Below are 57,671 nucleotides of genomic sequence, written 5' to 3' on the forward strand. Positions count from 1 at the left end.
TGCGGCCCAGCACGCGCTGACCGATCGAGGCGACCACCTGGCCGGCATCGACGATCGGGGACATGGTCAGGCCCTTGTCGGTGCCGCAATCCCTCTGCGTGATGATGCAGTCCTGCGCCACGTCGACGAGACGGCGGGTCAGATAACCCGAGTTTGCCGTCTTCAACGCCGTATCCGCGAGGCCCTTGCGGGCGCCGTGGGTCGAGTTGAAGTACTCGTTGACGGTCAGGCCTTCCTTGAAGTTCGAGATGATCGGCGTCTCGATGATGGAGCCGTCCGGCTTGGCCATCAGGCCGCGCATGCCGGCAAGCTGCTTCATCTGCCGGGTCGAGCCGCGGGCACCTGAACGCGCCATCATGTAGATGGAGTTCATCTGCTTCTGGCGTCCGCTTTCCTCGAACTGGACGGCCTGGATGCCGGCCATCATTTCCTCGGTCAGCTTGTCGTCGCAGCGGGCCCAGGCATCGACCACCTTGTTGTACTTCTCGCCGAAGGTGATCAGGCCGTCATTGTACTGCTGCTCGTATTCCTTGGCGATCTTGTCGGTCTCCGCGATGATTTTCGCCTTGGATTCCGGGATTACCATGTCGTCCTTGCCGAAGGAAATGCCCGCCCGGCAGGCATGACCGAAACCGAGCGACATGATCCGGTCGGCAAAGATCACGGTCTCTTTCTGGCCGCAGTGGCGATAAACGACGTCAAGCATCTTGGAGATATTCTTCTTGGTCATCTCCGTATTGCAGATGTCGAACGACACCTTCGGGTGACGCGGCAGGAGCTCGCCGATGATCATGCGACCCGGCGTGGTCTCGTAGATCTTGGAGACGGGGTTGCCGCCCTCGTCGACCGTCTTGAAACGGCCCTTGATCTTCGTGTGCAGCGTGACGACCTTGTTCTCCAGCGCATGGTGCAGCTCGCCCATGTCGGAGAAGACCATCCCCTGCCCCGGCTCGTTCTCGGCCACGATCGACAGGTAATAGAGACCCAGCACCATGTCCTGGGACGGCACGATGATCGGCTGGCCGTTGGCAGGATGCAGGATGTTGTTGGTCGACATCATCAGCACGCGCGCTTCCAGCTGCGCCTCGAGCGACAGCGGAACGTGCACGGCCATCTGGTCGCCGTCGAAGTCCGCGTTGAAGGCGGTGCAGACCAGCGGATGCAGCTGGATCGCCTTGCCCTCGATCAACACCGGCTCGAATGCCTGGATGCCGAGGCGGTGCAGCGTCGGCGCGCGGTTGAGGAGCACAGGGTGCTCGCGGATGACCTCGTCGAGGATGTCCCAGACTTCCGGCTTTTCCTTCTCGACCAGCTTCTTCGCCTGCTTGACGGTCGACGAATAACCCTTGGCGTCGAGCCGCGCATAGATGAACGGCTTGAACAGCTCCAGCGCCATCTTCTTCGGCAGGCCGCACTGGTGCAGCTTGAGTTCCGGGCCGGTCACGATGACCGAGCGGCCGGAATAGTCGACGCGCTTGCCGAGCAGGTTCTGGCGGAAGCGGCCCTGCTTGCCCTTCAGCATGTCGGACAGCGACTTCAGCGGGCGCTTATTGGCGCCCGTGATGACGCGGCCGCGGCGGCCGTTGTCGAACAGCGCGTCGACGGCCTCCTGCAGCATGCGCTTCTCGTTGCGGATGATGATGCCCGGCGCACGCAGTTCCATCAGCCGCTTCAGACGGTTGTTGCGGTTGATGACGCGGCGGTAGAGATCATTGAGGTCCGAGGTCGCGAACCGGCCGCCGTCAAGCGGCACAAGCGGACGCAGGTCCGGCGGAATCACCGGAATGACCTTCATGATCATCCATTCGGGACGGTTGCCGGAGTCGATGAAGTTCTCGACGACCTTGAGCCGCTTCATCAGCTTCTTCTGCTTGAGGTCCGACGTGGTCGTCTCGAGTTCCTCGCGCAGCTCGTTGGCTATCTTCGGCAGGTCCAGGGATGCCAGGATCTCCTGGATCGCCTCGGCGCCGATCATCGCGGTGAACTGGTCCTCGCCGAACTCCTCGACCGCCATCATGTATTCCTCTTCCGAGAGGAGCTGGTGCTCCTTCAGGGAGGTCAGGCCGGGTTCGGTGACGATGTAGTTCTCGAAATAGAGGACGCGCTCGATGTCCTTCAGGGTCATGTCGAGCAGCGTGCCGATGCGCGACGGCAGCGACTTCAGGAACCAGATATGGGCAACCGGGGCTGCAAGCTCGATATGGCCCATGCGCTCGCGGCGCACGCGGCTCAGCGTGACTTCCACGCCGCACTTCTCGCAGATGATGCCCTTGTACTTCATCCGCTTGTACTTGCCGCACAGGCACTCGTAGTCCTTGATCGGACCGAAGATGCGCGCGCAGAACAGGCCGTCACGCTCGGGCTTGAACGTGCGGTAGTTGATCGTCTCCGGCTTCTTGATCTCGCCGTACGACCAGGAAAGGATCTTTTCCGGGCTAGCGATCGAAATGCGGATCGCGTCGAAATTCTGGGCGGGAGCCTGAGGATTGAAAAGATTTGCAACCTCTTGGTTCATGCCGTTCTCCTTGCGGGGGAATTCCCCAATTCAATGCGCGGAAGGGTTCGTCCGCTGTCCAGTTCGAAATGCCGGCCGAACGGTGTTCGACACCGGTCGGCGCGGTGACGCGACCGCCGGCGGCTGTCCCGCCGGCGGTCCGCCGGTTTACTCCGCAGCGTCCGGAAGCGCCGCCGGCTCGTCATCCGGGAAAGGCACCCGCGTGGATTCCAGTTCCACGTTGAGACCGAGCGACCGCATTTCCTTGACGAGCACGTTGAAGCTTTCCGGGATACCCGCCTCGAACGTGTCGTCTCCGCGCACGATGGCTTCATAGACCTTGGTACGGCCCGCCACGTCGTCCGACTTCACGGTCAGCATTTCCTGCAGCGTGTAGGCGGCGCCGTAGGCCTCGAGCGCCCACACCTCCATCTCGCCGAAGCGCTGGCCGCCGAACTGCGCCTTGCCGCCCAGCGGCTGCTGGGTAACGAGAGAGTACGGGCCGATCGAACGCGCGTGGATCTTGTCGTCGACCAGGTGGTGCAGCTTCAGCATGTAGATGTAGCCGACGGTCACGGGGCGGTCGAACTGCTCGCCCGTACGACCGTCATAGAGCACCGATTGGCCGGACTCGTCGAGACCCGCTTTCCGCAGCATCTCGTTGATGTCGTCCTCGACAGCGCCATCGAACACCGGCGTCGCGATGGACACGCCATGCTCGAACTGCTTGGCGACCTCGACCACGCCGTCGTCGTCCAGCTTCGCGATCTGCTCGTTGCGCCCGTTGGCGGGAACGATGTCCTCCAGCACCTCGCGCACGGGCTTGATGTCGCCCGTTTCGCGATAGGCTTCCATCATCTGGCCGATCTTCTTGCCCATGCCGGCGCAGGCCCAGCCAAGGTGTGTTTCGAGAATCTGGCCGACATTCATGCGGCTCGGCACACCAAGCGGGTTGAGCACGATGTCGACATGCGTACCGTCCTCGAGGAACGGCATGTCCTCGATCGGCAGGATGCGAGAAACCACACCCTTGTTGCCGTGACGGCCGGCCATCTTGTCGCCGGGCTGGATCTTGCGCTTCACCGCGACGAACACCTTGACCATCTTCATGACGCCGGGCGGCATCTCGTCGCCGCGCTGCACCTTCTCGACCTTGTCCATGAAACGCTGCTCGAGGCGCTTCTTGGAATCGTCGTACTGATTGCGCAGCTGCTCGAGATTGTCCTGGACCTTCTCGTCCGCAACGGCGAACTGCCACCACTGCGAGCGCGGATAGTTGTCCAGGACCTCCGAGGAGAGCTTGACGCCCTTCTTGAAGCCCTTCGGCCCCGCAATGGCCTCCTGCCCGTCCAGCATCTCGGCCAGGCGGCTGAAGGTGTTGCGGTCGAGGATTGCCTGCTCGTCGTCGCGGTCCTTGGCCAGGCGCTCGATTTCCTCGCGCTCGATGGCCATGGCGCGCTCGTCCTTCTCCACCCCGTGGCGGTTGAAGACGCGAACCTCGACAACCGTGCCGTAGGCGCCGGGCGGCATGCGCATGGAGGTGTCGCGCACGTCGGATGCCTTTTCGCCGAAAATGGCGCGCAGAAGCTTCTCTTCCGGCGTCATCGGGCTTTCGCCCTTCGGCGTGATCTTGCCGACGAGAATGTCACCCGGGCCGACCTCCGCGCCGATATAGACGATGCCTGCCTCGTCGAGGTTCTTGAGGGCCTCTTCGGAGACATTCGGAATGTCTCGCGTGATTTCCTCCGGTCCGAGCTTCGTGTCACGCGCCATTACCTCGAATTCCTCGAGATGGATGGAGGTGAACACGTCGTCGCGGACGATCCGCTCGGAGAGCAGGATGGAGTCCTCGTAGTTGTAGCCGTTCCAGGGCATGAACGCGACGAGCACGTTACGTCCCAGCGCAAGGTCGCCCAGGTCGGTTGACGGACCGTCGGCAATGATGTCGCCCTTCTGGATGACGTCGCCGACGCGCACCAGCGGACGCTGGTTGATGCAGGTCGACTGGTTGGAACGCTGGAACTTCTGCAAACGGTAGATGTCCACGCCGGACTTCGACGCATCCAGCTCTTCCGTCGCACGGATGACGATGCGCATGGCGTCCACCTGGTCGACCACGCCGGACCGGCGCGCGGCGATCGCCGCACCCGAGTCGCGCGCCACGATCGGTTCCATGCCGGTACCGACGAACGGTGCCTCGGCGCGCACCAGCGGCACGGCCTGACGCTGCATGTTCGATCCCATCAGGGCGCGGTTGGCGTCGTCGTTTTCCAGGAACGGGATGAGCGCCGCGGCAACCGAAACGATCTGCTTCGGCGAAACGTCCATCAGGTCAACATTCTCGCGCGGCGTCAGCATCACGTCGCCCGCGTGACGACAGATGACGAACTCGTTCACGAACTTGCCATCATCGCCGATCTCGGCGTTCGCCTGGGCCACGTAGTGCTTCGCCTCTTCCATGGCCGAGAGATAGACGACCTCGTCGGTCACCTTGCCGTCCACGATCTTGCGGTACGGGCTTTCGATGAAGCCGTACTTGTTGACGCGCGCGAACGTGGCCAAAGAGTTGATCAGGCCGATGTTCGGACCTTCCGGCGTCTCGATCGGGCAGATGCGGCCGTAGTGGGTCGGGTGCACGTCGCGCACCTCGAAGCCGGCGCGCTCGCGGGTCAGGCCGCCCGGTCCCAGCGCCGAGAGACGGCGCTTGTGGGTGATCTCGGACAGCGGGTTGGTCTGGTCCATGAACTGCGACAGCTGCGAGGAACCGAAGAACTCGCGCACCGCGGCGGCGGCGGGCTTGGCGTTGATCAGGTCCTGCGGCATGACCGTGTCGATCTCGATCGACGACATGCGCTCCTTGATCGCGCGTTCCATGCGCAGAAGGCCGACGCGATACTGGTTTTCCATCAGCTCGCCGACCGAGCGCACGCGGCGGTTGCCGAGGTTGTCGATGTCGTCGATCTCGCCCTTGCCGTCACGCAGGTCCAGCAGGGTGCGCAGAACCTCGATGATATCGTCCTTGCGCAGCACGCGCACGGTGTCCTCTACGTCGAGGCCGAGACGCATGTTCATCTTCACGCGGCCGACGGCCGACAGATCGTAGCGCTCGGAATCGAAGAACAGCGACTGGAACATGGCCTCGGCCGTTTCCATCGTCGGCGGCTCGCCCGGACGCATCACCCGGTAAATGTCGAACAGCGCGTCCTGCTGGCTCTCGTTCTTGTCGGCGGCCAGCGTGTTGCGGATGTAGGCACCCACGTTCACGTGGTCGATGTCCAGGATGTTGAACGACTCGTGGCCGGACTCGAGAAGCACCGCGATCGTCTTCTCGTCGATCTCGTCGCCCGCCTCGAGGTAGATCTCGCCGGTCTCGTAATTGACCACGTCTTCGGCGAGGAACATGCCGAAAAGGTCCTCGTCGGTGGCGCGCAGCGCCTTGACGCCCTTCTCTGCCAGCTGCTTCACCCCGCGGGCAGTCAGCTTCTTGCCGGCTTCCAGCACGACCTCGCCGGTGTCGGCGTCGATCAGGTCGGTGGCGGCCTTCATGCCCTTCATGCGCTCCGCGGAGAACGGCACGCGCCAGCCGTCACCATCGCGCTTGTACTCGATGGTGTTGTAGTAGGTGGCAAGGATTTCCTCGGCATCGAGGCCAAGCGCCATGAGCAGCGACGTGACCGGGATCTTGCGGCGCCGGTCGATGCGCGCATAGACGAGGTCCTTCGCGTCGAACTCGATATCCAGCCAGGAACCGCGATACGGAATCACGCGGGCCGCGAACAGCAGCTTGCCGGAGGCATGGGTCTTGCCCTTGTCGTGGTCGAAGAAGACACCCGGAGAACGGTGCATCTGCGAGACGATCACGCGCTCGGTGCCGTTGACGATGAAGGTGCCGTTGTCGGTCATGAGCGGCATGTCGCCCATGTAGACATCCTGCTCCTTGATGTCCTTGATAGACTTGGCGCCGGTATCCTCGTCGACATCGAAAACGATCAGGCGCAGCGTCACCTTGAGCGGCGCCGAGTAGGTCAGGTCGCGCTGGCGACATTCCTCGACGTCGAATTTCGGCGCCTCGAACTCGTAACGCACGAATTCGAGCATGGAACTGCCGGAAAAGTCGGAGATGGGGAACACCGACTTGAAGGCGGCCTGCAGCCCCTGGTCGGGGCGCCCGCCTTCCGGTTCGTCGACCATAAGGAATTGATCATACGATGCCTTCTGAACCTCGATCAGGTTCGGCATTTCGGCGACATCCGGAATGTGGCCGAAGAATTTACGTACTCGCCTGCGTCCGTTGAAGGTACTGGACTGAGCCATTGCCGCTCCTCATTGTCTGCCCTTTCGGGCCTGCCAGATGATGCTCCGCGCGCCGCGGAGTTTCTTACGGAAAGAGCGAAGACCCATGCGCCCGGCCTTCAAGCTCTTGAAACGGTAAAAACCCGTTTCCGGAAGCCGCGCCCGGCGGCCTCGGGAAAAGGGTTCACGCAACGCGCATGCGACGGGCGGAAAACATCCGCCCGTCGCGATGCAGAATTACTTCATCGAAGCCTTCGCGCCGGCTTCGGTCAGCTTCTTCACGATCTCCTCGGCCTCGCCCTTGGAGACGGCTTCCTTGACCGGCTTCGGAGCACCCTCGACGAGGTCCTTGGCTTCCTTCAGGCCAAGACCGGTGATCGAGCGCACTTCCTTGATCACGTTGATCTTCTGGGCGCCGGCATCCTCGAGGATGACGTCAAACTCGTCCTTTTCCTCGGCAGCGGCAGCTTCACCGCCGGCAGCACCGCCGGCAACCGCGGCGACCGCGACCGGAGCGGCAGCGGAAACGCCCCACTTCTCTTCGAGCATCTTCGACAGTTCCGCGGCTTCCAGAACGGTCAGGTTGGACAGGTCTTCGACGATTTTTGCGAGATCAGCCATTTACTTATTCCTTGGATTTTCAGGTTCGAACTTCAATTGGTTTCCGGTGAAGACAGCCTATGCCGCCTCGTCCTTCTGGGCGTAAGCGTTGAAAACGCGGGCAAGATTCCCTGCCGGAGCGTTGACAACCTGTGCGATGCGCGTCGCCGGCGTGGAGATCATGCCGACAAGTTTCGCGCGCAGCTCGTCGAGCGAAGGCAGTTCGGCAAGCGCCTTGATGCCCTTCTCGTCGAGTACCGTCGCACCGAGCGCACCGCCGAGCAGAACGAGCTTGTCGTTCGACTTGGCGAATTCACTCGCGACCTTCGGAGCCGTGACCGGATCGCTCGAATAAGCGATCAGCGTCTGCCCCTGGAACAGGTCAGACATTCCCTCGGCTTCCGTGCCCTTGAGAGCGATTTTGGCAAGACGGTTCTTCGCGACCTTCACCGATCCGCCCGCTTCACGCATCTTGGTGCGGAATTCGCCCATTTGCGCGACGGTGAGACCGGTGTAGTGGGCCACGACAACCGAGCCGGCTTCATTGAAGACGGTGTTCAGCTGCGTGACGAATTCGCGTTTTTCCGCTCTATCCACTGCGTCTCTCCAATTTGCAGACCGACCCGTAAAGAGCGGCCTGCGGTTGCCTTTGCCGCCGAGAGAGCCCTTGGGATCACCCGACGACGTTCGAGGATCCTGCCCCCTTACGCCGGACACACGGTCGCGGCACAAGGCAATACGTCCGAACCCTCAAACCCGGCCTTGCGACCGAAATTCCACTGGGTCCTTGGCGTCTCATGCAGGCTCGTGCGAATTAAGGCGAACCACCTGCAATCTCGGACAGGGACCGGGCCTTGGCCCGGCTTTTCCGGACCGGCGAACCGGTCCGGAATTCTTCAGGGACAGGCGCTCGCAGCGCCTATCCGATCGACTTCATCAAGCCTCGACCGCGAGCGAAGAGGGATCGATCTTCAGACCGGGACCCATCGTCGACGAAATCGCGACGCGCTTGACATATGTTCCCTTGGCGCCCGACGGCTTGGCCTTGTTGACCGCGTCCGCAAACGCACGGATGTTCTCTTCCAGGGCCTTCGCGTCGAACGATGCCTTGCCGACGCCGGCATGAACGATACCGGCCTTCTCGACACGGAACTCGACAGCCCCGCCCTTGGACGCCTGCACGGCGGCCTTCACGTCCGGCGTAACCGTGCCGACCTTCGGGTTCGGCATCATGCCGCGCGGACCGAGCACCTTGCCGAGACGGCCGACCAGCGGCATCATGTCCGGCGTGGCGATGCAGCGATCGAACTCGATCGTGCCACCCTGCACGATTTCCACCAGGTCTTCCGCACCCACGATGTCGGCACCCGCCGCCTTCGCTTCCTCGGCCTTGTCGCCACGCGCGAACACGGCCACGCGCACAGAGCGGCCCGTTCCGTTCGGCAGGTTGACAACGCCACGAACCATCTGGTCGGCATGGCGCGGATCGACGCCGAGATTGAACGCGACCTCGACGGTCTCGTCGAACTTCGCCTTGGCGCGTTCCTTTATCAGCCCCACGGCCTCCGAGAGGTCATAGAGCTTGTTGCGGTCGATGCCTTCGCGGGCCTGCCGAATACGTTTTCCAACCGTCGCCATCGCGTCAGCCCTCCACTTCCAGGCCCATCGAGCGGGCAGAGCCCTCGATCATGCGCATTGCCGCCTCGACATCGGCGGCGTTCAGATCCTTCATCTTCAGCTCGGCGATTTCGCGGATCTTGTCGCGACCGATCTTGCCGGCGGAAGCCTTGCCGGGCTCCTTGGAGCCGGACTTCAGCTTGGCAGCCTTCTTGAGCAGATAGGACGCCGGCGGCGTCTTCGTCTTGAAGGTGAAGGACTTGTCCTGGTAGTAGGTGATGGTCGTCGGGATCGGCGACCCCTTCTCCAGCTCCTGCGTGGCGGCATTGAACGCCTTGCAGAATTCCATGATGTTGATGCCACGCTGACCAAGCGCAGGACCGATCGGCGGCGACGGCGTCGCCGACCCTGCCGGGACCTGAAGCTTGAGCTGGCCTGCAACCTTCTTAGCCATTATTCACTCTCTTCTTCCAATTGTGCCGGTCGCCCGGCGGTTCAGAGTGTTGGTGGTGCGATCCGGCATCCGGCTACAGACACCCTTTCTCCCACCGCTACTCCGGTCAGCCCTTTTCGACCTGACCGAATTCCAGCTCGACCGGGGTCGCCCGGCCGAAAATCGAGACCTCCACCTTCAGGCGCGAACGCTCCTCGTCCACCTCCTGAACGACACCGTTGAACGAGGCGAACGGCCCGTCGGAGACCCGAACCTGCTCGCCGATCTCGAAGGAGACGGAGGGCTTCGGCCGCTCGACGCCTTCCTGGATCTGGCCCAGTATCTGTTCGGCTTCCTTGTCGGTGATCGGGACGGGCTTGTTGTCCGAACCGAGGAAGCCGGTCACCTTCGGCGTATTCTTGATCAGGTGGAACACGTCATCGGTCAGATGGGCGCGCACCATGACGTAGCCGGGGAAGAACTTGCGTTCCGCGTCCACCTTGCGGCCGCGACGCACCTCGATGACCTTCTCGGTCGGCACGAGGATCTGTTCGAAGTGATCCCACAGCCCCTTCGCCTTCGCGGCCTCCTCAATGGATTCGGCGACCTTCTTCTCGAAGTTCGAATATGCGTGAACAATGTACCAGCGAGCAGGCATGTACCGTATTATCCGTGATAAAATTTAGCGCGTCGGCCCAAAGATGAGGTCGAAACCCCAGCCGTAGATCTGATCGACGGTGAAAAAGAACACGGACGCGATCACCACCATCGCCAGGACCATGATCGTGGAGATCATGGTCTCGCGGCGGGACGGCCACGTCACTTTTGCCGTTTCTGAGCGAACTTGCTGCAGAAAGGTGAAAGGATTGGTTTTCGCCATGTTGCCCGGTTCCGTTGCACGGCTCTCGCCGCGCGAAGTTATCTGTTCTCATGCAAGCGGACGAGAGACCAAAAAAGGGCGCTCGAAGCGCGGAACGCTTCTTACACCATCGCCAGCTTTCCATGAATGCGCACCCGTCCGACAAGAACAATTCCAGCGCACCGGCTCACCTAAAGCCGATTCTCGGCAAAATCAAGAGGTCGTCGAAGAAAAACTGGCAGGGGCAGCAGGATTCGAACCCGCGACCTACGGTTTTGGAGACCGTCGCTCTACCAACTGAGCTATACCCCTAGGTCCGGCCGCGCAATATCCGCGACGGCGGGTCTCATATTACGGCGCTTTGGCCTTGTCCAGCCATTCCGTGAAATGGCCGCGGATTTCTTCGCGCGAACCGCTTCGCCCGCCGGTTGCCCGCCCGGGGGAAGGCCGTTTTCCACAATGCGCGCCCCCGCGCCACCTGCGCAGGAGGCAGCCCGTTCGCCCGATTGGTGCAGCCCTGTGGCCGCTCTCCGACCGCGCAAACGAAAAAGGCGGGCCGAAGCCCGCCTTCCCCGCAACCGTTGTCGTTACGATTACTCGATGATCTTGGCGACGATGCCGGCACCGACGGTGCGGCCGCCCTCGCGGATGGCGAAGCGCAGGCGCTCTTCCATCGCGATCGGAACGATCAGTTCCACGTTCATCTCGGCGTTGTCGCCCGGCATCACCATCTCGGTGCCTTCCGGAAGCGTAACCTCGCCCGTCACGTCCGTCGTCCGGAAGTAGAACTGCGGACGGTACTTGTTGAAGAACGGCGTGTGGCGACCGCCCTCCTCCTTCGTCAGGATGTAGGCCTCGGCCTTGAACTTCGTGTGCGGCGTGACCGAACCCGGCTTGCAAAGAACCTGGCCGCGCTCCACGCCGTCGCGGTCGATGCCGCGAAGCAGCGCGCCGATGTTGTCGCCAGCCTGACCCTGATCGAGCAGCTTGCGGAACATCTCGACGCCCGTGCAGGTCGTCTTCGTCGTCGGACGGATGCCCACGATCTCGATCTCGTCGCCAACGTTGATCACGCCGCGCTCGACGCGACCCGTCACCACCGTGCCGCGGCCGGAAATCGAGAACACGTCCTCGATCGGCATCAGGAACGGCTGGTCGATCGGACGCTCCGGCGTCGGAATGTAGCTATCGACCTCGGCCATCAGCGCGCGGATCGCGTCCTCGCCGATCTCCTTGTTGGAGTCCTCGAGCGCAGCAAGCGCCGAACCCTTGATCACCGGAATGTCGTCGCCCGGGAACTCGTAGGACGACAGAAGCTCGCGAACCTCCATCTCCACGAGCTCCAGAAGCTCCTCGTCGTCAACCTGGTCAACCTTGTTCAGGAAAACGACAATCGCGGGAACGCCAACCTGGCGAGCAAGAAGAATGTGCTCGCGCGTCTGCGGCATCGGGCCGTCAGCCGCCGAAACAACAAGAATCGCGCCGTCCATCTGCGCCGCGCCCGTGATCATGTTCTTCACGTAGTCCGCGTGACCCGGGCAGTCCACGTGCGCATAGTGACGGTTCTCCGTCTCGTACTCCACATGCGCCGTCGAAATCGTAATGCCGCGTGCCTTCTCCTCAGGCGCAGCGTCAATCTGGTCGTACGCCTTGAACTCCCCGAAAAACTTCGTGATCGCCGCCGTCAGCGACGTCTTGCCGTGGTCAACGTGACCAATCGTGCCGATGTTCACATGCGGCTTCGTGCGCTCAAACTTACCCTTCGCCATGTACCTTTTCCTGTCTGTTTCGGTGGCTGAACATGGGAGCCCATGTTTGGGCGGGGGACATAAGGCTTTAAGCCATCAATCGCAAGGCAAAATTGCCCCCGTCACCGGGCATCGCGTCGGAAGGCTGGAGCGGGTGAAGGGATTTGAATAACCTCCAGATGCATAGATATTCCCGTGTTCTTACCCGCTTCGCGTTGCACAGTTTGTTGTACAGTTGTAATTGCATTTTGCAATTTTTGCGAATCATTGAGTACGCGAGCTTTCATGGTCAAGAGACATCGTGCCCCTCGTCCGCATAATCGTGCCGGCGTCTGGTACTTGATTCGACGCGTCCCCAAGGAATTCAAGGCTTTTGACAAGCGCGGCATTGTAAAGATCACCACGGACATCGCCGTCGCGGATGATCCGCGCGCCATCCGTGCCCGAGAGGTCGTCGCCAAGCTGAATGACGGGCTCGAACAATACTGGCGCGATCTTCGCGACGGTCGCTCCAATGACGCGCGCGCCAGATTCGAGGCCGCGCAGAGCCGCGCCCGCGCGCTCGGCTTCACCTACAAGACCGCCGAGGAAGTCGCAGCGGGCCCGCTCAACGACATTCTCAAGCGGCTCGACCTCCTCGCCCAAAAGAAGCTGCTTGATGACGAGACAGAAGTCGCAGCGGTTCTCGGCGGCGTGCCACGTGCCCGGTTCCCGCTGTCCGGCCTCCTGGAGGAATATGAGCGGCTGCAGCGATCGAGCCTTGACCGAATGTCGCCCGACCAGCGGCGCATCTGGCGCAATACCAGAAAGCGGGCAATCGCCAATCTCATATCGGTGATTGGCGACAAGGAAATAAGCGAAATCACTCGCGATGACACGATCGCCTACCGGCGCTGGTGGCAGGATCGCATAGCCTATCACGGTCTCGACATCGGCACGGCCAACAAGGAAATCGGCCAGATCTCCAAGATGGTGAAGGCCGTGGACATGATGTATCAGCTCAACCTCAAGCCGGTATTCGCGCAACTGCGCATCGAGGGCGGCGCGAAAAAATCGCGCGCGGCTTTCACTGCCGAATTTGTGCAGACACGCATTCTCGCTCCAGGCGCGCTTGATGGCCTCAACGACGAGGCGCGCGATCTTGTCCTGCTGGTGGCCGACACCGGGCTGCGCCTTTCGGAAGCGGCCGGTCTTGTCGCCGGCACGATCCACCTGGACGCCGATATTCCATATGTCAGCGTCAAGCCCATCGACCGCATTCTCAAGACTGACCAGTCGGAGCGTGACATTCCTCTCGTCGGCTGCGCGCTGGATGCGATGAAGCGGCATCCGAAGGGATTCCCGCGCTACCGTGACAAGGCGTCCTCGCTGTCTGCGCTGGTGAACAAATATCTTGGCGCGCACGGCATGCGGCCGAGCAAGGCTCACAGCCTCTACAGCCTGCGGCACACGTTCGAGGACCGGCTGACCGCGGTCGAGGCGCCCGAGAAGGTGATCGCGTCCCTGATGGGGCACAAATGGATCCGCCCGAAATACGGCGCCGGGCCGAGCCTCGCGCAAAAGCTCGAATGGTTGCAGCGCATCGCCTTCTCGCCGCCAACCAATGACGCCCTAGAAGTTGTTGTACAGGAAACAGTTCTTCCGAGTAAATGAGATGAACAGCCTTTCCCAGCAATACTTTGACAATTTACCCATCGGTTGCGCGCTTTCGGCTTTGTCAATGCCGCATTGGCTTGGTGGCGGCTTAAGTATAAGTGGGATGATGATGGTGCGGCGCACTGCCAACATGCTCGGTTGAAGCACTCCGGGAAAGCCTTTTCCCCTCCGGCTTGGCCGAGGCCCGATGCGGAAATTGTCATGATAACGCAGTTGCCGAGAGCTTCTTCAATTTGCTCAAGCGGGAACGGGTACGGTGCCGGCATTTGGCGATCAGCTTCGGATCGAAGGTGCCGGCCCGGTCGCGCGGGATCGATTGCTGCATCTTCGATGTGGCCGTCAGAACATGCTTTTTCGAATGCCCGTTACGCCGATTGGCGAGGCCACCGGCCTCGCGTTCCTCGTCCAGCTCGGCGTTCAGAATGCGCTCGAACATAGTCTTCTTCAAATCGTCGTGCAGGCCGTCCTTGGCAAAAACCTCGCCCGGATCGCGCCCAGCAAGCAGTTGGTCCAACAGTTCCTTCTCAATGGACATGTGATGATTCTTCTTTCCATCATCATGGCCTCAAACACGAAATTCCTGACAGTCCCTATCGTGCCCGCACCAGCCAGGGCCTCGAACCAGGCCTGTTCAGAAATGGCGACGTGACCATTTGCACAGATCACTCAACAAACTCATTGGCTTCCATTTCAGCACTAATTCGTGGCTTTGCCCCATCCCCCGCCATTGGCGGTATGGATCAGAATTTCATCGCCGGGGTCGACCACAAGACCGCTGACAAACGCATAATCTTCCTGACTGCCGTCCCGTCGGCAAACCGATAACACGTTTCTGCCGCCGGCCTCGCCGTCTGCAAGCCCCCAAGCCGGAACGCGATTTCTGCTGTAACCTGCAGACAGCAAGACGCGCCCGCGCGGACGATAGTTCACCTGAACCCCTCTACCTCCTTTGTGAAGGCCACAGCCCTCGCCGGTCGCGTTTAACCGCTTGTAGCCAACATCAATGCCGTAACGGGCCTCGCAGATCTCGACAGGGCAATTGAAGGTCTCGCCATGGCTAGCCGAGTACATGGCGTCGAGCCCGTCGCGAGTGGCGGTCGCGCCCCACCCCCCCATCTGCGGCTCGACCATGGTGAAGCGGCGGCCGGTGTCAGGATGCTCGCCGGCAATCACCGTCCCGCAGATCGAGGCGAAATGGCCTGCAGGCAGGCGTTCCGGCACCACCTGCGCCATGCAGCGCCACAGCATGTCGAAGAGCCGGATGCGCGTCTCGAAATAGTAGCCGTGCGGCGCGGTTCCGGTGGCGTGGAAGATCGTGCCAGGCTCAGTGACAACCTCAAGGACACGGAAGGACCCGCCATTGGCAAACAGCGTCGGGTCGGTCAGCGCCTTGAAGATCATCTGCGCCGAGATGACAGCGCCGTCGCGGCTGGTGTTGTAGGGTTCGGCGCGCTGTTTTGGGTTGCCGGTGAGATCGACGGAGAAGCGGTCTTCCGAAATGGTGATCGCGGCGTGCCACAGCGCGCCGTCATCTTGCTCCTCCTCGATTTCATAGGTGCCGGTGGGGAGCGCGGCAAGGCCGGCTCGGGCCCGCCGCTCACCCTCCTCGAACAGGATCGCGAGAGCATGGCGGAATGCCGCAAGACCGTAGGTCTCGATAATCTGCCGGACGCGGCCCTCGGCCTTGCGGCTCGCCGCGACTTGCGCCCACAGGTCACCGCGCACGAAATCCGGCAGGCGGGAATTGGCGGCGATGATGTCGAAGACCGGCCCGACCGGCTCGCCCCCGGCAAAGAGCCTCACGGCGGGCAATCGCAGGCCTTCCTGGAATATCTCCGAAACGTCGACAGCCATCGATCCCGGCGTTCGGCCACCAACATCGTTCCAGTGGGCGATCGACGCGGTCCAGGCGACGAGCTCGCCGCGCGCGAACACCGGAAGCGCAATGACAACGTCGTTGAGGTGCGTGACGCCACCGTAATAGGGGTCGTTGGTAATGAACAGGTCGCCGTCCCGGATCGCCTCGATCCCGTTCAGCTCAATAATGCGCTTCACCGCCTTGTCCAGTACACCGACGAAGGTCGGGATCCCGGCGCCGGAACTCACCAATTCGCCGCGCCCGTCGGTGATTCCGGTTCCGACATCCAGAACCTCGTAGATGATCGGGCTCATTGCCGTCTTCTTCAGCACCGCAAACATTTCGTCGGCAGCAGCCACCAGACTTGCCTGTATCACCGAGGCGGTGATCGGATCATCGGGGCGGGTTTGTGTCATCATCATCTCCCTCGATTCCAATAACGGACTAGCTGGCAGAATTGCGCGCCATTAAACACCAGTCTCGACTACGACCTTGCCATGCGATTTGCGCGACTGGCTCAGATAGTCCCACGCCTTGACATTCTTCTCCGTCGGATCGACGGGTCGATTTGCGGGCGAATGCGCCCCTGTTCCAGCATGTCGTAGATAAAGGCCTTGCCGCGCTCGCACATCGCGGGATCCTCGACGTAGTCGAAGACGGAGTAGGGTTGGAAGACCGCGATCTTCTGGAACATGTCAACGAACGGCAGGGTGGGCCATTACCTGTCGAGCGTACCATAGAAGTCGATCCGTGCATCGCGCGCGAGTGCGGTATCGTACTTGTCGATCAGCCCGGCGCCGACAGGATCGAAGGCGACGCCGATGCCCTTTCTGCCCGTAATCCTGTCGATGGCGGTCGCGCCATCGTCGCGCCCGGTCACAATGACTTGGTCCGCGCCCATCCCGTGCAGGTAGTCCGTGTTTCTCCTGAAGCGGGCGGTACCAATCATGGTCGCGCCTAATTCGCGGGCGAGCCGGTCGTGCTGGTCGCCGGTGTCACGAGAACATGGCTGCTTGCCCCCCCCGGAGACCTCTGCCAGCGGAAAATAGGCGGTCAGATACCGCATCCAGATAGAGGCGCATTCCACCGGCGAGAGATTCGGCGGCGCCTTTGCGATGTAGCGCTGGTTTGTGACCAGCGATTCCGTACTCGCCCCGCGGTCGTAGTAGAAGTAGGGCAGCGTCGCGACGCGTTCGCCCGGCGAGAGTCCCTCGACGCCGAGTCTCACAGCTTCGATGACGCTAGCCGCCTCAATTCCGACCCAGGCAGGAAAGCTGCGGAACGAGAAGGAGTAGTTATCCTTCATCAGGTCCATGTCGCCCCAGTTGAGGGCGAATGCCTCGACCTTCAGCCGGATTTCCCCCTCGCCCGGTTCCACGAGCGTTTCTTCCTCGAGGACAAAGCCCTTGTAACTCGAGTAGTCGTGTATGCGCCATGCGCGCGACATCTGCTTTCTCCTCGCTACCAATAGGCTGCGTCCCGATCAAGCGCCCGCAATATGCAGGTCGCGCGGAAGGTCGGAGAAGATTTCCGGCCCGTCGGCGCGGAGGATTACAATGTCCTCGAGCCTGATGCCGAAGCGCCCCGGAAGGTAGATGCCGGGTTCTATGGAGAAGACCATTCCCTCCTCCAGCACCGTCTCCGAGGTCGACGTAATGTAGGGCGGTTCGTGACCGTCGATCCCCAAGCCGTGGCCGGTACGGTGGACGAAGTACTCGCCGTAGCCCGCATCGGCGATGACTGTGCGGGCGGCAGCGTCGACGTCCTTCGCTTTCACACCCGGCCGGGCGGCCTTCATCGCCGCTTGGACAGCCCGCTCGACGATGGCGTGCACCTCTTCATATCCGTCGGGCGGACTGCCGACGGCCACCATGCGGGTGATATCGCTCGGGAAGCCGTCCTTGCGCGCGCCAATGTCGATGACCACCGCATCGCCCTTGATAAACTTCCTGTCACCGGTCTGGTGGTGCGGAAAGGCGCCATTGCCAGCACCGCCGACGATGGTGAACAGCGTCGAGGCACTCTCGGAGGCGAAATGGTCGCTGACGATGGATGCAAGTTCCCGCTCACTCATACCCGGGCAAATCGACGCAAACGCCTTCTGCATCGCGCGGTCGGCCACGGCAGCACTCGCCCTCAGCCTCGCGAACTCGCCCTCGTCCTTGCGCATGCGCAGGGCGCCGACCGTGTCGTCGGTGAAGGCATACCTCGCGCCAGGCAGGGCGGCGAGCAGCAGCAGGGCGAAATCGGCCCGCATGGTCTCGTCAACGACCACGCAGTCGGCATTGCCCGCCCCGATCGAGCCAAGGGCAGCCGCCAGTGCCTTGTCGGGCCCCTCGTCGTCTGCCCAAGTGTGGAAGGCGATGTCAGTTTCTTCGCGCGAGCCCTCGGCGTTGAGTGCTGGCATCAAGAAGCACTCGCCCGAGCACGAGACCAACAGGAGGCAAGGACGCTCGTCGGCATGGGGATGAAAGCCGACCAGCCATTGCATGTGCGACCCCGGCCCGAGTGCAACCAGGTCGACTCTGTTTTTCTGCATCCTCTCGCGCAATGCCGCCAAGCGCGCCGCTGTCTCGCTCATGTCCTTATTCTCCTGATTATTGTTGCTGATCACGCCACCCGGCATGCAGGTCCCGGCGCTTCGGCCGGGACGATGATGCGATTGCCGAAAACTTCGCCGTCGTCGAAGCGCCAATGCCCGCGATTTCTTCTTCGGACGGGGACACGCACGACCACATGCGGCTCGGTTTCCAAGCGCATTGCCGCTTGAAGATGGCGCCGTACTCGATCCGTTTCAGCGCGGCGATGGACGGCGCAATCACGGGCACGCCAAGGCGCCTTTCCACGTCGCGGTAGAACCCGACTTCCATCGTGCAGCCAAAGATGAGCGCCTCGGCAAAGTCGTCTTCTACGGCCTTGGGGCCCGTCTCCAGGAGCCGGCAATCCGTCTCGGTATAGTCCTGCTGAAACTCCGTGACGCCCAGCTCGACGTGATAGAAGCCCGGCAGCCGGTGTTCAAGGCCATGCTCGCAAACGGTGAAATGCATCTGGTTTACCCACTTGTGCCGTCCGACGATTCGGCCTTCGGTCTCGAACAGCGACGTAACGTGGACCTCGGTGCAAGCGAGCTTGTGCTCGCGGGCCATGTCGGCAAACATGTCATCATGGGCGGCGGTGCCGACGATCGGGCTCGGATACATCACCTTCAGGGGGGTGCTCGTTCATCTGCCTTTCACCTCTCGTTGCCGGCACATCATCCGGTGAATCCGTAGACCTCCCGCGCGCGCTCGGGCGTAATGTATCCGTTGCGCACATCTTCCCTCACTGCCTCGGGATCACGCTCCTTCGGATTGCCCACGCCGCCGCCAACACCGGTGACGACGCGGATCACGTCATCCTTGTTCACCGTCAGGCCGGAGACGAAGGAGTAGCGCTCGCTACCTCCTTCACGGCGCAGCACCTCGACGTAATTAGGCGTTCCCTCCAGCCCGCCATCGAGAGACCAAGGCAGGATGCGCGAGCGGGTGTAACCGGCCGTAAGGAAGGAGCCGTCCACGCGGATTCGATAGTCGAGCCGGATACCGTAGCCGCCGGTCCATTTTCCCTCGCCGCCGGGTGCTGTGTTGAGCTCCATGCGATCAACGATAAGGCCGTTACGTGCCTCCGAGATCTCCGCGGGCGTGTTGAAGGTCTCGCCATGGAAACCGGAAAAGATCGCGCTGTTGCCATCGCGGCCATAGCTTGCGCCCCAACCGCCGACCTGCGGCTCGATGATGGTGTAGTGGCGGCCGGTATCGGGATGCGTACCCCCGATGAAGGTGCCGCAGATCGAGGAGAAGTGCCCGGCAGCCAGCCGCTCGGGCACATGCCGGGCAAGGCAGCGCCACATAAGGTCGTAGACCCGCACCTCGGTCTCGAAATAGAAGCCGATGGGCGAGGGTTCCCGGGCATGGAAGACCGAGCCTTCACGAGTTTTCAGGCGGATCGGCCGAAACGAGCCTTCGTTGCAGGGCGAGTAGGGATCGGTTAGCGACTTGAAGATCATCTGGGCGCAGACCATCGCGCCATCGCGGCTGGTATTGGTCGGGCCGTTGTCCTGGTCGGGATTGTCCGTGAGATCGACCACGAACTCGTGGTCGGAGATGGTGATCTTGACGTTGTAGACGCGCCCGTCGTCCTGCTCTTCCGAAAGCTCGAAGGTCCCGTGCGGCAGCTTTGCCAGCTCTGCGAGCGAAACCTGCTCGCCGAAGTCCATGAACGACTCCATGGCCCGCTCGAAGGTCTCGACACCGTACTTCTCGGCTAGGTCTGTCAGCCGCTTGGCGCCGATGCGCACCGAGGCGATCGCCGCCCAGATGTCGCCCTCCAGGAAGTCCGGCATGCGCGAGTTGACCTTCATGATGTCGAAGACGGGCTTGATCGGCTCGCCCTTCGAGATCATCTTGACGGCCGGAAGGCGCAGTCCCTCCTGCCAGATTTCCGTCGCATCCCCGGAAAGCGACCCCGGCGCCATGCCGCCAATATCGGAATTGTGAGCGATGTTGGCCGTCCAAGCGATAATGCGCCCACCTGCGAACACCGGCATGGCGACGACGATGTCGTTCAGATGGGTGACACCGCCATGATACGGATCGTTGGTGATAAAGACGTCGCCGGGCTCGATGACGCCGGGCTTATCAAACTTCTCGACAATCACCTTCACCGCCTTGTCGAGAACGCCGATGAAGGCCGGAATGCCCGCGCCAGAACTGGCGAGCTCGCCGTTCGCATTCATGATGCCGGTGCCCATGTCGAGCACCTCGTAGATGATCGAGCTCATTGCCGCCTTGCGCATGGCGGCGAACATCTCGTCAGCCGTCGCCTGCAGCGAGTTTTGGATGATTTCCAAGGTAATCGGGTCGTAGCTTGCCTGTCCCATCTCTCGCACCTCAATCTCGCAGCTCGATGTGGATGTTGCCGTACCCGTCGACCTTCACCCGGTTGCCGGGATGGATGACCACGGTGGTTCCCGGATCCTCGACGATGGCCGGGCCGGAGAAGATCATTCCCGGTTCCAGCTTCTCGCCGTCGTAGATCGCGGCTTCGTGGATGCCGTCGAGCGCGTAGTCGACCTTGCGGGTGCCCTTCAGGGCCTTGTCGGCGTCCGCGCCGGTGGGCTCGCGTTCGGTCATCTGCAGCTTGCCGACCTCGGCCGAGGCAACGAGATGAATGCCAACCATCTCCACCGGCGCGTCGAGCCGGTAGGTGTACTCACGCTCATAGGTCTCGTGAAACGACTGCTCGATCGCCGAGAGGCGGTCGTCGGTGATCCGGCCGGGTTCGAGCAGGACCTCGGTCGTGTGCTCCTGGTTCTGGTAGCGGAACTTGCCGTGACGCAGGAACCTGATCTTGTCCGCGGGGATGCCCTCGGCCTCGAACTGCTTGCGGGCACGGTCCTCGGCCTCGGCAAACACGGCCTCGATGCCTTCCGCGGCGCCGGGCTTCAGGTCCGCGAGCCGCGTGATGAAGAAGTCGCGACGCAGGTCCGACATCATCATGCCCCAGGCCGAGAAGACCGAGGCGGCCGCCGGAATCACCACCTTCTTCACACCAAGCTCTCCCGCAAGCGCGACCGCGTGCATCGCGCCGCCGCCACCGAAGGCGACCAGCGTGAATTCGCGCGGATCGTGCCCGCGGTTGAGCGATACCAGCTTGAGCGCATTAACCATGTTGTTGTTAGCGATGCGGACGATGCCGCGTGCGGCCTCGTCGGCATCGACGCCGAGCTTCTCGCCCACCGCCGCGATCGCCTTCTCGGCGGCCGCCATGTCGGCGGTCACATCGCCGCCACAGAAGTAGTCGCGGTTGATGCGGCCCAGCAGGAGGTTGGCGTCGGTGGTCGTGGCTTCCGTGCCGCCGCGTCCATAGGCTGCTGGCCCGGGCATCGCGCCGGCCGATTGCGGACCGACATGTAACTTGCCGAAATCGTCGACCCAGGCAATCGAGCCGCCGCCATTGCCGATCTCCACCAGATCGACGACCGGCACCATGATCGGGTAACCGGCCGTGGTGCGGTCACGCTCGATCCAGTAGTCGGTCATAATCTTGACCTGGCCGTCCTCGATCAGCGAGCACTTTGCCGTGGTACCGCCGATGTCAAGCGCCAACACGTTCGGCTCGCCGATCAGCTTTCCGAGTTCGGCTGCTCCCCAGAATCCGGAGGCAGGCCCGGACTCGACCATAGTGACCGGGATATTGGAAACCGCCTCCAGCGAGTCCACGCCGCAGTTGGACTGCATGATGTAGGGGCTCCTGGAGAAGCCCTTGTCCCTGAGACCGGCCGCAAGCCGCGACAGGTAGCGCTCGGCGATTGGCTGGACATAGGCAGAGAGAACTGCAGTGCTGGTGCGCTCGTATTCGCGCCACTCGCGCGTGATCTGGTGCGAAGCGACCGCGGAAACGTCAGGCCACTGGTTGCGGATCTCGGCCAGCGCCGCCTGCTCGTGGCTTGGATTAGCATAGGAATGCAGGAAGCAAACCGCGATCGCTTCCACGCCGTCGGCCCTGAAGTCGTCGAGAATGGCCTTCAGGCCAGACAGGTCGAGCGGCGCCGTCTCCTCGCCCTTATAGTTCATGCGCCCCGGAAGCTCGCGACGCAGGTAGCGCGGAACAAACGGTTTCGGCTTCTCGTAATGTAAGTTGAAGAAGTCCGGCCGGTTGCCGCGCGCGATTTCCAGCGTGTCGCGGAAGCCCTCAGTGGTGATGAGCCCCACCTTTACGCCCTTGCGCTCCGTCAGCGCATTAATGACCACCGTGGTGCCGTGCGCGAGGAAATCGACCGAGGCCGGATCTATGCCGCCCTTCTCCAAAACCTTGAGGACGCCTTCCTCGAAATTCGGCGGCGTCGTGTCCGACTTGGCGGTGACGATGCGCGGAACGCCACCGTCCCCCGCCATCTCGAATGCCACCAGATCCGTGAATGTACCGCCGACATCGGTCGCCACGCGTATCGTCTTGTTTGCCATCATGCGACTCCCATCAATTGGTTGCGTTCCCTGAGCAGAAAGCAGACCACGCCCGGCAACTTGAGCTGCTCGGCCATGCTCACCTTGTCATCGGTGTAATGGCCTGCCTCGTGCAGGCAGTTAATCGTCCCGACGACCACGCCGCCGATGACCACGGGAATGTTCATCACCGATTCACAGCCGAGCGAGCGGATTAGCTCGTGGTCGTAGAAGACCTCGGCGATGCCCTTGATGTCATTGGCGATGAACACGCGCTGCTCTTCCAGCACGTGCCGTGCCCAGCTCGTCCTGTTCATCGGCTTTGTGCCCGAGACCGGATAGGCCTCCGGCATGTTGGAATAGAAGCGCTGGGCCACGCCCAACTCACGGTCGAAGCTCATCAAGGTGAAGAGCTTCGCCCCGACGGTCCCGCTGGCAAGCCGCCACATCGCATCGAAGGCCGCCATGGGCTGGCCCTCCGATGCAACGGCCTCGACGAGAGGTGCGAAATCAGTCAGGTTCAACGTTCCATTCCTCCTTCTTTATGAGGCCGTCCTTGAGCGCCTGTTCTTCGTCGGTGATGACGGGGACAGCGGCGATGAGCCTGCGGGTGTAGGGGGCGGTGGGGTTGGTGAAGATGGCCTCAACCGGCCCCAGTTCGACCAAGCGGCCCTTCTCGATCACAGCAACCCGGTCGGCTATGTTACGGACGACAGAAAGGTCGTGCGTGATGAAGACGTATGTCAGCCCGCGCCGTTTCTGCAGCGCCTTGAGCAGCCTCAGGATGCGGGCCTGGACCAGTACGTCGAGTGCGGAGGTTGGTTCGTCGAGCACAACCAGCTCGGATTCGCTGGCGAGCGCACGGGCAATGGCCACGCGCTGCCGCTGGCCGCCGGACAGAGCTGCGGGAGATCGCGAGCTGTATTCGGCGGGCAGGTGGACCTCCTCGAGCAGCGCCTCGACTCGTTTCCTGCGTTCCGACCTCGTCCCGATGCCATGAACGTCGAGCGGCAGCCTAAGCGAGGCGCCTATGCTGCGCTTGGGGTTGAGCGAGGAAAGCGGGTTCTGCTGTACAAGCTGGATAGCCCTGCGGTGCGCCAGCGTGCGGTGCTCGGGCAGCGGCTCGCCGCGCAGAGCGATAGTGCCGCTCGATGGCGGGAGGATACCGAGGAGCATGTTGGCAATCGTAGACTTGCCGGAACCGGACTCGCCCACGATTGCCAGGCACTCTCCCTCGGACACGTCGAACGAGACGCCGTCGACCGCGACGACCTCGCGTTCGCCGAGCCAGAAGACCTTGGAGACGTCCCGGAGCGAAAGCAGTGGTGCGCTCATGCCGGGCCTCCCGGCTCGCCGCAGCCCTCGTGCACGACGAGCGGCGCGAGATAGCTCTCGGAGGCATCCTCGATTTGCGGGATTCCGCCGCCGGTGATGCGCGGAATGGCTCGCATGAGGGCGCGCGTGTAGGGATGGCGAGGATCGTCGAAGAGATCGGCCGTGCGGCCGTGCTCGACGATGCGGCCCTTGTAGATGACATAGACACGATCAGCGAATTCGCGCACGACGCCGAGATTGTGCGAGATGAACAGCACCGCCGTGTTGTGCTGCACGGACAGTTCCCGCATCAGCCTGAGCGTCTGCGCCTGCACCGTCACGTCGAGCGCGGTGCCTGGCTCGTCGGCGATCAACAGCGACGGCTCGTTGGCGAGCGCCATCGCGATCATGACGCGCTGATTCATCCCGCCCGACAGCTGGAAGGTGTAGCTCGCAAGCACGCGCTCCGGGTCGGCGATCGAGCAGTCGGAAAGGAGGCCAGCAGCGCGCCGGTCGGCGTCCGCCCGCGTGATCCCCGGCATCCCGCGTTTCAGCACCTCGTGAAACTGCTCGGAAATGGGATAGACCGGGTTGAGCGAGGACGTCGGGTCCTGGAAGACCATGGACATCCGCGTTCCGCGCAGACTGCGATGCTGGCTGGGCGACAGCGTCGCAAAATCCAATCCCTCGAAGACCACCTGTCCGCGGATGCGGGCTGTCGAAGTCATCTGGAGAAGGCCGAGGATGATGCGCGCGGTCACCGACTTGCCTGAGCCGGACTCTCCGACCAGCGCAACCCGCTCGCCCCGGTTGATGTGCAGCGAGATGCCGTGCAGCACCTCCACGAGGCCGGAATAGCCCTTGAAGAAGAGATGCAAGTCACGGACGAGCAGGGTCGGCTCGCTCATTGCTCCACCCCCAGTATCTCGCGCAGAGCATCACCCAAGAGGTTGAAGCCGAACACCGCAACCAGGATCGCCAGGCCGGGGAACACGGTCAGCCACCAGGAATCGGGCAGGTACTTGGCGCCGTCGGCAACCATGGACCCCAAGTCGGGCGTCGGCGGCTGAACGCCGAGACCGAGGAAAGAGAGCGACGACGCGATGAGGATGACGAAGCCTAGGTCGAGCGTCATCTTCGTGATCACCGCCGGCACACAATTGGGCAGGATCTCGCGGAAGATCACGTGCAGCTTCGAGGCGCCGATCACCTCGGCGGCGAGCACGTATCCCTCTTCCTTCTCCGATCGGGTGATGTTGTAGACGAGCCGCGTGTACCAGGGCCACCACATGACCGTGACAGCGAGCATGCCGTTGGTGAGCGTGGGTTCCAGAAGACCCATCATCGACATCGCCAGCACCAGCGGCGGGATGGACAGGAACACGTCGGTGACGCGCATCAGTACCGTCTCGGTCCAGCCGCCGAGATAGCCGGCCACCAGTCCGACCGTGACACCGACGGGAACGGCGATAACGAGCACGACGACACCGAGGATGAGCGAGATGCGATAGGCGAAGATCACCCGGCTGAAGAGGTCGCGACCGACGAGATCGGTGCCGAAAATGTTCTGCCAGCTCGGCGGCTGGTTGAAGTTCGCGAAGTCGACAACCGCCCCGCGATGCTCCGGAAACGGTGCGATTAAGTCGGCGAATATGGCCGCCAGCACGACCGCTGCCACCAGGATCACTCCAAGGGCCGAGAGCGGGTTGCCGACAAGGATCGCAAGTGTGCGCTTCATATGCCCCTCTGTGACAGGCGGATGCGTGGATTGATGAAGGCGATCAGCAGATCGACGATGATGTTCACGATCAGAAACATCGCCGATATGACCAGCACCGTACCGACGATCGCGTTGAGATCCTTTCTCAGGATCACGGCGACGCCGTAGCGTGACAGGCCGGGCCACGCGAACACGGCTTCGACCAAGAACGCATTGCCAAGCATCGCCGCGAAGTCGAGACCGATCACGGTAAGCGAAGGGATCATGGACGGACGGAAGGCATAACGGCTTGCAATCCGTCTTTCGGGGAAGCCGTAGGAACGCGCCATCTCGATGTAGGGACGGCCATAGGTCTCGATCATATTGGAACGCGTGAGCCTGGCAGCCTGGCCGATACCCGAGAGCGCGAGAGCAAACGCCGGTAGAACGAGGTGCCATGCAGCGTTGCCAAAGGCGCGGACATCACCGGCAAGCAACGTGTCAATCAGGAGGAAGCCAGTGACCGCCGGCACGGTGAAACTGTCGGCAATGCGTCCTGCGATCGGAAAAATAGGCAGAAAGAAGGCGAAGAGTAGCATCAGGATCACTGCCCAGACAAAACTGGGCGCCGACACGCCAAGTAACGACACCACCCGTACAGTGCCGTCGATCCAAGTGTTGCGATAGCGCGCCGAAATGACCCCCAACGGCAACCCTATCAGGACCATCATAATGCCCGCGACGAGGATGAGTTCCAGCGTAGCGGGCAGGAACTGGACGATGTCCCGTGTCACTGGCCGATTTGTGTACAGTGAAATACCAAGATCGCCCCGTGCGAGGTCGGCGATGAAACGACTGTACTGTACCGGCAAGGGCTCATCGAGATTCAATCTCTCGCGCAGCGCCCTCACCTGCTCAGCAGTCGCGCTAGGCCCCAGCGCAATGCGCGCGGGATCGCCGGGTATGACCCGGGCAATGGCAAATATCAGCATAGAGACGCCGATCAGCACGATCAGCGAGACCCCCAGCCGCTTCGCAATGAGGCGGACAACAGGCGACATCGTTTCTATTCCCATCAGAAGACTGGCCGACCTTACCCCGGCCAGCCCATATCTATCGGATCACTCTCCGGTCATCTCCATGAGCCGGAAGGTAAAACCCATCCCGTCGAGGCCGAAGGCCTTGTTCGGGTCGGAGAGGGCCGGCACCTTCACGCGGTTCGACGCGGCGAAAACGGACTGCCGATCATAGGCGTATATGGTGGGAGCAATTTCCATTAGACGGTCGTTGAGATCACTGTAAGCAGCTTCACGATCCGCGGGATCGGTGGCGGTGCGGCCCTTTTCAAGCGCAGCATCAACCTTTTCGTCGTCCAGATATTCCGGCGACTGCCAAGTGCCTGCAGCCGATGAATGATACATCGGGTAAAGCAGTGTATCGGGGTCACCAGTCACCGCATTAGCGAAGATCTGGCTAATGTGCGGTGTATTTTCCGGCTTCGTGACCTGCTCGGTGAATAGCGCCCATGGCACTTTTTTGATCTCGGACTTGATGCCAATTTCCGAGAAGTTAGCTTGCATAAGAAGGGCGTAACGCTCCTCTATCGGTACTTCGCCTATCCATGAGATTTCAAGCGTGAAATCGGCCGGATCATACCTACACTCGGATAGATAGCGCTTGGCCTCCTCGATGTTGCGCGACAGCGTTTCGCCAGCCGGGTTGGCGCCAAACATGCCAACCGGAATCGCACCGGTAGAAGCACTGCCTTGGGCGACATCGTCGGTAATCGACACCATGGAAATACCGGCGGCGTAGTCGTAGGCGTTGACAAGCGCCAAGCGGCAGTTCACATCATCGAGCGGCGGCTTCTGAGTGTTCATCTTGATATAGAATGCGCCACCACCTCTCTCGGTGAGGAGCTGCGCACCATCAGCCGCCAGCGACTTCAGCACTTCCGGCGGAAGCCATTGCGAGGAAATGTCGTGTTCGCCTTGGGCTATGAGCGTACGAACGGTGGCAGCCTCCAAGCCATACCGCAGACGCACTTGGTCGGGCGCAAGTTCGGGAATGCCCAGAAAATAGCCCTCGTATTTCTCCATCACAGTCTCTTCCTGCGGATTGTGGGAGAAAACCTTGTAGGCCCCGGTCCCGGCGGAGTTGGTCGAGAGAAAGGCCTGGCCCCAGTCCTTCATTTCGCCCTCTCCTTCGCCGAGGTTTTCCATCACTAGCTTCTTGTCGACGATGGGCAGGCGCACCAGCGAGGCGATGAAGGGCGAATAGGGCTCGTTCAAGTTGAAACGCACCGTGTGTTCATCGATCGCCTCGGCGCTCTCGACATTGCTGAAGATGAAGGAGAGCCCTTGGCCGAGCGCCTTCATGCGATCGAACGAAAAGACGACGTCCTCGGCGGTCAGCGGATTGCCGCTCTGGAACTTCACGTCGTCACGCAGCTTAAAGATGAAGTCGGTACCGTCGGCCACCCAGCTCTCGGCGAGATGCGGCGTGTAGCCGGGGCCTCCCTGCACCGGCAGGACGAGCGTGTCGTAGACATTAAACATCAGAATAGAATCGGCGTAGTCGGTTGCCTTGGCGGGATCGAGCTCGCCGACAGCGACCTCGTCCAGACGCAGCACCGTGTCCGCCGCTGCGGGAGTGCCGGCAAGTGCGGTAGCAGCAAGCAGGGCCGCCGCGATCGGAAGCTTGTACCGTTTCATCGTTCACACCTCTGTTTAGCCATTGGACATATTGTTGTCGCTGCGGTGCCTAGCGCCACTTTCGACGCGCTGCTCTTCGCCTGGATCGTCACCAAACACGTCCATTGTGCCAACCCAGAGTATGGTCGCCGGACGAGTAGAATGGTTCCACGACGAATGAATCTTTGTAGACGGGAAATGAAGTGAGTCGCCTGCTTCTAGGACGGTCCGTTCACCGTCAACTTCGACGGTGATGGCCCCGTCAAGCACGTAGAACAACTCCTCACCCTCATGCGAAATGGGCTCACTGCGGTGCCCCGGCGGCTCGTGAATGATCACTGAGCGCAACACAGTTCCTGGAAAGGATGCCGACAAGCGCTCATATGACAGCGGATTACCGTGAATTGAGTATTTCGGACGCTCATTGCGCCGAGTTATCGGCACTTCGACCTTTGGTTGGGAAAGAAACTCTCCAATATCGGAGCCGAGCACACGGGCAACCGATACAAGAGATGATAAAGACGGTGTGGCAATTCCGCGCTCAATTTGGGAGATAAACCCTACCGACAGCCCTGCCCCTTGCGCGACCTGTTTTAACGTCAATCCCAACTCAAGTCTCCGCTGACGAAGCTTCCTTCCCAACGGCAGCAGCCCGCCAGAGAGCTCGACCATGGATAAAGACGTAGGACCCATAAAACCGCTCACATTTTTAGCAGGACTAAATTTTAAGCAGAGCTAAAAAATGGAGTCAATAGCAGGAACCGGATCCTTGGCGAACTGAATTGCGAAGAGCTTTCCATTGCCCGTTTTGTCCAAGCTACGCCGTCACGACAGTATGGCTCAGTGTGACGCCGCACGTCTAAACCCAGCCAAGACGCTCTCCTTGGCAGACTGGCTTCACCTCCACGAATCGGCATCACATCTCGCGAAAATCCGGCTTTGGACTCAGTATGGCGGAGAAGCTGGGGATTCGAATAGCCGAAATAAATGCCGGTTTTCCGGCATTTTGGTGCACCTCGTGTTGCACAGGTTGTTGCACAGGAATTGATATGCTACCCGACGCTTCCTAGGCCGTGCGGACGTATTTGACCAAGATGAATGCCGTGGCGAGGGCGACGATAGACGCGAAGTTCCGTCTGGTTTTTTCGCAGCGTGTAACATCCGCTTGAGACGCCTGAACGTGCCGACGGCCTGCTCGATGCGGGCGCGCGCCTTGTAGATTGTGTTTGCGAAGCGTGCTGGCTTTCTCTTTTCATTGGGCTTGTGCGGGATCACGGCAATTGCGCCACAGCGGCGTGCAGCCTGCCGGTTGGCCCTGCTGGCATATCCCTTGTCGCCCACCACCGCGCGTGGTTCGACATCGGGACCGAGCGCAAGCAGGACGGGGAAGTGGGGCGCGTCGGCCTTCTCGCCACCGGTCACGTCGAAAGCGATCGGATGGCCCTCGAAGTCTGTTTTCAGATGGATTTTCGTCGGGAACCCGCCGCGCGAGCGGCCGAGTGCCTGGTTCTTCTGCCCCCCTTTATGGACGGCCCGCCCCTCCCGCCGATGTCTGTGTAGGATGTCGGTATTCAAGAAAGGAAGGAACGGACCATGAGCATAGTGATCCTCGGTATCGACCTGGGCAAGAACAGCTGTAGCATCGTCGGCCTCGACGCAGATGGATCGGTGATCGTGCGACGGCGGATGCGACGCGACGGGGTGATCGCGTTCGCCGCCAAGCTGCCGCCCTGCACGATGGCAATGGAGGCGTGTTGCGGAGCGCATCATATGGGCCGCATGTTAGCAGGACTCGGCCACGAAGTCCGCTTGATGTCGCCGGAATATGTGCGCCCGTACGTCAAGGCGCAAAAGAACGACGACCGTGACGCCGAGGCGATCGCCGAAGCGGCGCCCCGGCCAACCATGCGCTTCGTCGAACTCAAGAGCGAAGAGCAACTCGACGTTCAGACGCTGCATCGGGTGCGCGATCGCTTGGTCGGTGAACGCACCTCGTTGACCAACCAGACAAGGAGCCTTCTGCTGGAGCGCGGGCACGTCGCGGCGCAGGGCCACGCCCGACTGCGCCTCCTGCTCGGAGAATTGTTGGATTCAGGCGCGGGTGCGTTGAGCCGGCGCATGGCGTTCTTGCTCGGCGACATGCGCGCACGCTGGGACGAGTTGGACCGTCGCATCACTGCCTTTGATGCCGAGTTCGCAACCATGGCTCGGACCGACGATCGGGCCCGGCGGCTGACAGGTATTCCTGGCATCGGAGCGCTGAACGCCACGGCTCTGGTAGCCGCAGTGGGCAGCGCGGCGACCTTCTCGAAGGGACGCGATCTTGCTGCTTGGTTGGGGCTCGTGCCTCGCCAGGTCACCACCGGCGGCAGGCCGAAGCTACTCGGGATCACGAAGCGGGGCAGCCGATATCTGCGCAAGATGCTGATCCAGGGCGCACGATCCGCCATGCCCTCGCTGGCCAAAACCGACACTGCGATTGGATCGTGGCTACGTGCACTTTTGGCCCGAGCCCATCCCAACGTTGCCGTCGTCGCGCTGGCCGCGAAGTTGGCCCGTATCGTCTGGGCGCTGCTCCGCCACGGTAAAACTTATCAAGCTGCGTCCATACCGGCATGAGGAACATGCGTCCGGAGAAAACTTCGCCGGACGCGACGAACTGCGAGTGGTGAAAGGAAGATGGCCTGACAGTCGATCGGCGTCCCGAAAACCTCCGGCGCTAAATGGCCCTCGAGGCCGGCCCCTTTATGAGGATCGGAGCGCGCGGATCTCCATCTTGGCAACGGCTTTGCGCCGACATGCCGGATACGTTTGTGCAGACTGATCACACCATCACCGGCAAACCACTTGCAATCGGGGCGGGCCATACGTTTGCGCCCGCTGCGGAGACATGGGCGCGAACCACCGTGGAGTCGAACATCTGGACCAGATGCGCCGATGAGCTCAGATTCGCCAGATGATCAAGGAACACGTCGAACACGCCGGCCTTGCTCAACCGGTCGAACCGTTTCCAGATGCTGTTCCATTTGCCGAAGCGTTCCGGCAACGCACGCCACGTGACATTGTGAACCGCGAAATAATGCAGCGCTTCAAGGAACAACCGGTCATCGCGGCCTTTGGCCCCGCGCCGGGGAAGCGCCGCCCGAAACACGGCCAACGCCTTGTCCCAATCCTCATCCGTCATTCTCGTGGACATTGCCGACCCTCCAAATCAGTCGGCATTCCATGAATCACATTGAAAACGCTTCGGGAATCCTCAAACCAATACCCGAGCCAATCCGTCCACACGGCCTAGCCAGAGAGAAAAAACGGGCGCAGGTGTCGTATAAGTTCCTCTGGCGCCTCTTCCTGTGGGAAGTGCCCGGACTTGACCATACCCCCATCGACAGTCGTTGCCCATTGCCGCCACAGGGCGAGAGGATCGCCAGCATTCGCCGGAAACCCAATATCGCTGTATATGAAGAACACTGGTGCTTCGATCCGACAGTGACTATCCTTGTCTGCTTGATCAAGTTCCCGGTCAATCGTCGCGCCTGCCCGGTAGTCTTCGCACATTGCCTCCACCCGATGCGGATCGGCGAACTGCCTCCGGTATTCGTTCAAGGCCCTGGCGTCGAATACATCGAGACTACGTCCCCTCGACCATGATGCGAGTGTCCAGTCTAAATACATTTCCGGATCGCCCGATATCATCCGTTCGGGTAATGGCGATGGCTGAGCGAGAAAGGACCAGTGATAGGCTTTGAGAGCCATGCTTGCATCAAGCCCGTCCCACATGTCGCCGGTGGGGATGATCTCCACAATCCCAAGTTTCGATACCGTGTCGGGCCAGTCGAGAGCCATACGATAAGCCACCCGCGCGCCCCTGTCGTGCCCCAGTATGGCAAAACGCCGATAGCCCAGCCTTTTCATGGCCAGGACAATATCCTTGGCCATGCTGCGCTTGGAGTAAGCGAAATGACCGTCTCCTGCTGGCGGGATGCTGCTGTCGCCGTAGCCGCGCAAATCAAAGAAATAGCAGGTGAAATCCCGGGCGAATTCCGCGGCAACGCGATGCCAGGTTACATGCGTCTGCGGATAGCCATGCAGGAAAACCAACGGCGGCCCTTCGCCGCAGCAGCGATAGTTCAGATCGACACCATCACCTGCCACCTTGTTTTGTTTCAGCGACCAGAACTCCGATTCCATATCCATCTCTCCCGCAACGGTCTTCCGGCGAGCATGCTCGATCGCCCGGCCACCTTCTCCGGGCTGGCCATTCTTGCAATGTCGATCACAGCACGGCGAAGCAGCGCAGAAAATTGAAAAGAAGTCAGGCGATAGAAAACAAAAATCAGCTTCTCCGCCCGACCGTGATCCACCTTCGACACGGGTGTGAAATATTCTAAATCGGTTTTGAATCCTGCTCATTCGACAACGCAGCAGATCTGCGGAAAGATCGAGTCACTTTTTGAACGGGACGGGGCAGAACCCAGCAATATCACGGTGCAGCCCCGACATTGCCGGGAAAGGAGTAGTCAGGTGGCCGGAGATCTGGTGCTTGTCGCATGTCGCGACAATGGCGTGGCCGAGGTGACGCTGAATGTACCCAGATCGCTCAACGCATTATCGCCGAAATTGATCGATGCGCTGAACGATACGGTTCTCGAACTGGACCGAGACGATACGGTGCGCGTTTTTCTTCTGACCGGTACCGGGCGGCACTTCTGCGCCGGCGCCGATATTGATGCGATGCTGGACATGTCGGTTTCCGAGGCCGTGCGCACTGGCTTTTCGGGGAGCAGTCACCAGCTCGCAAGGATAACGAAACCGATCATCGCGGCCGTCAACGGCCATGCGCTCGGGGGTGGTTGCGAGCTAGTCGAAATTTGCGATATTGTGATCGCAGCCGACAATGCCGTGTTTGGCCATCCCGAAGTGAGACTCGGCGTCATGCCCGGCGCCGGAGGAAGCCAGCGTCTAGAGGTGGTCGCGAGATTTTGGACCAGTTGCTAAGCTTTAGCGACTGACGAAGGAATACCCCAGATGACAAAGCGGAAACGCTATTCGGCGGAGTTCAAGGCCAAGGTTGCGCTTGAAGCCATCCGCGAAGAGTTGACGACGGCCGAGCTGGCCAGGAAGTACGGCGTCCATCCGACAATGATCAGCGGATGGAAGAGAACGGCAATCGAGAACATGGCATCGGCATTTGGTGGTGCGGTATCGGCCGAGCCGGCGATATCCAGGAAGGATGTCGAGAAGCTGCATGCCAAGATCGGCCAGTTGGTCGTGGAGCGCGATTTTTTATCGGAAGCCTCCAGTCTCATCCTCGGCACTGGAGGCAAAAAGCGGTGAAGCAGGACCATCCCGATCTCAGCGTCCGGCGGCAGTGCAGCCTGCTGTCGCTGGCGCGCTCCAGCCTCTCCTATCAACCGCGCGGGGAAAGCGCCGAGAACCTGGCGTTCATGAAAATCATCGACCGGCAGTTCCTGGAAACGCCATGGTACGGCTCGCGGCAAATGGCCCGCCACATGCAGCGAGAGGGACACAGATGCGGGCGCCATCGGGTGCGGCGACTGATGAGGCTCATGCGGCTGGTGCCGATTTACCAGGAGCCGAAGACGAGCACGAAACACCCCGAGCACAAGATTTACCCGTACCTTCTCAAAGGCTTGGCCATCACCCGACCCAATCAGGTCTGGTGTACGGACATCAGCTATATCCCGATGCGCCGGGGCTTCCTGTACCTCGTGGCGGTCATGGACTGGCACAGCCGGAAAGTTCTGAGCTGGCGGCTGTCGAACAGCATGGATGCCGGGTTCTGCGTCGAGGCACTGAAGGAGGCGCTGGCCAGATACGGCCCGCCCGAGATATTCAACTCCGACCAGGGCTCGCAGTTCACCAGCGCCGACTTCACCGATGTCCTGAATGATGCCAAGGTGAAGATCTCGATGGACGGCCGTGGGCGCTGGATCGATAATCGGATGATCGAGCGCTTCTGGCGGTCCCTAAAATACGAGTGTGTCTACCTGAACGCCTTCGAGACCGGCTCGGAGGCCCGACACGGGATTGGCGCCTGGATCACCTATTACAATGAGAAGCGCCCGCACTCATCGCATGGGCTGCTGACGCCGGGCGAGGCATATGATAGCCGGGCCCCAAACCTGAAAGCCGCCGCCTGAAATGAAACCAATGCGATAGCTTAGCCCGGCGGCAAACTGGTCGAAATTCTAGGACCACCTCTTCTCCCCCGCCTTCTGGGCCGCCACAAGGCACTTGATTTGTTGCTGACCGGCAGAAGGATGAGCGCGACCGAGGCCGAACGTGTCGGGCTCGTTTCCCGGATTGTGGCAGCAGCGGATCTATTGTCCGAAGCCCGCACCGTCGCAGCCGAACATGCAGCATTCTCCCTGCCGATACTGAAGATGATCAAGGCATCGGTGAATGCGACCAGTGAAATCCCGCTGGAAAGCGGCTTGTTCATGGAACGTGGCTTGTTTTACAGGTCGTTGGCAATGGCGGATTCGCGTGAGGGTATGAGCGCGTTCAAGGAAAGACGCGATCCCGTGTTTCGTGACCGGTAAATCCTTGGGGCGTTGGTAGGTTGTCACGCGTCGCTACCTGCCTTGGCTTGAACCGCGCGCCGTGCACAGCGACCTTTTCCAGGCGATCCGAGACGAAACATGGATGTGCAGGGCGGATTCGCTCATGCCGATCTGAGTTTTTCTCAGTTTTCCGCGTTCCGGGAGAACGCCGTGCTGGATGGAGGAGGTTTAACATGTTCGATCCGATCAAACGCGCACGCGACAGCTATGCTCGACAGAACTTCCTGCGGTTTCTGGGCACCGAGCTCGAAAGCCTGGAGCCGGGCAGATGCACCATTACCCTGGCCATCCGCCCCGAACTGACCCAGCAGCACGGTTTTGCCCATGCCGGGGTGATCACCACGCTTGCCGATACCGCGGCCGGATATGCGGCCTATTCCACGATGCCGGAGAATGCGTCGGTTCTGACCGTCGAATTCAAGGTAAACCTGATCAAACCGGCCATGGGTCAGGCCCTGCGCGCCGAAGCGAACACGATCAAAGCGGGGCGGACGCTTTCCGTGGTCGAGGCGAACGTGTTTGCCATCGACGGCGGCAACGAAGCGCTAGCGGCTCGAATGCAGGCCACCATGATGTGCCTTGCGGGCAAGGCCGATGATCCCTCGATTTCGCAGCGGCAGGAAACCGAGCGGAAGAATTGACCGCGTACCGATATTTATGCCGGAGGCGCGCGAAACGGAGCAGGACGGCGGAAGCGTGCGAACCGGTTCAGAGCGGCTAGTATTGAGAGGCGAGCCCATATCGACTTGCTGACATTGACGATCTCCATTGGCCTGCTGTGGGGGCTCGCTGTGCTGGTGCCCGGGCCGGACACGCTCATGATCGTGAATATTGCCATGCGAGCGGGGCGATGCCGCGCCTTGTCCACGGTCGCCGGGATCGTTTGCGGCACGCTGATCTTTTGGCTGACCGGATTTTTCGGGGTGGCAGCCCTGTTCTATGCCGCACCGTGGAGCTATCATGCCTTGAGAATTGGTGGGGCACTCTACCTGATTCATCTCGGCCGGCGGATGATCCAGACTGACATGAATTCCCTTACGCGGGCGGCTGTTGACGCTCCCCGGACGACGACCATTTCGACACCACGCGCATTTGCGATTGGGGTTACCGTAAACTTGTCAAACCCCAAAACCGCACTGTTCATCGCGAGCCTTTATGCAAGCGCCCTGCCGCCCTCACCGCCGATGATGTTGGTTGGAGCCGTTACATTGACGACGGTATCGCTGTCCGCCACCTGGTACAGCTTGCTGGCATTGGCCCTGACTTCCCGAACGGGACAAGGCTACCTCGCCGGCGTCAAACGGCATCTGACGCGCGTCTTCGGCGCCATTTTCGTGGTCTTTGGCGTGAAACTGATTCTGCAAAAATGATGGTGCGCGCTTCGACATGGCTGCAGCTGTATCGCCCCCTCCCCCCACCTCCCACTACCTCCCGAGTGCCCCTTCTACCCGTGGGCATGACAGCCCCGCGTAGTGCCCTCGCCTGCCTTTTCGTTCCTGTAAGGCGAGTTTATTCTTGCCGCATGCCAGACAAACCCAATCCCATGCCGCGACTCAAAGTGCCGCTGAACGCCCTGCGCGCGTTTGAAGCGGCTGCGCGTCTACGGTCCATCAAGGGGGCCGCCATGGAGCTCGGTGTGACGCCTTCTGCCGTATCCCATCAGGTCAAGGCGCTTGAGGCCGCTTTGGGGGTGGACCTCTTGCGGCGGGTCGGGGCATCGCTTCATCTGACAGAGGCCGGCGGCAAGCTGTCGGGGCAGTTGACCGGCGGTTTTTACCAGATCGCCTCGGCCGTGGAAGAACTTACCGCCGAGCGCAAGAACGGTCCTGTGCGCCTGACCATGTTGCCCACCTTCGCCGTGCACTGGCTTTCGCCCCGCCTGTCTGATTATCCGTTCGAGCGCGCTGGCTTCGAATTGCTCATCTCCACAAGTCAGGCCGCGCTCGACCTCTCTGCCGGTGAGGCCGACGCCGCCATCCGCCACGGCCGGGGACAATGGGACGGGCTGATGGCCGATCTTCTGTTCGATGAGACGGTCACGCTGTTTGCTCCGCCCGGACTTCTTGACGGTAACAATCCCCGTGCCACGGCGGCAGGTGCAAACCTGTTCCTCTCACAGCATCGCAAACAGAATTGGAAGGTCTGGAATGCCAGCCTGCCGGGCGGGCCACTGGAACCGGCGGCGGTCACGATTGTGGATTCCGCCGGTCTGGGGCTCAAGGCCGCTGCGGATGGTGCGGGGATAACGCTGGCAGGCTGGGAAATCGCGCAGGCCGATGTGCAGGCCGGGCGGCTGATTCCGATGTTCGAGCACCGCATCGATACCGGCGCAGGATACTGGCTTGTCTACCCCGAGGCGTTAGCTCGTGACCGGCGCATCAGGAACCTTCGCAAATGGCTCTTGGAAGAAACCGAAGCCTGCCGGGCGCCGAAAGCGTGCTGAGTGCCCGGGCCGCGTGATGCCCGGCCCGTTCGGCCCCTTGCGGCAACGCGCGGTCTCGCTCACTCCCCCAGCCAGTAGTCAACGCTGTCCGTCTTGCGCCAAGTGGCGGCAAGCCGTCGCTCGGCCCGATTCCCGCCCGGCGCGCTGCCCGCGAATACAGCTACCTTGCTGCTGTCGGGATATTCTGCAACGTCAGGTTCGCGCATCGAGCTTATCGCGATATAGCGCAGCGCCGTATCCCCCGCTTTCAACTGGTGCGCTGTCTCCGGCCCGCCTGCGGGACAAACCACCACATCGCCCGCACTTACCGACCATTCTGTTTCCCCATGGCGCAACGTGCCACTGCCTTCGAGGATGATGAAGATTTCATCATTTGCATGATGACAATGAAACGGCCAGGCACTTTTTCCGGGTGGCACTTCGGTCAGGCGGGCCCCGAGGTAACGCGCGCCCTTGGGAGCGGCAATCGAAGCGAAGCATGCGTCGAAGCGGTCTGCATGCGTCTGCCGGGTCATGGCAAGGTCCGAAAGCCTGACGAGAGGGCTTGTTTCTTCATGTGTAGTCATGGCGTCCTCCTTTCCCCCAAAAGGGCACTGCCCGGCGAGTCATGACAATTGAATCCTTCTCCACCATGATGAAGAAGTCTTCATGCCCACGCGCTCCCAAGACCCCCACCTTACATCCAGAACATCGCGCCGGTGAATGCCGTCAGCCCCGCCATGATCCGGTTGATCAGGCGAATTCGGTGGCTGTTTGTTGTAAGCCTCCGCACGCTTGCACCGAAACAGACCCAGGCGAGCATTGAGGGCGCACCCACGGCGAGAAAAGCCAAGCTGAAAACCGTGATCTGAAGGAGCATGGAATATTGCGAGCTCAAAAAGACGGAACAGATGGTGACAGCGATCAGCCAGGCCTTTGGGTTGATGAACTGAAAGACCGCTGCTTCCCGAAAGTTGATTGGCCGTGGAGATGAAACACTCTCAGGCGCGCCGGCCTGCCATAGGCGCGACGACAACCAGAACAGATATGCGGTTCCCAAGACCTTCAACGCGAACTGGATCGCGGGCTCGGCCGCAAAGATCGTCCCCAGCCCGAACCCCGTCAGCAGCAATTGAAGTGCCACTCCCGAGGTTATTCCCAAGATATGAGGCACGCTTCGTCCAATTCCGAAGACGAGCCCTGAACTCGCCAGCATCATGTTGTTCGGCCCAGGCGTTATCGTCATCACAAATATGTAAATGGCGAGCGGCACTAAGGCAGATATCTCCATGAAATGTCTCCTGAATCGCTTCGGATCCATCTCGCCCGGAGGCTGCCCGGAGCGCCAATGAAGAATTCTCATCAGCGAGTGAGATCAATTCTGCTAGGCGACCATCTTCCACCGTCTTCTCCCTCAAAAGGGCGCATTCTCTGCCGCGAAATAGCAATCCGCGACCTGTAAGCTTCCCTCCAGGTTGGCAGTATCGCCTATTTTCCGCGGCCGGACTGACACGCCGGAACGGACATCCAGCGCGATCACGGCTCGGGTCGTGGATGACACACACAATCCTGCCTGACTGCCCTCAATTGCGGGATCATCCAAATGTCGACGTGCTGCCAGAACATGCGCGTCGTAATGCCGGCCTCCGCGCACCAAATGTTGCACAGTTTGTTGTACAGAAATTGCAACTTTGAGCCCGCAGGAGTGCCCGATTTCTCGGAAGTTCGTTGATTTTCTTACATCTCTTGGAGGGTTTTTTGGTGGCGCCGAGGGGAATCGAATATCTGGCAGAATATCCGGAAGTGCAATGAACTAGGCCGTGTGGACGGATTGGCTCGGCTATTGGCTTGAGGATTCCCGAAGCGTTTTCAATGTAATTCATGGAATGCCGACTGATTTGGAGGGTCGGCAATGTCCACGAGAATGACGGATGAGGATTGGGACAAGGCGTTGGCCGTGTTTCGGGCGGCGCTTCCCCGGCGCGGGGCCAAAGGCCGCGATGACCGGTTGTTCCTTGAAGCGCCGCATTATTTCGCGGTTCACAATGTCACGTGGCGTGCGTTGCCGGAACGCTTCGGCAAAGGGAACAGCATCTGGAAACGGTTCGACCGGTTGAGCAAGGCCGGCGTATTCGACGTGTTCCTTGATCATCTGGCGAATCTGAGCTCAGCGGCACATCTGGTCCAGATGTTCGACTCCACGGTGGTTCGCGCCCATGTCTCCGCAGCGGGCGCAAAAGGAGGCAGAAGAACCAGGCACTCGGCCGCTCGCGCGGCGGGTTCTCGACGAAAATCCATCTGAAAACAGACTTTGACGGCCATCCGATCGCTTTCGACCTGACCGGTGGCGAGAAGGGCGACGCGCCCCCTTCCCCGTCCTGCTTGCGCTCGGTCCCGATGTCGAACCACGCGCGGTGGTGGGCGACAAGGGATATGCCAGCAGGGCCAACCGGCAGGCTGCACGCCGCTGTGGCGCAATTGCCGTGATCCCGCACAAGGCCAATGAAAAGAGAAAGCCAGCACGCTTCACAAACTCAATCTACAAGGGGCGCGCCCGCATCGAGCAGGCCGTCGGTAAACTGAAACGCTTCAAGCGGATCGCCCTACGCTGCGAAAAGACCAGACGCAACTTCGCCTCTATCGTCGCCCTCGCCACCAGCTTCATCTTGATCAAATCCGTCCACACGACCTAGCAATGGTTCCCGGTTCCACGCACTTCGAAGAAGCCAAGCACTCGACAAGCCCCGCCGCGATATAGACTCGGCCGGACTTACAGGCTTGCGTGGTCGAATCGCCGTCCGTGCTTGCTACAAGCTAAAATGCCCAAGAATCTTGCTCGACCTTGTGGCACCGAGTGGTCAGTTGTGCGGATAATTCATTCCGCCTTGGCACCCGTTGCGCCTCAAGAACCAAACCGCGCGCATCCATGCCGATGTCCACGTCCGCATAATCTCTCCTTGACAGGATCGTTCGTCAAGCTAGGCTAGCAAGCAAATATACATCGGCATTTGGGCCTCGCTGGGAATATTGTTGTTCCCATCGGGGCTTTTTGTGTTTTGGGGAACGAGCGTGAGCGTTTATCCGATCGGCGTCTTGTTTTCATGTTCCGGCAGCTACAGCCGACCCGCCGAGCAGGGTTACAGCGGTGCGTTGGCGGCGGTGGCCGATATCAATGCGGACAGCAGCTTCCCGTTCCAGCTCAAAGCCCACCACGCCGACCCGGCGGGTAATACCGATCGTTATGCCGAACTTTGTCGGGACCTGATCCGCAAGGCAGGAGCCCGACACATTGTCGGCTGCACCACATCCTGGAGCCGCAAGGAGGTGATTCCGGTGGTCGAGAAACTCGACGCACTCCTGTGGTATCCATGCGTCTACGAAGGTTTCGAGGTTTCAGAGAGCCTCGTTTATGTTGCTGCTTGTGCCAATCAGCACCTCGTACCTCTGCTCGACTATATCGTTCCACGCTTTGGTGCACGCGGCTTCCTGACCGGGTCCAACTACATTTGGGGCTGGGAAACCAACCGGATTGCCCGCGATATACTCACCCGCTCCGGAGGTAGCGTTTTGGGCGAACGCTATGTGCCTATCGGTGACACGGATATCGGTCACCTGATTGCCGAAATTCGGGAGAAGCGTCCCGATTTCATTCTCAACAACCTGATCGGCGACACCTCGTATGCTTTCCTCGCAGCCTACCGGGCGCTGGGTCTCGAAGATCCCGCTTTCCTGCCAGAAAACCGTCCCGTCGTGAGCTGCAATCTGTGCGAAAACGAAACCACACGACTTGGGAAAAACGCTGCCGGGCACTACACGGTTTCCAGTTACTTCCGCTCCTTGGCAAGCGAGGAAAACGACCGCTTTGCAGCACGCATGAGCGCGAGCGCGCCGACACGCGTGGCTGATGCGTTCTTTGTTCAGGCTTACGCAGCCGTTGTTATGATCGCGGAAGCGATCCGGCGCACGGGCAGCGACGAGGCCCATGGTGTTCTGGAGGCGGTGCGCAGCACCGAAACCATGACGCCGCTCGGCTCCCTGCGTGTCGATCGCAGCACCAATCACGTCAGCCTTTGCGCGCATATCGGACGGGCAAAGGCCGACGGCGATTTCGAAATCATGCATCATTGTCGGGATTCCATCGCCCCGGACCCTTTTCTTACAGCGACGCCGCTCGATCGGCTCTATGCGGGTATCGACAATCATGCAGGCCGGTTGAGGGTGGTGAGATGACCCCTTCCCTCGCCTACACACCAAATTTCGTTGGCTGGCGGGCACTGATCCTGCATCGGCCGCACCAGAACGTGGACGCGCTCATGACCCAGTGTGCGCGCATCGGCATTACGGCTGAACAGGCATGGCCCACGCTTGAGGATGCACAAGCGATGTACGACTTCGACGTACTGCTGATTGATGCGGACATGGGCTATGATGAGCAGTTTCCTTGGGCACCGGGACTGGCGCCCATGCCGATCATAGCACTTATCGGATCGGAAGCGCCGGGTCGTATTGCATGGACCATAGGACAGGGAGCAGATGCACAGCTCCTGAAGCCCATAGGCAGCGCCGGACTTTACAGTGCGCTCGTCGTGGCAAGCCAAGGATATTTGCGGCGCACGTCGCAGACGAAGGAAATAGCCCGTCTGAAAGACCAGCTCGCAAAACGGCAGATCGTCGCCGAGGCGACAGCCATTCTAATGCTGAAGCGAAACTGTGATGCCGAAGCGGCCTACAATCAACTTCGGAAAACGGCCATGACCGAGCGGCGCTCCATTGAGAAAGCTGCTGCAGCCATCGTGGCCGGTTTCAATACAGACGGACGGAAGAATGTCACGAACGTTCGCTGAAACCGACACACAAGCCATGACACCCTCGGTTCCGGCACGCCTTCTGCGCAGGCCACTGGCGCTCGTGGGCCTGTTCATCATCGCGGTTGTGGTTCTGGCAGCGGTCCTTGCGCCGTGGCTTGCTCCTTACGATCCTTATGAACAGTTTTTCGAAGGACTGACGCTTGAAGGCGCGCCACTGCCTCCCAACGCGCAGTTCTGGTTCGGTACAGACCTTGTCGGACGAGATTTGCTCAGCCGCCTCGTATACGGCGCGCGCACATCCCTTGTGATCGGCGTTCTTGCGAATGGCATTGCAGTTGTTATCGGCTCGGTGATCGGTATCACCGCGGGCTACTTCCGCGGCTGGGTCGATACTGTGCTCATGCGGTTTACCGACCTGATGATGGCATTCCCCGCGCTTCTACTCGCCATCGTGCTGGCGGCCATCTTCCGCCCCAGCCTGTGGATCGTGGCATTGGTAATCGCAATGGTGAACTGGGTGCAAATTGCCCGGGTCACCTATACGGAGACCCGCTCCATCGCCGAACGGGATTTCGTGATAGCCGAGCGCGCGATGGGAGCCGGCGCAGGGCGCATTCTCGTGCGCCATATCCTGCCGCATCTCCTGTCCACCATCATCGTCTGGGCTACGCTCGGCATCGCCACCACCGTGCTGCTGGAAGCCACCCTTTCCTTCCTCGGCATCGGCGTCCAGCCGCCCATCCCCTCTTGGGGCAACATCATCTTCGAAAACCAGACCTACTTCACCTCCGCTCCCTGGCTCGTCTTCATCCCGGGTGCGGCAATCCTGGCGCTGGCGCTCGCCTTCAATCTGGTCGGCGATGCGCTTCGGGACATTCTCGACCCGACACAACAGGGAAGACACTGATGGCTGCATACATCGCCCGCCGCCTCATCCAGACAGTTCTGATCCTGTTCGGCATCAGTTTCGTTACGTTTGTGCTCTTGTATCTCGTGCCAGCCGACCCTGCCCGCCAGATTGCGGGGCGTAGCGCAACCGCCGAGACAGTGGAAAACATCCGCGAGCAGCTGGGCCTCAACCTCCCCTTCTACCAGCAGTATCTGCGCTATCTGGGAGGATTGGTTCAAGGCGACCTTGGCCGCTCCTACCTGCAGAAGACAGAGGTATCAGCGCTAATTATCTCACGTCTGCCGGCAAGTCTGCTTCTAATGACCGGGGCTATATTCTGCGAACTCCTCCTCGGTTTGACGATGGGCGTCGTCGCCGCTCTGAAGCGCAACACGCGCACCGATGATGCGCTCATGATTGCCTCCTTTGTTGGTGTATCCGCACCGCAATTCGTCATCGGTATCCTGCTGTTATACGTGTTCGCCGTAAAGCTCGGCTGGTTTCCTATCGGCGGCTACGGCACTTTCGCGCATCTTGTCCTGCCCTCGGTTACGCTCGGGTTCCTGGGGGCCGGCTGGTATGCGCGGATGATGCGCTCCTCGCTGATCGATGTCCTGCGTCAGGATTACATCCGCACTGCGCGAGCTACCGGACTGCCGCGCACCAAGGTTCTGTTCGGCCACGCGCTTCCCAACGCCATTCTGCCGATCATCGCCATGATCGGCATCGACATCGGGTTGTTCATGTCCGGCATCGTGGTCGTGGAAAGCGTTTTTGGCTGGCCGGGCATAGGTCAGCTTGCATGGCAGGCAATCCAGCGTGTGGACATTCCCATCATCATGGGGGTCACGCTGGTCTCGGCCTGCGCCATCGTACTCGGCAATCTGCTGGCCGACCTCATAACACCCTTGATCGACCCACGGATCAAGTTGCGCTGACGCAACGACAAACAAAGCGCCTCAACCAGAGAAAGGAACACTTGAAATGAGAAAGCTTCTTCTTCTTAGCGTTGCTGCCATCGCCCTGAGCGCTGCGGCGCCCTCGAATGCTCAGGAAATCAAGCAGGGCGGTTCGATGACCGTCACCTACAAGGACGATGTCTCCACACTTGATCCAGCCATTGGCTACGATTGGCAAAACTGGTCGATGATCAAGTCGCTTTTTGACGGGCTGATGGATTATGAGCCGGGCACCACCCAGCTACGCCCGGAACTTGCCGAATCCTACGAGATTTCCGAAGATGGAACGGTCTTCACCTTCAAGCTGCGCGAGGGCGTAAAATTCCACAATGGCCGCGAGCTCACTGCGGAAGATGTGAAATATTCCATCGAGCGGGTGGTCAATCCCGAAACGCAAAGTCCAGGCGCCGGCTTTTTCGGTTCCATCAAGGGCTTTGAGGAAGCATCGGCAGGCGAAGCGGCAGGACTATCGGGAATCATCGTCGAGGATCCCTACACGATCCGCTTTGAACTTTCCCGGCCGGACGCCACCTTCCTGCACGTCCTGGCGCTGAATTTTGCCCATGTGGTGCCCAAAGAGGAAGTTGAGAAATACGGCGCGGACTTCGGCAAGCATCCGGTTGGCTCCGGCGCCTTCCGCCTCGCCGAATGGACGCTCGGCCAGCGGCTCGTCTTTGAGCGCTTCAAGGATTACTGGAACATCGGCGCACCGAAGCTAGATCAGATCATCTTCGAAGTGGGCCAGGAACCGGTCGTTGCCCTCCTGCGACTTCAGAATGGCGAAGTGGATGTCCCCGGTGACGGTATCCCGCCCGCAAAGTTTATCGAGGCAATGAACGATCCGGAACTCAAGGATCTCATCATACAGGGTGGACAGCTTCACACCGGCTACCTGGCAATGAACACGAAGATCCCGCCCTTCGACAAGGTTGAGGTGCGCAGGGCGGTCAACATGGCGATCAACAAGGATCGCATTGTACGCATCATCAATGGCCGCGCCGTGCCCGCCAACCAGCCACTGCCGCCGACAATGCCGGGCTATGCGGAGGACTATGAAGGTTATCCCTACGATCCTGAAGCAGCCAAGGCACTACTGGCCGAAGCGGGCGTCGCCGATGGCTTCGAGACCGAGCTCTACGTGATGAACACTGATCCGCAGCCACGCATTGCGCAAGCGATCCAGCAGGATCTGAAGGCTATAGGCATCAATGCGTCAATCAAGTCCTTGGCGCAGGCCAACGTGATTGCCGCAGGCGGAGAGGAAGATCAGGCACCGATGATCTGGTCCGGCGGCATGGCCTGGATCGCCGATTTCCCCGATCCGTCCAACTTCTATGGGCCGATTCTTGGCTGTGAAGGCGCGGTTCCGGGCGGCTGGAACTGGTCTTGGTATTGCAATGAAGAACTTGATGCGATGGCAAAAGAAGCTGACGCCATGGTCGATCCGGCCCAGGCCGAGGAACGCATCGCGCTGTGGCGCGACATTTATCTGAAGATCATGGAGGACGCGCCCTGGGCGCCGATCTTCAACGAGGAACGCTTCACCATCCGTTCCGCGCGCATCGGCGGTGACGACAGTCTGTTCGTCGATCCGGTGCACATTCCGGTCAACTACGACGAGGTATACGCCAAAGATGTGCAGTAACTGCGATTACACGATACACGGCCACCATCACCATTATGGGTGGGATCATTCGATCCCGCCCGCGGACCGGGTCGCTCCCGGTTCCACGCTGGAGTTCACGTGCCTTGATTCCGGCAACGGCCATTTCACGCCCGACAGCACGGTGGCCGATGTTGCGACTCTGGACTTTTCGAAGGTCAACCCGGTCACTGGGCCCATCTATGTCGACGGGGCTATGCCCGGCGATGCGCTGAAGGTGGAGATCCTCTCCTTCAAGCCTTCAGGCTTCGGCTGGACGGCGAACATCCCCGGCTTCGGGCTGCTTGCCGACCAGTTCAAGGAAGCTGCCCTCACGCTGTGGACCTACGAGGCCGACACCCTTGCCCCTGCACTTTTCGGCAAGCATGGCAAGGTGCCGCTGAAGCCATTCGCTGGCACGATCGGCCTCGCGCCCGCCGAACCGGGTCTGCATTCCGTGGTTCCGCCCCGGCGCGTGGGCGGCAACCTGGATATCCGGGACCTTGCCGCCGGCACCACGCTCTATCTGCCGGTTGAGGTGGAAGGGGCGCTGTTCTCCATCGGTGACACCCACGCCGCGCAAGGCGACGGGGAGGTGTGTGGCACGGCTATCGAGAGCGCAATGAATGTGGCACTGCGGCTTGACGTCGTGAAAAACGCCAACCTTGCCACGCCGCGGTTCACCACTCCGGGGCCGGTGACCCGCCATCTCGATTCCGACGGATATGAGGTAACCACCGGCATCGGGGCAGACCTCATGGAAGGAGCGAGGGCCGCGGTCTCGGGAATGATCGACCTGCTGTGCGCTACGAGGGGCATGACCCCAGAGGAAGCCTACATGCTTTGTTCGGTGTGCGGAGACCTGCGGATCAGCGAAATTGTCGATCAGCCCAACTGGGTGGTTTCCTTCTACTTCCCGCGGATCGTTTTCTCGTGAGGCCAATGCGGGTTGAAAGCACTGACTACATGACACAAGCGGACTCTTCCTGCCTTCTGGAGGTCGATGGCCTGACCGTGCAGGTGGCCACGCCTGTCGGGGCGCGGACCGTGGTCGACAACCTCTCGTTCCGGCTGATGCGCGGCAAAACGCTGTGCATCGCCGGCGAGAGCGGCTCGGGCAAGTCGATGACGGCTCTGGCCCTGATGCAGCTTCTGCCCAGACCAATGGCACGTGTCGCCGGCGGTTCCGCGCGCCTTTCGGGTCGGGATATCCTTTCCTTGTCGGAATCGGAGATGCAGCAGGTGCGTGGACGCCACATCGGCATGATCTTCCAGGAGCCGATGACATCACTGAACCCGGTGCTCTCCATAGGCCGACAACTGGCGGATGCCATTTGCGCACACGAAAGTGTCTCTTCCGGCGCCATGCGCAAACGCGCGATTGAACTGCTGGATCAGGTGCAGGTCCCCGAGCCGGCGCGACGGCTGGAGCAATATCCGCACGAATTGTCCGGCGGCCTGCGCCAGCGCGTGGTCATAGCCATTGCCTTGGCGCAGAATCCGGAAATCCTGATAGCCGACGAACCCACAACAGCTCTTGACGTAACCGTTCAGGCGCAAATCCTGGCCCTCATACGCAAGCTGCAGGCCGATCGGGGAATTTCCGTGATCATGATCACTCATGACATGGGTGTCGTCGCCGAGATGGCCGATGACGTCCTTGTCATGCAGCATGGTCGCATGGTGGAGCACAACGCGGTCGACGCGATATTCTCGACGCCGGGCGAAGAGTATACGCGGCGTCTTCTCGCCGCTGTTCCCCGGCTCGGAGAGATGAAGGGTACGACCCTGCCCAAGCGTGTCCTGAAGCGGCAGAAAAAGACGCCGGCCGCAGAGCCGCAGACAGACCGGCCTCTGGTTGAAGTCGAGGATCTGACCGTGCGCTTCGACATACGGGGCGGTTTTCTGCAGCAACCGGTACGGCGCGTTCACGCAGTCGAGGGTATCTCATTTTCCATCAAGCGCGGTGAAACTCTTTCGCTCGTCGGTGAATCGGGCTGCGGCAAGTCCACGACCGGGAAGGCGCTCTTGAACCTAGTTTCCTGGCAGGGAGACATTCGTGTGGACGGACGCTCCACGCGGGGTCTGCGTCCCGCCGCCATGAAACCCGTCCTGCGCGATGTGCAAATGGTGTTCCAGGATCCGTATGCCTCGCTTGATCCGCGCATGCGCGTCGGCGACCTTGTGGCCGAGCCGCTCGTTATTCACGGGCTGGCCACTGGCAGCGAACTGGCAGACCGGGTGGCCTATCTGTTTCGCCGCGTCGGGTTGTCTCCGGACCAGATGCGCCGCTATCCGCACGAATTCTCGGGTGGCCAGCGCCAGCGCATCTGCATTGCCCGCGCGCTCTCGCTTTCACCCAAGCTCATCGTCGCGGACGAGTCGGTCGCCGCGCTCGATGTGTCGGTCCAGGCGCAAGTGCTCGACCTTCTGCAGGACATCCAGGACGAGACCGGCATATCCTATCTCTTCATCAGTCACGACATGGCCGTGGTCGAACAGATCAGCCATCGTGTTGCAGTGATGTATATGGGACGCTTCGTGGAAATGGGCAGCCGTGCCCAAATCTTCGAGAATCCGCAACACCGCTACACGCGAAAACTGATGGAAGCGGTACCCGTAGCAGATCCCTCGCGCCCGCGCCGCGCCTTCATCGCGAAGGCGGAAGACCTTCCAAGCCCGATCCATGCGCTCGACTACGTGCCCCCCAAGCAGGTGGCACGGGACGTTGGCGACGGACACCTCGTATGGGAGGAGCATTAACAGCAATTTGTACCGGCCGGATTAGCCGAATCATTTCAGCGAGCCGCAGACGTGGCCGGTCGGTTAAGTCCCGCATGCACATCCGGTCGGTCACCAGAATGAATTTTGCCTTGTGCTTCATAGTTGCAGCGATTTCGCGAAGGGCCGCGAGCTTAGCCGTCACCTTTCCCTTGGCGCAGGCTTGAATGTAGATCCGCTGAGCATACGGAACATTGCCAAGGTCCGACCTAAGAGCCTGACCAAAAAGATTGAGTGATATCAGCGGGTTGTGATTCCATCGGATTTGCGAAGACACGATGGAGAGCACGATGCCCTGGACTGATATCACCCGGTCTCACCATGTACGCCGGCACTGCCGTTATGCAAGCGATCTCAGCGATGCGGAATGGCGATTGATCCAGCCGTTGTTGCCGTCGCCGCGCCGGCTTGGCCGCCCTCTCAAGGTCGACCTGCGCGAGGTGATGAACGCGATCCTTTACATGGCCTCGACCGGTTGCCAGTGGCGCATGCTGCCGAAGGAGTTTCCACCGTTTACGACGGTGCAGAACCATTTCTACGACTGGCGCGACAATGGCATCCTGCGCTCGATCAGCAACACCCTGGTGGCCCGGGCCCGCGAGAAGAATGGCCGGGAAGCCAGCCCTTCGGCCGGCGTGATCGACAGCCAGTCGGCGATGATCACCGAAAGCGGCGGAATACGGAGGCTTCGACGCGGGCAAGAAGATCAATGGCCGCAAGCGCCATATCGTCACCAACCCAGCGAATGGTCGATCGGTGTCTGAGTCAAACCACCCGAGAACTGGCACCAATCGTATGACTATCGGTGTTTATTATCTCCGGGCTGCCGAACTTGTGGACCGCCTCCTTCAGTGCCTCGACGCAGAACCCGGCATCCATGCTGTTCGACAGCCGCCAGCTCAGAACTTTCCGGCTGTGCCAGTCCATGACCGCCACGAGGTACAGGAAGCCCCGGCGCATCGGGATATAGCTGATGTCCGTACACCAGACCTGATTGGGTCGGGTGATGGCCAAGCCTTTGAGAAGGTACGGGTAAATCTTGTGCTCGGGGTGTTTCGTGCTCGTCTTCGGCTCCTGGTAAATCGGCACCAGCCGCATGAGCCTCATCAGTCGCCGCACCCGATGGCGCCCGCATCTGTGTCCCTCTCGCTGCATGTGGCGGGCCATTTGCCGCGAGCCGTACCATGGCGTTTCCAGGAACTGCCGGTCGATGATTTTCATGAACGCCAGGTTCTCGGCGCTTTCCCCGCGCGGTTGATAGGAGAGGCTGGAGCGTGCCAGCGACAGCAGGCTGCACTGCCGCCGGACGCTGAGATCGGGATGGTCCTGCTTCACCGCTTTTTGCCTCCAGTGCCGAGGATGAGACTGGAGGCTTCCGATAAAAAATCGCGCTCCACGACCAACTGGCCGATCTTGGCATGCAGCTTCTCGACATCCTTCCTGGATATCGCCGGCTCGGCCGATACCGCACCACCAAATGCCGATGCCATGTTCTCGATTGCCGTTCTCTTCCATCCGCTGATCATTGTCGGATGGACGCCGTACTTCCTGGCCAGCTCGGCCGTCGTCAACTCTTCGCGGATGGCTTCAAGCGCAACCTTGGCCTTGAACTCCGCCGAATAGCGTTTCCGCTTTGTCATCTGGGGTATTCCTTCGTCAGTCGCTAAAGCTTAGCAACTGGTCCAAAATCTCGCGACCACCTCTACAGGGCGGGGTCCACCGAGCGCTGCACCTTGCGGTCGCGCTGCGTCGGGATGTGGCCACGGCCGCCGTGGGCCGCAATCAGGTCAAGGATTGCACGCGCATCGTAACCACGGTCGGCCACCACGTCGCCGGGCGCGGGATGGGCCGCCAGAAGATCGCCCACCGCCGCCTTGTCCGATGCCTGCCCTGGCGAAAGCGTGATCGCCACCGGCAGGCCGCGATGATCCACCATCGCGTTGATCTTGGTGCTCAGTCCTCCACGAGAGCGACCGAGGGCGTGATCTTCGCCCCCTTTTTTCCGCTCGCCGCGTGCCGGTGAGCGCGGATGATCGAACTGTCGATGAACTGCATGGAATCGGGAGATTTCTCGGCCAGTTCCTTGAAGACCCGCACCCAGACGCCCGCCTTGGCCCAGCGGTTGAAACGGTTGTAGACGGTGGTGTGCGGACCGTACCTCTCGGGCAGGTCGCGCCAGGGAGAGCCGGTCCGCAGCACCCAGAAGATTCCGTTGAGCACCCTCCGGTCGTCCCACCCGGGGCACGCCGCGCGGCTTGTTCGGGAGCAGCGGCTGGATCAGGTTCCACTCGAAATCTGTCAGGTCGAAACGCGCCATGGATCACCTCCTGTCGAGAAGTGAATCAGAACACGATGTCAATGGGAATCCCGTTTATGGGATCAAACACCTAGCTGCAGTGCGCAGGCACGTCCGATACCTGACCCTCCGCCCGTGATGAATGCCGTCCCGTATACCGTCTTGTCTTTCATTTCCCCTCCTCGAACCTCAGCCTCAACGCGCCATCATCGTGTCCGGCAGCCAAGTGACGATCTGCGGAATGCAAAAGAGAAGCACGATCGTGGCCATCTCGATCGCCACAAACCAAAGCGCACCCCGAAACACGTCGGGAAGCGGTGTATCGCGGTCAATCCCGGCGATAACAAAACAGTTCAGCCCGACTGGCGGTGTTATCAATCCGATTTCACACATCTTGACACACAGGATGCCGAACCAGATCGGATCGAACCCAAGCCCGGAAATCGTAGGAAAGACGATGGGGAGCGTGATCACCATCATCGAAAATGCATCCAGAAACATACCGAGCGGGATGTAGAGCAGCAGCAATACCGCTACGATCAGATGCGGTGAGATGCCGCTTTCCGTGATTGCGCCAGCGATCATCTGCGGGATTTGAACCAAGGTGAGAAAGAAGCTGAAAATTCCGGCTCCGATCATGGTAAATAGGATCATTACGGTCGTCGTAGCCGTCGAACGGAAGCTCTCGGAAAGACAATTGCCGAGCTGCCCGCGTACCGATTTTGCGAAAACGAGCATCAGGAGCGCCGCGACCGCACCAATCGCCCCAGCCTCGGTCGGTGTGACTAGCCCGAGATAAATTCCCCCGAGGACAATCAGGAAGAGCACCACGACCTGCCACGCCTGCGTCGTCGAACTTATCCGGTCGGCCCATGAAGCACGCGGTGCACGTGTGGAGCGGTCCTGCACCCGCCTGCCAATCAGTGCGACACCGAGCATGAACGCGATCGTCGTGATTAGACCGGGCACGAACCCTGCTATCAGCATTTTGCCCGCGGAAACTTCCGTCAAAGCCGCATAGAATATCAGCAGGACCGAGGGCGGGATCAAAACTCCGAGCACGCCACCTGCCGCGACCGCGCCAGCAGCGAGGCGCCGGTCATATCCTTTCTCCTTCATCTCGGGAATAGCGACAGCGCCCACGGTCGCCGCCGTGGCGACAGACGATCCGGATGTTGCGGCAAAGCCGGCCGACGTCAGGATGCTGGCCATCGCAAGTCCGCCCGGCAGGTGCCCCACCCACTTATTGGCTACCTCGAACAGCCGCCTGCCGACCTGCGCGTGATGGGCGAACGCGCCCATCAGAATGAACAACGGGATGACGGTCAGCGAATAATTGGCGGTCTCGCCGAAGGGGAACGTTTTCAGGCGGGCGAGCAGGAAGGCGAGATCCTCCACCATGACTACACCGAAGGCACCGGCCACTGCCAGTGCTGCGAAAACCGGCGTGCCAAGTGCCATCAGCACAAAGATCAGTCCGACAGCGAGCAATGTGACGAAGATTACATCCATGGTCGACGTCCTGTTGTTGCGGGCGTGCCACCCGTTGCCGAAGCCGGCGCGGCAGCGCCAGACGAGGCGATGGAACCGCCGCGAGATCAGTGCATGTTCGGCTCTGAATGATCGGAAGCCAGCGGATCGACTTGTTTCGCCGCTATCCGCAGGGCATGAACGGCAGACTGCAGTGCCGCGAACCACAATCCCGCAGCAACGGCGATCTTGGCCCACCAGATAGGCACCTGGAAATAGCCCCAACGGAACTCCCGGATCGAGAAGGAATATTCCGCTTCCTGCGTTGCCGGCCACGCCAGCAACAGAAAAGTCAGCGCCGCGAAGCCCCAAGCCAGAGTCGTGCTGATACGAGCAAGAGGTGCGGGAAGCCGCTCGGTGAGCATTGTAACCCGGATATGCCCGTCGTCTAGCAATGTGGCCCCCAGTCCCATGAAGACCACCATCACCATAGACAGTTCCGTCATCTCGAAAAGGCCGGGAACAGCGCGCCCGATCGAGGCGCGGGCCACCACGTCCAACGTGATGGCCAACATCATGAAGGCGAGGAAACCCAGCGCCACCCATGATGTGATCCGCGCGCCCACGTCAAGAAGCCGGTTCAGACGCGCCAGCATCCGCTCAGAGCCCTGCCGCAATTTCGGATGGACGCTTCATTGTCCCGGTTCCCGAATAGCGCGCGATCGCTTCTTCCACGACTTTCTGCATGGCTTCGCCGTCAATGCCATTCGGCTTGGCAACGGTCTCAACCCACTTGTCGACCTGTGCCGGCTGAACCGTTGCCTTCGCCTTTGCCTTTTCATCGTCGGACAGCGACGAGAATAGCACGCCTTCGGCCCGAGCCTTTTTTGTGTACTCGGCGAGAACACTGTTGTAGATCTCCGCAAATTTTCCGCCATACAATTCGTTGGCAAGATCGGTACAGATCTGCTGTTGCTCGGCCGGCAGACTTTCCCAAACGCGCCGGTTCATGATGGTGACGGCTGGAGCGTGGGGCCCGTCGCCGATGTCATGGAAGTATGGTGCTATTTCATGCAACTTGTACGCCACCGCGGTGACGAAATCGAAGCCGTAAACACCATCGAGGACCCCGCGCTCAAGCGCTTGGTAAACCTCTCCCGCGGCCATCGGAACCGCGATACCGCCGAAGCTCTCGATCACGTCCGTGGCCACTCCGTAGGCTCGAATTTTCTTGCCTTTGAGATCCGCCAACGAGGTGATCTTCTCGCGCAGGATCAGTGGCGCGTAGTTCCAATTGGTCCAATAGAGAACCTTAGCGCGATGCCGGTCCTCCCACTCTTGGCGAAGCGGTTCGAAGTTCTCGTAAACCTCTCGGCAGACTTGCTGCAGCTCGTCGGCCCGCTCCATGCGGAAATACCATTCTAGCCCCCGAGTGACCGGAAGCTCGGCTTGGTAATATCCGGGCGAGATCAGCGTGGTTTCGCTCGTTCCGTCGCGCACGGCGCTAAGGTGGCCACCCACCTTGGTCAAGCTTCCAGCCCAGTAGTAGCGCATAGTGATTTCGCCATTGCTGCGCTTCTCCAACTCATCAAAGAACCAGCGATCAATCCAGGATGGCCCGGCGGAGTCACTCACATAACTGTCGAACTTCAGCGACGTCGCCGCCTGCGCGAGGTTTGGCAGGCTGGAGAATACGCCGACACCGGCGAATGCACCGACAGTTTTCAGAAATTCACGTCTTTTCATTGAATTTTCTCCTCCTTTGATATCCGGCTTCCTCTGCCCGATCGCTTTGATTTTCAGGCTATTGCGCTCCCTCGGTCGCACGCGAACGAGCCCTGAGATCGGTCTTCAGAATTTTCCCGTAGCTGTTTTTGGGAAGGTCGTTGACGAATTCGTAGCGTTTCGGTCGCTTGAATGACGCGATTTGCTGGCGGCACCAGCTGTCGAGTTCCGACACCGTGGCACTTTTGCCGTGTTCGAATACGACAAACGCGACCACCTGCTCCCCCCATTCCGCCTCGGGTTCCCCTATAACGGCAACCTCGAAAACCGCCGGATGCCGAAGGAGCGCTTCTTCAACCTCCCGCGGGTAGATGTTGGTCCCTCCCGAAATGATTACGTCCTTTGAGCGGTCCGTGAGGAAAAGAAACCCGTCTTCATCCAGATGGCCGAGATCGCCCGTGTGAAGCCAACCGCCCTGCAAGGTCTGTTGGGTCGCTTCGGGATTCTTCCAGTAGCCTTTCATAACTGTCGGCCCCTGGACGCAGATCTCTCCGGTATAACCCGCCGGCAAAGGCGTCCCGTCCGATCCAAGCACGGCGAGTTTGATTGCCCCTTGAGCGATTCCCACGGAAGCACGCCGCGCCCGCCAACGGGGATGTGACTGGTCCGCGACCAAATCCCTTGGCAGGACGGATATCGTCATCGGCGACTCGCCTTGGCCGTAGATCTGGACAAAACGCGAACCGAAACAGGCTACTGCTTCGTCGATGTCATTCGCATACATCGGGCCGCCGCCGTAGATGATCGTGCGAATGCCCTCGCCGCAATATCCTTGGGCCTTGGCCGCTGTGATTAACCGCTTCACCATGGTCGGCGCCGCGAAGAAGACAAGATTGCCACGAGTTTTCGCCAAGCCAATGATTTCTTCGCAGTCAAACCCCCGTGATGCGGGGATTAGGTGTGCCCCGCCAGCACGGATCTGGGCAAACATGTAAAGTCCCGCGCCGTGCGACATTGGTGCTGCGTAAAGCATGTGATCATCGGATCGCGCCGAGTCCACGTCGAGGGCGTAGCACAACGTCATGTACCGCAGATTGCTATGGCTTAACATTGCGCCCTTCGGGGTTCCCGTCGTCCCCGATGTGTAGAATAACCAGGCGAGGTCATCGTTCCCGACCTCAGCAGGCGCCGTAATCTTTCCGCGATTCGAGACCGGCGCGGCGAGCGCGGCTTCGCGGATGTCATGGCAGTCCGAAAAGAAGGTGCCACTTTCCGTTAGAACAAGCGCCGCTTCGGCATCCCGGACGATCCATTCGGCCTCGCGTGCGTGGAGCTTGAAATTGACCGGGACGACAACTGCGCCCAGCCACCAGCATGCATGAAGCACCTCAATATATTCGGGGGCATTCTTGGAGAAAATTGCGACTCGGTCGCCCCTTCTTATGTCGTATTCCGCAGCCAGCCATGCAGCGCGGTTGCAGACCGCCTGCAGGAGCTCGGCATAGTCCTGGCACAGAGCATTGCCTTCGTAGACGGCGGGACGTTTCGGCCATGACAAGGCTGCTTGATACAGCCAGTTCGCGATGTTCATCGTCTTTCTTGTCCTCGGAACGTCAGCAATCAGATACGATCGGCCTGCAGGATCGTGGCATAATTGGCAACCGCAGCGCCGCCCATGTTGAAGGCGAGCCCCCATTCCGCGCCCGGACGCTGAATTCCACCTGCACGACCCGTAAGCTGCCGGAACCCCAGAGCATGCATGGAAACGCCCGTGGCACCGACCGGATGCCCCTTGGCCTTGAGCCCGCCAGAGAGGTTCACCGGAATGCGCCCGTCCGCATAAACGGTGCCGTCTTCCAAAGCACGCACGCCCTCTCCTTTCGGAGCGAGTCCCATCGCCTCGTAGATCAACAGTTCCGCCGGGGTGAAGCAGTCATGCACTTCAGCAAAATCAAGGTCGTCCACGGTGATCCCGGCCGTCTCATAGGCCATTCGAATGGCACGTTCCGGGCCTTCGAACGCCACGAAATCACGGCGGCTCATCGGCAGGAAATCGGACACATGTTCCGCGGCGGCAATCCTGACCCTGGCGTCGGCATCGCTTGCAGAAGCATTGTCAGCACTCAGCACTACCGCTGCAGCACCGTCGGTGATCAGCGAACAATCGCTCAAACGCAGCGGGGGCGCGATCAAGGGATTGCTCTCGCTCACTTCGCGACAATGCTCGTAGGTCATTCTCTTGTGCATGTGCGCGAGCGGATTGTTCATCGCGTTTTCATGATTCTTTGAGGCTATCCGGGCCATCGCATCCCTTGGGTCGCCATATCGCTCGGCATACTGCTGAGCAGCAATGGCAAAGACCTGCGGGAAGCTCAGGTCGGCCTCGGCCGTATCATTCTGATAACCGGCCCCCGCCAACGCCTTTGTCACGTCCGGCGTAGAGCGGTGGGTCATCTTCTCTGCACCCACCACAAGGACATTCCGCGCGGAGCCGGCACGGATGGCATTCAGGCCGGCATGGATCGCCGCTGCACCGGAAGCACAGGCGTTTTCGCATCGCGAAGCCGGCTTGAACCTGAGGTCTGGATAAGCCTGCAGTATGAGCGATGAAGCAAAGCCGTCCGGCACCAACCCGGAATTGAAATGCCCCAGAAAGACGGCATCGATTTCCGCAGGAGCAATTTGCGCCTCTTCTATCGCTTCGCGGGCCGCTTCAACAATCAGGTCTTCGAGACTCTGGTCAAGCCTGCCGAAGCGCGTGTGCCCGGACCCGGTGATAAAGATATCGGCGGTCATGAATTATCCTCCTGCGACATTCGTCACGGAAAATTCGTATGGCAACAATTCGTAAAACTACGTATAAATCTACGTAGGTGTTACGTAGTCACGGCCATGCGATAAGAACGGGAGGGGAATGTGGACTTTGACCGCATTTCGAATGCAGACCTCAATTTCACCGGCTTCATGGACGCACCCGTAGGCCTCATGGTTCTTTCGAACCGTATGATTCAGCGGGTCAACACGGAAATCGAACGCATATTCGGCTGGTCCCGGGAAGAGCTAGAAGGCCAGTCGATCCGTATTCTCTATCCGTCGAGCGTCGACTATGAGAAAACCGGGGCACGCTGGAAGCGATGGCTGGAGAGCGGACCGCGTTACACCGATGAACGCTTCATGCAATGCCGCAGCGGCGAGATAATCTGGACACGTGCCACCGGGCGAACACTGACGCCAACCGATCCCTTCCGCCTGATGGTCTGGTGCTTCGAACACCTCGAAAGCCGCCCGCCGAATTCAGCCATTCTGACACCGCGCGAGCGCGAAGTCGCGCGATATATCGTGAATGGCTACACCAGCAAGGAAACAGGCCAAGCCATGGGGATTTCGCCGCGCACCGTGGAGGTTCATCGCAGTTCGGTCATGAAAAAGCTTGGCGTCCAGAACGCAGCCGAACTGGCCGCCAAGATGATCGTGCAAAAATGAAACGGTCGCGGTGTTGCCGAGGCGAAGAAACTACCGAATATGCGGCATGCCATGGTCACGCTACGTTCAGATATGGACGCTTCCGCCATGGACTGCGATAGCGCCCAAGGCAATACGACGATACTGCGCGGAAAAATTTGTAAAGTCTGAACTCTTTGCAACCGGGGCCACGCCACGCGATTAGAAGCAAGCCAAGGAGCGTACCCTATCCACCAAATGGTAAAAGAACACCATAGCGCACCAGAACAAGGCGACTGACATCGACAGTCGGATATACATAACCAGGTCCGGCAGATCTCGAACGTAGCCAGATCACTCCGTCCCGCGACGCACAAGCTGGGCGCTCTGCGGGTCATACACGTAAC

At 60.6% G+C, this 57,671-nt stretch carries 54 protein-coding genes, 1 tRNA gene and 3 pseudogenes (2 of these 58 cut by a window edge); 19 read left to right on the forward strand and 39 right to left on the reverse strand.

Annotated elements, in window-relative coordinates; all coding sequences use genetic code 11:
* The 10 genes from rpoC to tuf form a co-directional block, all read right to left on the reverse strand.
* A protein-coding gene (gene rpoC / locus HTY61_RS07130) for a DNA-directed RNA polymerase subunit beta' (RefSeq protein ID WP_175276140.1) crosses the window boundary here: on the reverse strand, positions 1-2,515 show its 5' portion. It extends 1,691 nt beyond the left edge of the window; only the first 2,515 of its 4,206 coding nucleotides appear in the window; the start codon lies at positions 2,513-2,515; its stop codon lies beyond the left edge, outside the window.
* 147 nt (positions 2,516-2,662) lie between these two features.
* Positions 2,663-6,808 carry a DNA-directed RNA polymerase subunit beta gene (gene rpoB / locus HTY61_RS07135; protein ID WP_175276141.1) on the reverse strand — a complete coding sequence of 1,382 codons (4,146 nt, stop codon included), beginning with the start codon at positions 6,806-6,808 and terminating at the stop codon, positions 2,663-2,665.
* A gap of 216 nt (positions 6,809-7,024) precedes the next feature.
* A complete protein-coding gene (gene rplL, locus HTY61_RS07140) occupies positions 7,025-7,408 on the reverse strand; it encodes a 50S ribosomal protein L7/L12 (RefSeq protein ID WP_175276142.1) in 384 nt (127 codons plus the stop codon).
* A 57-nt stretch (positions 7,409-7,465) separates the two neighbouring features.
* On the reverse strand, positions 7,466-7,984 hold the full coding sequence (gene rplJ, locus HTY61_RS07145; RefSeq protein ID WP_175276143.1) for a 50S ribosomal protein L10: 519 nt from the start codon (positions 7,982-7,984) through the stop codon (positions 7,466-7,468).
* A 339-nt stretch (positions 7,985-8,323) separates the two neighbouring features.
* Positions 8,324-9,025, reverse strand: a complete 702-nt coding sequence (gene rplA / locus HTY61_RS07150) for a 50S ribosomal protein L1 (protein ID WP_175276144.1) — start codon at positions 9,023-9,025, stop codon at positions 8,324-8,326.
* A 4-nt stretch (positions 9,026-9,029) separates the two neighbouring features.
* Positions 9,030-9,458 (reverse strand): 50S ribosomal protein L11, encoded by a 429-nt coding sequence (gene rplK, locus HTY61_RS07155; protein WP_175276145.1) that lies wholly within the window; start codon positions 9,456-9,458, stop codon positions 9,030-9,032.
* 106 nt (positions 9,459-9,564) lie between these two features.
* Positions 9,565-10,095, reverse strand: coding sequence for a transcription termination/antitermination protein NusG (gene nusG / locus HTY61_RS07160; protein ID WP_175276146.1), 531 nt, complete (start codon positions 10,093-10,095; stop codon positions 9,565-9,567).
* Between the two features lie 24 nt (positions 10,096-10,119).
* Positions 10,120-10,317: a preprotein translocase subunit SecE gene (gene secE / locus HTY61_RS07165; RefSeq protein WP_175276147.1), complete on the reverse strand. Its 198-nt coding sequence runs from the start codon at positions 10,315-10,317 to the stop codon at positions 10,120-10,122.
* Positions 10,318-10,532: 215 nt separating this feature from the next.
* Positions 10,533-10,608, reverse strand: a tRNA-Trp gene (locus tag HTY61_RS07170).
* Positions 10,609-10,889: 281 nt separating this feature from the next.
* Positions 10,890-12,065 (reverse strand): elongation factor Tu, encoded by a 1,176-nt coding sequence (tuf, locus tag HTY61_RS07175; RefSeq protein WP_175276136.1) that lies wholly within the window; start codon positions 12,063-12,065, stop codon positions 10,890-10,892.
* A gap of 318 nt (positions 12,066-12,383) precedes the next feature.
* Between tuf and HTY61_RS07180 the strand changes: the two genes are divergently transcribed.
* Positions 12,384-13,697, forward strand: a complete 1,314-nt coding sequence (locus tag HTY61_RS07180; protein WP_246272957.1) for a tyrosine-type recombinase/integrase — start codon at positions 12,384-12,386, stop codon at positions 13,695-13,697.
* 256 nt (positions 13,698-13,953) lie between these two features.
* On the opposite strand, the pseudogene HTY61_RS07185 reads toward HTY61_RS07180, so the two are convergent.
* The 16 genes and pseudogenes from HTY61_RS07185 to HTY61_RS19675 all read right to left on the reverse strand — a co-directional run.
* Positions 13,954-14,235, reverse strand: a pseudogene (locus HTY61_RS07185) (transposase); the annotation flags it as partial.
* Between the two features lie 161 nt (positions 14,236-14,396).
* Positions 14,397-15,974, reverse strand: a complete 1,578-nt coding sequence (locus HTY61_RS07190; RefSeq protein ID WP_175276149.1) for a hydantoinase B/oxoprolinase family protein — start codon at positions 15,972-15,974, stop codon at positions 14,397-14,399.
* Between the two features lie 101 nt (positions 15,975-16,075).
* Positions 16,076-16,252: a hypothetical protein gene (locus tag HTY61_RS07195; protein ID WP_175276150.1), complete on the reverse strand. Its 177-nt coding sequence runs from the start codon at positions 16,250-16,252 to the stop codon at positions 16,076-16,078.
* Positions 16,253-16,276: 24 nt separating this feature from the next.
* Positions 16,277-17,005, reverse strand: a complete 729-nt coding sequence (locus tag HTY61_RS07200) for an alcohol dehydrogenase catalytic domain-containing protein (RefSeq protein ID WP_175276151.1) — start codon at positions 17,003-17,005, stop codon at positions 16,277-16,279.
* 36 nt (positions 17,006-17,041) lie between these two features.
* The gene (locus HTY61_RS07205; RefSeq protein ID WP_175276152.1) at positions 17,042-18,139 is read right to left on the reverse strand and encodes a M24 family metallopeptidase; all 1,098 of its coding nucleotides are present in this window, start codon (positions 18,137-18,139) and stop codon (positions 17,042-17,044) included.
* Between the two features lie 16 nt (positions 18,140-18,155).
* Entirely contained in the window at positions 18,156-18,758 is a 603-nt protein-coding gene (locus HTY61_RS07210; protein WP_175276153.1) for an aspartate/glutamate racemase family protein, read from the reverse strand.
* 53 nt (positions 18,759-18,811) lie between these two features.
* Positions 18,812-20,476 (reverse strand): hydantoinase B/oxoprolinase family protein, encoded by a 1,665-nt coding sequence (locus HTY61_RS07215; RefSeq protein WP_175276154.1) that lies wholly within the window; start codon positions 20,474-20,476, stop codon positions 18,812-18,814.
* A gap of 10 nt (positions 20,477-20,486) precedes the next feature.
* Positions 20,487-22,562: a hydantoinase/oxoprolinase family protein gene (locus HTY61_RS07220; RefSeq protein WP_175276155.1), complete on the reverse strand. Its 2,076-nt coding sequence runs from the start codon at positions 22,560-22,562 to the stop codon at positions 20,487-20,489.
* Positions 22,562-23,065: a GAF domain-containing protein gene (locus HTY61_RS07225; RefSeq protein WP_197945373.1), complete on the reverse strand. Its 504-nt coding sequence runs from the start codon at positions 23,063-23,065 to the stop codon at positions 22,562-22,564. The genes HTY61_RS07220 and HTY61_RS07225 overlap by 1 nt, the downstream gene beginning before the upstream one ends.
* A complete protein-coding gene (locus tag HTY61_RS07230) occupies positions 23,052-23,876 on the reverse strand; it encodes an ABC transporter ATP-binding protein (RefSeq protein ID WP_175276156.1) in 825 nt (274 codons plus the stop codon). Before HTY61_RS07230 ends, HTY61_RS07225 begins: the two co-directional genes overlap by 14 nt.
* Positions 23,873-24,763, reverse strand: coding sequence for an ABC transporter ATP-binding protein (locus HTY61_RS07235; protein ID WP_175276157.1), 891 nt, complete (start codon positions 24,761-24,763; stop codon positions 23,873-23,875). Before HTY61_RS07235 ends, HTY61_RS07230 begins: the two co-directional genes overlap by 4 nt.
* Complete coding sequence (locus HTY61_RS07240; protein WP_175276158.1) at positions 24,760-25,593, reverse strand: ABC transporter permease; 834 nt, start codon at positions 25,591-25,593, stop codon at positions 24,760-24,762. Before HTY61_RS07240 ends, HTY61_RS07235 begins: the two co-directional genes overlap by 4 nt.
* Complete coding sequence (locus HTY61_RS07245; RefSeq protein ID WP_175276159.1) at positions 25,590-26,615, reverse strand: ABC transporter permease; 1,026 nt, start codon at positions 26,613-26,615, stop codon at positions 25,590-25,592. The genes HTY61_RS07240 and HTY61_RS07245 overlap by 4 nt, the downstream gene beginning before the upstream one ends.
* Positions 26,616-26,675: 60 nt before the next feature.
* A complete protein-coding gene (locus HTY61_RS07250; RefSeq protein WP_175276160.1) occupies positions 26,676-28,268 on the reverse strand; it encodes an ABC transporter substrate-binding protein in 1,593 nt (530 codons plus the stop codon).
* Between the two features lie 15 nt (positions 28,269-28,283).
* Complete coding sequence (locus HTY61_RS07255) at positions 28,284-28,919, reverse strand: helix-turn-helix domain-containing protein (protein WP_175276161.1); 636 nt, start codon at positions 28,917-28,919, stop codon at positions 28,284-28,286.
* A gap of 273 nt (positions 28,920-29,192) precedes the next feature.
* Positions 29,193-29,822 (reverse strand): transposase, encoded by a 630-nt coding sequence (locus HTY61_RS19675; RefSeq protein ID WP_175276162.1) that lies wholly within the window; start codon positions 29,820-29,822, stop codon positions 29,193-29,195.
* A gap of 18 nt (positions 29,823-29,840) precedes the next feature.
* Here HTY61_RS19675 and HTY61_RS07265 point away from each other — a divergent pair, with 18 nt between their 5' ends.
* On the forward strand, positions 29,841-30,866 hold the full coding sequence (locus HTY61_RS07265) for an IS110 family RNA-guided transposase (protein WP_175276163.1): 1,026 nt from the start codon (positions 29,841-29,843) through the stop codon (positions 30,864-30,866).
* A 205-nt stretch (positions 30,867-31,071) separates the two neighbouring features.
* Here the strand turns inward: HTY61_RS07265 and HTY61_RS07270 are convergent, their stop codons facing one another.
* Positions 31,072-31,443, reverse strand: a complete 372-nt coding sequence (locus HTY61_RS07270; RefSeq protein WP_175276164.1) for a transposase — start codon at positions 31,441-31,443, stop codon at positions 31,072-31,074.
* Positions 31,444-31,538: 95 nt separating this feature from the next.
* A complete protein-coding gene (locus HTY61_RS07275) occupies positions 31,539-32,435 on the reverse strand; it encodes an alpha/beta fold hydrolase (RefSeq protein ID WP_175276165.1) in 897 nt (298 codons plus the stop codon).
* Positions 32,436-32,768: 333 nt separating this feature from the next.
* Between HTY61_RS07275 and HTY61_RS07280 the strand changes: the two genes are divergently transcribed.
* The 6 genes from HTY61_RS07280 to HTY61_RS07305 all read left to right on the forward strand — a co-directional run bounded on the left by HTY61_RS07280 (position 32,769) and on the right by HTY61_RS07305 (position 37,274).
* The gene (locus tag HTY61_RS07280) at positions 32,769-33,242 is read left to right on the forward strand and encodes an enoyl-CoA hydratase-related protein (protein ID WP_175276166.1); all 474 of its coding nucleotides are present in this window, start codon (positions 32,769-32,771) and stop codon (positions 33,240-33,242) included.
* 30 nt (positions 33,243-33,272) lie between these two features.
* A protein-coding gene (locus HTY61_RS07285; RefSeq protein ID WP_428978281.1) for an IS3 family transposase occupies positions 33,273-34,408 on the forward strand; the annotation gives its coding sequence in 2 pieces (ribosomal slippage) (positions 33,273-33,537 and positions 33,537-34,408; 1,137 coding nt in all).
* A gap of 102 nt (positions 34,409-34,510) precedes the next feature.
* The gene (locus HTY61_RS07290; protein ID WP_246273014.1) at positions 34,511-34,810 is read left to right on the forward strand and encodes an enoyl-CoA hydratase-related protein; all 300 of its coding nucleotides are present in this window, start codon (positions 34,511-34,513) and stop codon (positions 34,808-34,810) included.
* Between the two features lie 194 nt (positions 34,811-35,004).
* Positions 35,005-35,472 carry a PaaI family thioesterase gene (locus HTY61_RS07295; protein WP_175276168.1) on the forward strand — a complete coding sequence of 156 codons (468 nt, stop codon included), beginning with the start codon at positions 35,005-35,007 and terminating at the stop codon, positions 35,470-35,472.
* Between the two features lie 105 nt (positions 35,473-35,577).
* The gene (locus HTY61_RS07300; RefSeq protein ID WP_175276169.1) at positions 35,578-36,201 is read left to right on the forward strand and encodes a LysE family translocator; all 624 of its coding nucleotides are present in this window, start codon (positions 35,578-35,580) and stop codon (positions 36,199-36,201) included.
* Between the two features lie 173 nt (positions 36,202-36,374).
* Entirely contained in the window at positions 36,375-37,274 is a 900-nt protein-coding gene (locus HTY61_RS07305) for a LysR substrate-binding domain-containing protein (RefSeq protein ID WP_246272958.1), read from the forward strand.
* Positions 37,275-37,333: 59 nt separating this feature from the next.
* Here the strand turns inward: HTY61_RS07305 and HTY61_RS07310 are convergent, their stop codons facing one another.
* Positions 37,334-37,840, reverse strand: coding sequence for a cupin domain-containing protein (locus HTY61_RS07310; protein ID WP_175276171.1), 507 nt, complete (start codon positions 37,838-37,840; stop codon positions 37,334-37,336).
* A gap of 110 nt (positions 37,841-37,950) precedes the next feature.
* The gene (locus tag HTY61_RS07315) at positions 37,951-38,544 is read right to left on the reverse strand and encodes a LysE family translocator (RefSeq protein ID WP_175276172.1); all 594 of its coding nucleotides are present in this window, start codon (positions 38,542-38,544) and stop codon (positions 37,951-37,953) included.
* A gap of 621 nt (positions 38,545-39,165) precedes the next feature.
* Here HTY61_RS07315 and HTY61_RS07320 point away from each other — a divergent pair.
* The 10 genes and pseudogenes from HTY61_RS07320 to HTY61_RS07365 all read left to right on the forward strand — a co-directional run.
* Positions 39,166-39,555: a transposase gene (locus HTY61_RS07320; protein ID WP_175276173.1), complete on the forward strand. Its 390-nt coding sequence runs from the start codon at positions 39,166-39,168 to the stop codon at positions 39,553-39,555.
* Positions 39,556-39,667: 112 nt separating this feature from the next.
* Complete coding sequence (locus tag HTY61_RS07325) at positions 39,668-39,946, forward strand: transposase (protein ID WP_175276174.1); 279 nt, start codon at positions 39,668-39,670, stop codon at positions 39,944-39,946.
* A gap of 376 nt (positions 39,947-40,322) precedes the next feature.
* Positions 40,323-41,483, forward strand: a complete 1,161-nt coding sequence (locus HTY61_RS07330; protein ID WP_175276175.1) for a transporter substrate-binding domain-containing protein — start codon at positions 40,323-40,325, stop codon at positions 41,481-41,483.
* Positions 41,480-42,097 carry an ANTAR domain-containing response regulator gene (locus HTY61_RS07335; protein ID WP_175276176.1) on the forward strand — a complete coding sequence of 206 codons (618 nt, stop codon included), beginning with the start codon at positions 41,480-41,482 and terminating at the stop codon, positions 42,095-42,097. The genes HTY61_RS07330 and HTY61_RS07335 overlap by 4 nt, the downstream gene beginning before the upstream one ends.
* Positions 42,078-42,968 (forward strand): ABC transporter permease, encoded by an 891-nt coding sequence (locus HTY61_RS07340; protein WP_175276177.1) that lies wholly within the window; start codon positions 42,078-42,080, stop codon positions 42,966-42,968. Before HTY61_RS07335 ends, HTY61_RS07340 begins: the two co-directional genes overlap by 20 nt.
* Positions 42,968-43,888, forward strand: a complete 921-nt coding sequence (locus HTY61_RS07345) for an ABC transporter permease (RefSeq protein WP_175276178.1) — start codon at positions 42,968-42,970, stop codon at positions 43,886-43,888. The genes HTY61_RS07340 and HTY61_RS07345 overlap by 1 nt, the downstream gene beginning before the upstream one ends.
* Positions 43,889-43,934: 46 nt before the next feature.
* Positions 43,935-45,554 carry an ABC transporter substrate-binding protein gene (locus tag HTY61_RS07350; RefSeq protein ID WP_175276179.1) on the forward strand — a complete coding sequence of 540 codons (1,620 nt, stop codon included), beginning with the start codon at positions 43,935-43,937 and terminating at the stop codon, positions 45,552-45,554.
* Positions 45,544-46,488, forward strand: coding sequence for an acetamidase/formamidase family protein (locus tag HTY61_RS07355; RefSeq protein WP_175276180.1), 945 nt, complete (start codon positions 45,544-45,546; stop codon positions 46,486-46,488). The genes HTY61_RS07350 and HTY61_RS07355 overlap by 11 nt, the downstream gene beginning before the upstream one ends.
* Before the next feature lie 29 nt (positions 46,489-46,517).
* A complete protein-coding gene (locus HTY61_RS07360; protein WP_175276181.1) occupies positions 46,518-48,314 on the forward strand; it encodes an ABC transporter ATP-binding protein in 1,797 nt (598 codons plus the stop codon).
* Positions 48,315-48,622: 308 nt separating this feature from the next.
* Positions 48,623-49,070 (forward strand): annotated as a pseudogene (locus HTY61_RS07365) (IS5 family transposase); the annotation flags it as partial.
* A 63-nt stretch (positions 49,071-49,133) separates the two neighbouring features.
* On the opposite strand, the pseudogene HTY61_RS19450 reads toward HTY61_RS07365, so the two are convergent.
* The 8 genes and pseudogenes from HTY61_RS19450 to HTY61_RS07410 form a co-directional block, all read right to left on the reverse strand.
* Positions 49,134-49,972: pseudogene (locus HTY61_RS19450) on the reverse strand (IS3 family transposase); the annotation flags it as partial.
* A gap of 62 nt (positions 49,973-50,034) precedes the next feature.
* Positions 50,035-50,400, reverse strand: coding sequence for a transposase (locus HTY61_RS19680; RefSeq protein WP_175278460.1), 366 nt, complete (start codon positions 50,398-50,400; stop codon positions 50,035-50,037).
* On the reverse strand, positions 50,286-50,552 hold the full coding sequence (locus HTY61_RS19685) for a transposase (RefSeq protein ID WP_175276185.1): 267 nt from the start codon (positions 50,550-50,552) through the stop codon (positions 50,286-50,288). The genes HTY61_RS19680 and HTY61_RS19685 overlap by 115 nt, the downstream gene beginning before the upstream one ends.
* 271 nt (positions 50,553-50,823) lie before the next feature.
* Positions 50,824-52,140: a TRAP transporter large permease gene (locus tag HTY61_RS07390; RefSeq protein WP_175276186.1), complete on the reverse strand. Its 1,317-nt coding sequence runs from the start codon at positions 52,138-52,140 to the stop codon at positions 50,824-50,826.
* Between the two features lie 86 nt (positions 52,141-52,226).
* Positions 52,227-52,754: a TRAP transporter small permease gene (locus HTY61_RS07395; protein WP_197945374.1), complete on the reverse strand. Its 528-nt coding sequence runs from the start codon at positions 52,752-52,754 to the stop codon at positions 52,227-52,229.
* Between the two features lie 4 nt (positions 52,755-52,758).
* Positions 52,759-53,844 carry a C4-dicarboxylate TRAP transporter substrate-binding protein gene (locus HTY61_RS07400; protein WP_175276187.1) on the reverse strand — a complete coding sequence of 362 codons (1,086 nt, stop codon included), beginning with the start codon at positions 53,842-53,844 and terminating at the stop codon, positions 52,759-52,761.
* Between the two features lie 58 nt (positions 53,845-53,902).
* Positions 53,903-55,414: a class I adenylate-forming enzyme family protein gene (locus tag HTY61_RS07405; protein WP_175276188.1), complete on the reverse strand. Its 1,512-nt coding sequence runs from the start codon at positions 55,412-55,414 to the stop codon at positions 53,903-53,905.
* A gap of 29 nt (positions 55,415-55,443) precedes the next feature.
* The gene (locus HTY61_RS07410; protein WP_175276189.1) at positions 55,444-56,619 is read right to left on the reverse strand and encodes a thiolase domain-containing protein; all 1,176 of its coding nucleotides are present in this window, start codon (positions 56,617-56,619) and stop codon (positions 55,444-55,446) included.
* A 120-nt stretch (positions 56,620-56,739) separates the two neighbouring features.
* Here HTY61_RS07410 and HTY61_RS19460 point away from each other — a divergent pair, with 120 nt between their 5' ends.
* Positions 56,740-57,306 carry a LuxR family transcriptional regulator gene (locus HTY61_RS19460; RefSeq protein WP_246272959.1) on the forward strand — a complete coding sequence of 189 codons (567 nt, stop codon included), beginning with the start codon at positions 56,740-56,742 and terminating at the stop codon, positions 57,304-57,306.
* 312 nt (positions 57,307-57,618) lie between these two features.
* Here HTY61_RS19460 and HTY61_RS07420 read toward each other — a convergent pair whose 3' ends face one another.
* A protein-coding gene (locus HTY61_RS07420; RefSeq protein ID WP_175276190.1) for a GIY-YIG nuclease family protein crosses the window boundary here: on the reverse strand, positions 57,619-57,671 show its final stretch. It continues 1,132 nt past the right edge of the window; the window shows 53 of its 1,185 coding nt (coding positions 1,133-1,185); its start codon lies off the right edge, out of view; it ends in the stop codon at positions 57,619-57,621.

The organism is Oricola thermophila (assembly GCF_013358405.1).
Taxonomy (GTDB): Bacteria; Pseudomonadota; Alphaproteobacteria; order Rhizobiales; family Rhizobiaceae; genus Oricola; species Oricola thermophila.

Bases quoted from the DNA above. Each gene is read 5' to 3' on its own strand.
- HTY61_RS07410 (WP_175276189.1), bottom strand. From the start codon at position 56,619: ATGACCGCCGATATCTTTATCACCGGGTCCGGGCACACGCGCTTCGGC.
- HTY61_RS07255 (WP_175276161.1), bottom strand. From the start codon at position 28,919: ATGGTCGAGCTCTCTGGCGGGCTGCTGCCGTTGGGAAGGAAGCTTCGT.
- rplK (WP_175276145.1), bottom strand. From the start codon at position 9,458: ATGGCTAAGAAGGTTGCAGGCCAGCTCAAGCTTCAGGTCCCGGCAGGG.
- HTY61_RS07200 (WP_175276151.1), bottom strand. From the start codon at position 17,005: ATGTCGCGCGCATGGCGCATACACGACTACTCGAGTTACAAGGGCTTT.
- rplL (WP_175276142.1), bottom strand. From the start codon at position 7,408: ATGGCTGATCTCGCAAAAATCGTCGAAGACCTGTCCAACCTGACCGTT.
- HTY61_RS07220 (WP_175276155.1), bottom strand. From the start codon at position 22,562: ATGGCAAACAAGACGATACGCGTGGCGACCGATGTCGGCGGTACATTC.
- HTY61_RS07235 (WP_175276157.1), bottom strand. From the start codon at position 24,763: ATGAGCGAGCCGACCCTGCTCGTCCGTGACTTGCATCTCTTCTTCAAG.
- HTY61_RS07270 (WP_175276164.1), bottom strand. From the start codon at position 31,443: ATGTCCACGAGAATGACGGATGAGGATTGGGACAAGGCGTTGGCCGTG.
- HTY61_RS07240 (WP_175276158.1), bottom strand. From the start codon at position 25,593: ATGAAGCGCACACTTGCGATCCTTGTCGGCAACCCGCTCTCGGCCCTT.
- HTY61_RS07355 (WP_175276180.1), top strand. From the start codon at position 45,544: ATGTGCAGTAACTGCGATTACACGATACACGGCCACCATCACCATTAT.
- rpoB (WP_175276141.1), bottom strand. From the start codon at position 6,808: ATGGCTCAGTCCAGTACCTTCAACGGACGCAGGCGAGTACGTAAATTC.
- HTY61_RS07250 (WP_175276160.1), bottom strand. From the start codon at position 28,268: ATGAAACGGTACAAGCTTCCGATCGCGGCGGCCCTGCTTGCTGCTACC.
- HTY61_RS07305 (WP_246272958.1), top strand. From the start codon at position 36,375: ATGCCGCGACTCAAAGTGCCGCTGAACGCCCTGCGCGCGTTTGAAGCG.
- HTY61_RS07340 (WP_175276177.1), top strand. From the start codon at position 42,078: ATGTCACGAACGTTCGCTGAAACCGACACACAAGCCATGACACCCTCG.
- HTY61_RS07400 (WP_175276187.1), bottom strand. From the start codon at position 53,844: ATGAAAAGACGTGAATTTCTGAAAACTGTCGGTGCATTCGCCGGTGTC.
- HTY61_RS07205 (WP_175276152.1), bottom strand. From the start codon at position 18,139: ATGAGCGAGACAGCGGCGCGCTTGGCGGCATTGCGCGAGAGGATGCAG.
- HTY61_RS07320 (WP_175276173.1), top strand. From the start codon at position 39,166: ATGTCCACGAGAATGACGGATGAGGATTGGGACAAGGCGTTGGCCGTG.
- rplA (WP_175276144.1), bottom strand. From the start codon at position 9,025: ATGGCGACGGTTGGAAAACGTATTCGGCAGGCCCGCGAAGGCATCGAC.
- HTY61_RS07210 (WP_175276153.1), bottom strand. From the start codon at position 18,758: ATGTATCCGAGCCCGATCGTCGGCACCGCCGCCCATGATGACATGTTT.
- HTY61_RS07190 (WP_175276149.1), bottom strand. From the start codon at position 15,974: ATGACACAAACCCGCCCCGATGATCCGATCACCGCCTCGGTGATACAG.
- HTY61_RS07345 (WP_175276178.1), top strand. From the start codon at position 42,968: ATGGCTGCATACATCGCCCGCCGCCTCATCCAGACAGTTCTGATCCTG.
- HTY61_RS07335 (WP_175276176.1), top strand. From the start codon at position 41,480: ATGACCCCTTCCCTCGCCTACACACCAAATTTCGTTGGCTGGCGGGCA.
- HTY61_RS07245 (WP_175276159.1), bottom strand. From the start codon at position 26,615: ATGTCGCCTGTTGTCCGCCTCATTGCGAAGCGGCTGGGGGTCTCGCTG.
- HTY61_RS07230 (WP_175276156.1), bottom strand. From the start codon at position 23,876: ATGAGCGCACCACTGCTTTCGCTCCGGGACGTCTCCAAGGTCTTCTGG.
- HTY61_RS07295 (WP_175276168.1), top strand. From the start codon at position 35,005: ATGTTCGATCCGATCAAACGCGCACGCGACAGCTATGCTCGACAGAAC.
- secE (WP_175276147.1), bottom strand. From the start codon at position 10,317: ATGGCGAAAACCAATCCTTTCACCTTTCTGCAGCAAGTTCGCTCAGAA.
- HTY61_RS07390 (WP_175276186.1), bottom strand. From the start codon at position 52,140: ATGGATGTAATCTTCGTCACATTGCTCGCTGTCGGACTGATCTTTGTG.
- HTY61_RS07310 (WP_175276171.1), bottom strand. From the start codon at position 37,840: ATGACTACACATGAAGAAACAAGCCCTCTCGTCAGGCTTTCGGACCTT.
- HTY61_RS07275 (WP_175276165.1), bottom strand. From the start codon at position 32,435: ATGGAATCGGAGTTCTGGTCGCTGAAACAAAACAAGGTGGCAGGTGAT.
- HTY61_RS07215 (WP_175276154.1), bottom strand. From the start codon at position 20,476: ATGGGACAGGCAAGCTACGACCCGATTACCTTGGAAATCATCCAAAAC.
- nusG (WP_175276146.1), bottom strand. From the start codon at position 10,095: ATGCCTGCTCGCTGGTACATTGTTCACGCATATTCGAACTTCGAGAAG.
- HTY61_RS07395 (WP_197945374.1), bottom strand. From the start codon at position 52,754: ATGCTGGCGCGTCTGAACCGGCTTCTTGACGTGGGCGCGCGGATCACA.
- HTY61_RS07265 (WP_175276163.1), top strand. From the start codon at position 29,841: ATGAGCATAGTGATCCTCGGTATCGACCTGGGCAAGAACAGCTGTAGC.
- HTY61_RS07405 (WP_175276188.1), bottom strand. From the start codon at position 55,414: ATGAACATCGCGAACTGGCTGTATCAAGCAGCCTTGTCATGGCCGAAA.
- HTY61_RS07360 (WP_175276181.1), top strand. From the start codon at position 46,518: ATGACACAAGCGGACTCTTCCTGCCTTCTGGAGGTCGATGGCCTGACC.
- HTY61_RS07195 (WP_175276150.1), bottom strand. From the start codon at position 16,252: ATGTTCCAGAAGATCGCGGTCTTCCAACCCTACTCCGTCTTCGACTAC.
- tuf (WP_175276136.1), bottom strand. From the start codon at position 12,065: ATGGCGAAGGGTAAGTTTGAGCGCACGAAGCCGCATGTGAACATCGGC.
- HTY61_RS07350 (WP_175276179.1), top strand. From the start codon at position 43,935: ATGAGAAAGCTTCTTCTTCTTAGCGTTGCTGCCATCGCCCTGAGCGCT.
- HTY61_RS07315 (WP_175276172.1), bottom strand. From the start codon at position 38,544: ATGGAGATATCTGCCTTAGTGCCGCTCGCCATTTACATATTTGTGATG.